At 71.8% G+C, this 56,894-nt stretch carries 48 protein-coding genes (2 of these 48 running past the window's edge); 25 read left to right on the top strand and 23 right to left on the bottom strand.

The window, feature by feature from the left end; all coding sequences use genetic code 11:
* Together ACFYYR_RS26895 and ACFYYR_RS26890 are read right to left on the bottom strand one after the other, a co-directional pair.
* On the bottom strand, positions 1-2,732 hold the start of the coding sequence (locus ACFYYR_RS26895; RefSeq protein WP_388858686.1) for an amino acid adenylation domain-containing protein. 6,757 nt of this gene lie to the left of the window's left edge; the window shows 2,732 of its 9,489 coding nt (coding positions 1-2,732); the start codon lies at positions 2,730-2,732; the stop codon falls past the left edge of the window.
* Positions 2,733-2,792: 60 nt separating this feature from the next.
* Complete coding sequence (locus ACFYYR_RS26890) at positions 2,793-3,740, bottom strand: sterol desaturase family protein (RefSeq protein WP_388858683.1); 948 nt, start codon at positions 3,738-3,740, stop codon at positions 2,793-2,795.
* Positions 3,741-4,924: 1,184 nt separating this feature from the next.
* Between ACFYYR_RS26890 and ACFYYR_RS26885 the strand changes: the two genes are divergently transcribed.
* From ACFYYR_RS26885 to ACFYYR_RS26875, 3 genes are all read left to right on the top strand, one after another.
* Positions 4,925-5,521 (top strand): hypothetical protein, encoded by a 597-nt coding sequence (locus ACFYYR_RS26885; protein WP_388858680.1) that lies wholly within the window; start codon positions 4,925-4,927, stop codon positions 5,519-5,521.
* A gap of 334 nt (positions 5,522-5,855) precedes the next feature.
* Complete coding sequence (locus ACFYYR_RS26880) at positions 5,856-6,449, top strand: TIGR03086 family metal-binding protein (protein WP_388858677.1); 594 nt, start codon at positions 5,856-5,858, stop codon at positions 6,447-6,449.
* Positions 6,450-6,970: 521 nt separating this feature from the next.
* Complete coding sequence (locus ACFYYR_RS26875) at positions 6,971-7,897, top strand: M28 family metallopeptidase (protein ID WP_388858762.1); 927 nt, start codon at positions 6,971-6,973, stop codon at positions 7,895-7,897.
* 150 nt (positions 7,898-8,047) lie between these two features.
* Here the strand turns inward: ACFYYR_RS26875 and ACFYYR_RS26870 are convergent, their stop codons facing one another.
* Positions 8,048-8,896, bottom strand: coding sequence for a DUF817 domain-containing protein (locus ACFYYR_RS26870; RefSeq protein WP_388858674.1), 849 nt, complete (start codon positions 8,894-8,896; stop codon positions 8,048-8,050).
* 158 nt (positions 8,897-9,054) lie between these two features.
* Here ACFYYR_RS26870 and ACFYYR_RS26865 point away from each other — a divergent pair, with 158 nt between their 5' ends.
* Positions 9,055-9,633: a TetR/AcrR family transcriptional regulator gene (locus ACFYYR_RS26865; RefSeq protein ID WP_388858671.1), complete on the top strand. Its 579-nt coding sequence runs from the start codon at positions 9,055-9,057 to the stop codon at positions 9,631-9,633.
* 151 nt (positions 9,634-9,784) lie between these two features.
* Entirely contained in the window at positions 9,785-10,555 is a 771-nt protein-coding gene (locus ACFYYR_RS26860) for a polysaccharide deacetylase family protein (RefSeq protein ID WP_388858668.1), read from the top strand.
* A gap of 202 nt (positions 10,556-10,757) precedes the next feature.
* On the opposite strand, the gene ACFYYR_RS26855 is transcribed toward ACFYYR_RS26860, so the two are convergent.
* Positions 10,758-11,699, bottom strand: a complete 942-nt coding sequence (locus tag ACFYYR_RS26855; RefSeq protein ID WP_388858665.1) for a LysR family transcriptional regulator — start codon at positions 11,697-11,699, stop codon at positions 10,758-10,760.
* Positions 11,700-12,014: 315 nt separating this feature from the next.
* On the opposite strand from ACFYYR_RS26855, the gene ACFYYR_RS26850 reads away from it, so the two are divergent.
* The gene (locus ACFYYR_RS26850) at positions 12,015-12,899 is read left to right on the top strand and encodes an aldo/keto reductase (RefSeq protein WP_388858759.1); all 885 of its coding nucleotides are present in this window, start codon (positions 12,015-12,017) and stop codon (positions 12,897-12,899) included.
* Positions 12,900-12,997: 98 nt separating this feature from the next.
* On the opposite strand, the gene ACFYYR_RS26845 is transcribed toward ACFYYR_RS26850, so the two are convergent.
* A complete protein-coding gene (locus tag ACFYYR_RS26845; RefSeq protein WP_388858662.1) occupies positions 12,998-13,183 on the bottom strand; it encodes a hypothetical protein in 186 nt (61 codons plus the stop codon).
* 910 nt (positions 13,184-14,093) lie between these two features.
* On the opposite strand from ACFYYR_RS26845, the gene ACFYYR_RS26840 reads away from it, so the two are divergent.
* Positions 14,094-14,870 (top strand): TylF/MycF/NovP-related O-methyltransferase, encoded by a 777-nt coding sequence (locus ACFYYR_RS26840; protein ID WP_388858659.1) that lies wholly within the window; start codon positions 14,094-14,096, stop codon positions 14,868-14,870.
* Between the two features lie 87 nt (positions 14,871-14,957).
* Positions 14,958-16,649: an acetolactate synthase large subunit gene (locus tag ACFYYR_RS26835; protein ID WP_388858656.1), complete on the top strand. Its 1,692-nt coding sequence runs from the start codon at positions 14,958-14,960 to the stop codon at positions 16,647-16,649.
* A 107-nt stretch (positions 16,650-16,756) separates the two neighbouring features.
* Here the strand turns inward: ACFYYR_RS26835 and ACFYYR_RS26830 are convergent, their stop codons facing one another.
* Positions 16,757-18,835 (bottom strand): phosphocholine-specific phospholipase C, encoded by a 2,079-nt coding sequence (locus ACFYYR_RS26830; protein ID WP_388858653.1) that lies wholly within the window; start codon positions 18,833-18,835, stop codon positions 16,757-16,759.
* Between the two features lie 411 nt (positions 18,836-19,246).
* Here ACFYYR_RS26830 and ACFYYR_RS26825 point away from each other — a divergent pair, with 411 nt between their 5' ends.
* Positions 19,247-20,104 (top strand): class I SAM-dependent methyltransferase, encoded by an 858-nt coding sequence (locus tag ACFYYR_RS26825; RefSeq protein ID WP_388858650.1) that lies wholly within the window; start codon positions 19,247-19,249, stop codon positions 20,102-20,104.
* Positions 20,105-20,267: 163 nt separating this feature from the next.
* On the opposite strand, the gene ACFYYR_RS26820 is transcribed toward ACFYYR_RS26825, so the two are convergent.
* From ACFYYR_RS26820 to ACFYYR_RS26810, 3 genes are all read right to left on the bottom strand, one after another.
* Positions 20,268-21,401, bottom strand: a complete 1,134-nt coding sequence (locus ACFYYR_RS26820; protein ID WP_388858647.1) for an agmatine/peptidylarginine deiminase — start codon at positions 21,399-21,401, stop codon at positions 20,268-20,270.
* Between the two features lie 332 nt (positions 21,402-21,733).
* Entirely contained in the window at positions 21,734-22,711 is a 978-nt protein-coding gene (locus tag ACFYYR_RS26815) for a GNAT family N-acetyltransferase (protein WP_388858643.1), read from the bottom strand.
* Entirely contained in the window at positions 22,708-23,373 is a 666-nt protein-coding gene (locus tag ACFYYR_RS26810; protein WP_388858640.1) for a GNAT family N-acetyltransferase, read from the bottom strand. The genes ACFYYR_RS26815 and ACFYYR_RS26810 overlap by 4 nt, the downstream gene beginning before the upstream one ends.
* 263 nt (positions 23,374-23,636) lie before the next feature.
* On the opposite strand from ACFYYR_RS26810, the gene ACFYYR_RS26805 reads away from it, so the two are divergent.
* Complete coding sequence (locus ACFYYR_RS26805; RefSeq protein ID WP_388858637.1) at positions 23,637-24,665, top strand: NAD-dependent epimerase/dehydratase family protein; 1,029 nt, start codon at positions 23,637-23,639, stop codon at positions 24,663-24,665.
* A 106-nt stretch (positions 24,666-24,771) separates the two neighbouring features.
* Here the strand turns inward: ACFYYR_RS26805 and ACFYYR_RS26800 are convergent, their stop codons facing one another.
* The 3 genes from ACFYYR_RS26800 to ACFYYR_RS26790 form a co-directional block, all read right to left on the bottom strand.
* Positions 24,772-25,092: a hypothetical protein gene (locus ACFYYR_RS26800; RefSeq protein WP_388858756.1), complete on the bottom strand. Its 321-nt coding sequence runs from the start codon at positions 25,090-25,092 to the stop codon at positions 24,772-24,774.
* Between the two features lie 235 nt (positions 25,093-25,327).
* Positions 25,328-25,591, bottom strand: coding sequence for a DUF4190 domain-containing protein (locus ACFYYR_RS26795; protein WP_351505430.1), 264 nt, complete (start codon positions 25,589-25,591; stop codon positions 25,328-25,330).
* Positions 25,592-25,639: 48 nt separating this feature from the next.
* Entirely contained in the window at positions 25,640-25,798 is a 159-nt protein-coding gene (locus ACFYYR_RS26790; RefSeq protein ID WP_388858634.1) for a hypothetical protein, read from the bottom strand.
* Positions 25,799-26,036: 238 nt separating this feature from the next.
* Between ACFYYR_RS26790 and ACFYYR_RS26785 the strand changes: the two genes are divergently transcribed.
* The 3 genes from ACFYYR_RS26785 to ACFYYR_RS26775 all read left to right on the top strand — a co-directional run bounded on the left by ACFYYR_RS26785 (position 26,037) and on the right by ACFYYR_RS26775 (position 29,497).
* Entirely contained in the window at positions 26,037-26,855 is an 819-nt protein-coding gene (locus tag ACFYYR_RS26785) for an NAD(P)H-binding protein (RefSeq protein ID WP_388858631.1), read from the top strand.
* A gap of 627 nt (positions 26,856-27,482) precedes the next feature.
* Positions 27,483-28,355, top strand: a complete 873-nt coding sequence (locus ACFYYR_RS26780; RefSeq protein WP_388858628.1) for a GNAT family N-acetyltransferase — start codon at positions 27,483-27,485, stop codon at positions 28,353-28,355.
* 662 nt (positions 28,356-29,017) lie between these two features.
* Positions 29,018-29,497, top strand: a complete 480-nt coding sequence (locus ACFYYR_RS26775; protein ID WP_388858625.1) for a VOC family protein — start codon at positions 29,018-29,020, stop codon at positions 29,495-29,497.
* A 365-nt stretch (positions 29,498-29,862) separates the two neighbouring features.
* Here the strand turns inward: ACFYYR_RS26775 and ACFYYR_RS26770 are convergent, their stop codons facing one another.
* Positions 29,863-30,414 carry a GNAT family N-acetyltransferase gene (locus tag ACFYYR_RS26770; RefSeq protein ID WP_388858622.1) on the bottom strand — a complete coding sequence of 184 codons (552 nt, stop codon included), beginning with the start codon at positions 30,412-30,414 and terminating at the stop codon, positions 29,863-29,865.
* 217 nt (positions 30,415-30,631) lie between these two features.
* Between ACFYYR_RS26770 and ACFYYR_RS26765 the strand changes: the two genes are divergently transcribed.
* The 4 genes from ACFYYR_RS26765 (at position 30,632) to ACFYYR_RS26750 (ending at position 35,013) form a co-directional block, all read left to right on the top strand.
* On the top strand, positions 30,632-31,336 hold the full coding sequence (locus ACFYYR_RS26765) for an ArsR/SmtB family transcription factor (protein WP_388858619.1): 705 nt from the start codon (positions 30,632-30,634) through the stop codon (positions 31,334-31,336).
* Positions 31,333-32,778 (top strand): MFS transporter, encoded by a 1,446-nt coding sequence (locus ACFYYR_RS26760; protein WP_388858616.1) that lies wholly within the window; start codon positions 31,333-31,335, stop codon positions 32,776-32,778. Before ACFYYR_RS26765 ends, ACFYYR_RS26760 begins: the two co-directional genes overlap by 4 nt.
* A 214-nt stretch (positions 32,779-32,992) precedes the next feature.
* A complete protein-coding gene (locus ACFYYR_RS26755) occupies positions 32,993-33,835 on the top strand; it encodes a GNAT family N-acetyltransferase (RefSeq protein ID WP_388858613.1) in 843 nt (280 codons plus the stop codon).
* Between the two features lie 173 nt (positions 33,836-34,008).
* Entirely contained in the window at positions 34,009-35,013 is a 1,005-nt protein-coding gene (locus ACFYYR_RS26750; RefSeq protein WP_388858610.1) for a hypothetical protein, read from the top strand.
* A 76-nt stretch (positions 35,014-35,089) separates the two neighbouring features.
* Here ACFYYR_RS26750 and ACFYYR_RS26745 read toward each other — a convergent pair whose 3' ends face one another.
* Complete coding sequence (locus ACFYYR_RS26745) at positions 35,090-35,920, bottom strand: nucleotidyltransferase domain-containing protein (RefSeq protein ID WP_388858607.1); 831 nt, start codon at positions 35,918-35,920, stop codon at positions 35,090-35,092.
* Positions 35,921-36,550: 630 nt separating this feature from the next.
* Between ACFYYR_RS26745 and ACFYYR_RS26740 the strand changes: the two genes are divergently transcribed.
* From ACFYYR_RS26740 to ACFYYR_RS26730, 3 genes are all read left to right on the top strand, one after another.
* The gene (locus ACFYYR_RS26740) at positions 36,551-38,296 is read left to right on the top strand and encodes a sensor histidine kinase (RefSeq protein ID WP_388858604.1); all 1,746 of its coding nucleotides are present in this window, start codon (positions 36,551-36,553) and stop codon (positions 38,294-38,296) included.
* Positions 38,297-38,364: 68 nt separating this feature from the next.
* Complete coding sequence (locus ACFYYR_RS26735) at positions 38,365-39,015, top strand: response regulator (RefSeq protein ID WP_388858601.1); 651 nt, start codon at positions 38,365-38,367, stop codon at positions 39,013-39,015.
* Positions 39,016-39,184: 169 nt separating this feature from the next.
* The gene (locus tag ACFYYR_RS26730) at positions 39,185-39,565 is read left to right on the top strand and encodes a hypothetical protein (protein ID WP_388858598.1); all 381 of its coding nucleotides are present in this window, start codon (positions 39,185-39,187) and stop codon (positions 39,563-39,565) included.
* 161 nt (positions 39,566-39,726) lie between these two features.
* On the opposite strand, the gene ACFYYR_RS26725 is transcribed toward ACFYYR_RS26730, so the two are convergent.
* Positions 39,727-40,404 carry an HAD family acid phosphatase gene (locus ACFYYR_RS26725; RefSeq protein WP_388858595.1) on the bottom strand — a complete coding sequence of 226 codons (678 nt, stop codon included), beginning with the start codon at positions 40,402-40,404 and terminating at the stop codon, positions 39,727-39,729.
* A 632-nt stretch (positions 40,405-41,036) separates the two neighbouring features.
* Here ACFYYR_RS26725 and ACFYYR_RS26720 point away from each other — a divergent pair.
* From ACFYYR_RS26720 to ACFYYR_RS26700, 5 genes are all read left to right on the top strand, one after another.
* Entirely contained in the window at positions 41,037-41,759 is a 723-nt protein-coding gene (locus ACFYYR_RS26720; RefSeq protein WP_388858592.1) for a gamma-glutamyl-gamma-aminobutyrate hydrolase family protein, read from the top strand.
* Positions 41,759-42,433 carry a GNAT family N-acetyltransferase gene (locus ACFYYR_RS26715; RefSeq protein WP_388858589.1) on the top strand — a complete coding sequence of 225 codons (675 nt, stop codon included), beginning with the start codon at positions 41,759-41,761 and terminating at the stop codon, positions 42,431-42,433. Before ACFYYR_RS26720 ends, ACFYYR_RS26715 begins: the two co-directional genes overlap by 1 nt.
* An 85-nt stretch (positions 42,434-42,518) precedes the next feature.
* Positions 42,519-44,327 (top strand): FAD-dependent oxidoreductase, encoded by a 1,809-nt coding sequence (locus ACFYYR_RS26710; protein WP_388858586.1) that lies wholly within the window; start codon positions 42,519-42,521, stop codon positions 44,325-44,327.
* A gap of 37 nt (positions 44,328-44,364) precedes the next feature.
* The gene (locus ACFYYR_RS26705) at positions 44,365-45,891 is read left to right on the top strand and encodes a pyridoxal phosphate-dependent decarboxylase family protein (RefSeq protein WP_388858583.1); all 1,527 of its coding nucleotides are present in this window, start codon (positions 44,365-44,367) and stop codon (positions 45,889-45,891) included.
* Positions 45,878-46,831, top strand: a complete 954-nt coding sequence (locus tag ACFYYR_RS26700; RefSeq protein WP_388858580.1) for a DMT family transporter — start codon at positions 45,878-45,880, stop codon at positions 46,829-46,831. Before ACFYYR_RS26705 ends, ACFYYR_RS26700 begins: the two co-directional genes overlap by 14 nt.
* Positions 46,832-46,947: 116 nt before the next feature.
* Here the strand turns inward: ACFYYR_RS26700 and ACFYYR_RS26695 are convergent, their stop codons facing one another.
* From ACFYYR_RS26695 to ACFYYR_RS26660, 8 genes are all read right to left on the bottom strand, one after another.
* Entirely contained in the window at positions 46,948-48,471 is a 1,524-nt protein-coding gene (locus tag ACFYYR_RS26695) for a fibronectin type III domain-containing protein (RefSeq protein ID WP_388858577.1), read from the bottom strand.
* 354 nt (positions 48,472-48,825) lie between these two features.
* On the bottom strand, positions 48,826-50,121 hold the full coding sequence (locus tag ACFYYR_RS26690; protein WP_388858574.1) for a haloacid dehalogenase-like hydrolase: 1,296 nt from the start codon (positions 50,119-50,121) through the stop codon (positions 48,826-48,828).
* Between the two features lie 284 nt (positions 50,122-50,405).
* Positions 50,406-52,121 (bottom strand): DUF6895 family protein, encoded by a 1,716-nt coding sequence (locus ACFYYR_RS26685; RefSeq protein ID WP_388858571.1) that lies wholly within the window; start codon positions 52,119-52,121, stop codon positions 50,406-50,408.
* A gap of 37 nt (positions 52,122-52,158) precedes the next feature.
* Complete coding sequence (locus ACFYYR_RS26680) at positions 52,159-52,371, bottom strand: hypothetical protein (protein WP_388858568.1); 213 nt, start codon at positions 52,369-52,371, stop codon at positions 52,159-52,161.
* Positions 52,372-52,726: 355 nt separating this feature from the next.
* Positions 52,727-53,647, bottom strand: coding sequence for a nitroreductase/quinone reductase family protein (locus tag ACFYYR_RS26675; RefSeq protein ID WP_388858565.1), 921 nt, complete (start codon positions 53,645-53,647; stop codon positions 52,727-52,729).
* Between the two features lie 619 nt (positions 53,648-54,266).
* Positions 54,267-55,550: a GNAT family N-acetyltransferase gene (locus ACFYYR_RS26670; protein ID WP_388858562.1), complete on the bottom strand. Its 1,284-nt coding sequence runs from the start codon at positions 55,548-55,550 to the stop codon at positions 54,267-54,269.
* A gap of 51 nt (positions 55,551-55,601) precedes the next feature.
* Positions 55,602-56,192: a GNAT family N-acetyltransferase gene (locus ACFYYR_RS26665; protein ID WP_388858559.1), complete on the bottom strand. Its 591-nt coding sequence runs from the start codon at positions 56,190-56,192 to the stop codon at positions 55,602-55,604.
* Positions 56,193-56,397: 205 nt separating this feature from the next.
* Positions 56,398-56,894: the 3' portion of a DUF3995 domain-containing protein gene (locus ACFYYR_RS26660; protein ID WP_388858556.1), read on the bottom strand. 31 nt of this gene lie beyond the right edge of the window; 497 of the gene's 528 nt are visible here — the last part of the coding sequence; the start codon falls outside the window, past its right edge; the stop codon is at positions 56,398-56,400.

Below are 56,894 nucleotides of genomic sequence, written 5' to 3'. Positions count from 1 at the left end.
CGGCGGCCCAGCAGCGGATGGTCCAGCCGGCCGAGCCGGACCTGTTCGACCGGGGCCGGCTCCACCCAGTAGCGGTCCCGCTTCCACGGATAGCGCGGCAGCCGCGCCGGACCGCCCGTGGGGCAGACCGCCTGCCAGTCGATGTCCACACCGAGGTTGTGCAGGGCGGCCAGCGAGCGGGTGAACCGTTCGGCCTCGTCCTCCTGGCGGCGGATGGACGGAAGGGTGCTGCCCTCGGCTCCCGCGCCGTCGAGACACTCGCGGATCGCATGGCCGAGCACGGGGTGCGGGCCGATCTCCAGGAACAGGCTGTGCCCGGCACCGATCAGCCGGTCGACGGCGGCGCGGAAGTGGACCCGGTCCCGGACGTTGTGCCACCAGTACGCCGCGTCCAGCTCCGGCCCCCGCGCGACACCGTCGACGCCGGTCAGATACAGCGGCACCGTCGCCTCGCGCGGTGCCAGCCCGGCCAGGGACGACAGCAGTTCGTCCTTGACCGGATCCATCCGCGGGCTGTGGTACGGCACCCGGACGGTGAGCGGCCTGGCGAAGATCTGCTCGGCCCGCAGCTGTTCGGCCAGCTCCGCCAGCGCGTCCTCGTCCCCGGCGAGGGTGATGCCGGTCGGGCTGTTCACCGCGGCCACCGACACCCGGTCGCCGTACGGCAGGACGTGGCGCCCCGCCTCCTCTTCGGTGAGACTGACCGCGAGCATGGAACCGGTGCCCGCCAGCCGCTGCTGGAGGCGGCTGCGGTGCACCACGACCGTGACGGCGTCCTCCAGCGAGTAGACCCCGGCCTCGTGGAACGCCGCGACCTCGCCGGTGCTGTGCCCCACGATCGCGTCCGGCCGCACACCGCGGCTGCGCCACAGCGCCGACAGACCCACCTGGACCGCGAAGTTGGCCGGCTGCGCCAGCCACGTCTCGCTCATCCGCGAGACGGACTCCTCCGCGTTCATCTCGTCGATCAGCGACCAGCCGGTGAGCTTGCGGATCTCCTGGTCGCACCGCTCGACCGCCTCGCGGTAGACCGGCTCGCTCCCGAACAGCCCGCGCCCCATCGCCCACCACTGCGGGCCCATCCCGGTGAACACCCAGACCAGGCGCCGCCGTTCGGGATCGCGCCGCTGGTCGAGCAGGACCCGCGGATGCTCCTCGCCGCGCAGGTACGCGTCCAGCGCCTCGTCCAGCGAGGCACGCGAGGAGTGGACGACCGAGAGCCGGGCGTCGAGGTGCTGCCGGCGGTGGGCCAGCGTGTGGCGTACATCGGCGAGTTCGACGGCCGGGGCGTCGGCGCCGTCGAGCGCCCGGCGGACGCCCGCGGCCAGCTCGGGCAGAGCCGCCGGATCGCGGGCCGTCAGCGGCAGGACGGACCAGGCCGGCTCCGCCGGTGAGGGCCGGTCCGCCGTGGGTGCCGGGGCCTCCTCCAGCAGGATGTGGGCGTTGGTGCCCCCGAACCCGAAGGAGTTCACCCCCGCGCGGGCCGGCCCGTCGTGCGCGGGCCAGTCGGTCGGGCGGGTGGGGATGTCGTACGGCATCGACGCGAGATCGATCGCCGGGTTCACCTGCTCCAGATTGATGTGGGGCGGAATCCTGCGGTGCTGGAGACACAGCACGGTCTTGATCAGCCCGGCGATCCCGGCGGCCGACTCGGTGTGCCCGATGTTCGTCTTGACCGAGCCCACGTAGCAGGCGTCGCCCGGCTTCCGGCCGATGGACAGCGCACGGCCCAGCGCCCGGGCCTCGATCGGGTCGCCCACGGGTGTCGACGTGCCGTGGGCCTCGATGTACTGCAGACCGCCCGGCTGCACCCCCGCCTCGGCACAGACGCGCTCGATCAGGGCCACCTGGGCGTCCGCGTTGGGCACGGTGATCCCGTTGGTCCGGCCGTCCTGGTTGACGCCGCTGCCGGTGATCACCGCATGGATCGGGTCGCCGTCGCGCAGCGCGTCCGCCAGGCGCTTCAGCGCGACCACGCCGACGCCCTCGGCCCGCACATAGCCGTCGGCCGCGGCGTCGAAGGTCCGCGAGCGGCCCCCGGGGGACAGGAAGCCGCCCTTCGTCTCCGCGATGGTGTACTGCGGAGCCATGTGCAGCAGGGTGCCCCCGGCGAGCGCCAGACCGGTCTCGCCCCGGAGCAGGCTCTGCCGGGCCAGATGCACCGCGACCAGGGACGAGCTGCACGCCGTGTCGATCGAGACGCTGGGGCCGCGGAAGTCGAAGCAGTACGAGATGCGGTTCGACACCATCGTCATCATCGTGCCGGTCGCGGTGTGCGCCGCGAGCGTGTCGAACCGCAGATCCGAGAACTGCAGGATCTTGTAGTCCAGCGTGAACGCCCCGATGAACACCCCGACATCGGACCCGGCCAGGTCCGCGGGCCGCTGCCCGCCGTCCTCCAGAGCCTCCCAGGCCACCTCCAGCAGTTTGCGCTGCTGCGGGTCCATGTACTTCGCCTCACGCGGGCTGATGCCGAAGAAGGCGGGGTCGAACTCGTCGAAACCGTCGATGTAGCCGCCGCGGCCGCCGATGAGCCGGCCGGGCTTGGCCTGGTCCCGGCTCCCCAGGGTCGTGACGTCGTACCGGTCGGCCGGCGTCGGCGTGATGCAGTCCTTGCCGTCGATCAGGTTCTGCCAGAACACCCGGTAGTCGGAGGCGCCGCCGGGCAGTCGGCACCCCATACCGATGATCGCTACCTGGTCGTGGGAGGCGGCGTGTGGTGAGTCGGTCAACGTCGAATCCTTGTTTCGAAGCACAGCGGTGAGCGGGAAAGGAAGGGAGGTGTGCGGTGGTCACCGAGGCGGGGCGGCCGGGGCGGCTGCCTGCTGCCGCGGACGGCGCCAGGGCTGGAGCAGGCTCTCGACGACGGCACCGGTTCCGGGAAAGGACGCCGGGTCCTGCAGCCCCACCGCGGAGGGTCTGCGGCCGGGATGCCAGGTGTAGCTCCCGAACAGGTGGTCCCAGACCGACAGGTCGGAGCCGTAGTGGCCGGCTTCGGCCAGGTCGGTGCTGTGGTGGAGCCGGTGCTGTTCGGGGCCGGCGACGACATGGTTGAGCCAGCCGAGCCGGACATCGATGTTGGCGTGCACGAAGTAGCCCTGCGCCACCACGAACAGCCCCGCCGCGAAGACCGATGCGGCGGAGAACCCGGCCAGCGCCAGAGCGACCTGCACGGTGCCCTGGGCGAGCACGACGTCGACGATGTGGTTGACCCCGTTGTTGCCGACATTGACCTTGTCCGGCACGTGGTGCACACCGTGCAGCCGCCACAGCCACCGGTGACGGTGTCCCAGGCGGTGGACGGCGTAGCTGGCCAGCGAGCCCAGGAGCAGGGCGGACGGGACCTCGGCCCACAGGGGCACCGCCGGGTGGGAAGGCGGGGACAGCAGGCGGACGGCGCCGGTGACCCCGAACTGCGCCAGGCCTCCGCCCGCCATCGTCAGCAGGAAGTAGACCCCGTACCAGCCCCATTCGCCGGGGCCGGGGTGCCAGGCGCGCTCGTAGGGGATGACGCGCTCCAGCAGAGCGAGATACCCGATGGTGCCGACGAGGAAGAGCGGGGAGACCCGGCCCTGGTCCCAGTGGAAGTGCCAGGTCGCCGCGACCACGACGACCAGAGCCGTCAGCAGCAGCGGATACGCCGTGTGGCGGAGAACGGCGCGCCGGCGCCCTGCCGTACGGGCAACGGGAGCGGCCCCGCTCCCCACGGCGGCGGAGGTGCCGTGGGCGAACTCGGGCACCCCCCGCGAACACTTGATCCTCAACCAACGACGCGGTTCCGAGACCACCGTCAGCCGCCTTCCCCCCAGCACTGAACGAGCCCGCATAAGACTGCCGCCCGTAACCAGTCGGCACACCAGAACATCAGCACATTCACCCGTACGTGCTGATGTGTCATGAATCTGCCGATGGTTTCCATCGGAGGAACCCTTCCGGCGTCTGGCGTGCAGGTCTCCGCAGCGTCTCGGGGCACGGTGGGAGGGCAGCGCTTCGGGTTGACGCCCTGTTCGCCTCCGGCTCGGGGTCCTTCCGTGCGCCGCGGGGGCGACTCCGGGCACGCTGCGTCGGTGGCGGCTGTCGGCGGGTCCGCGTGACGCCAGGAGGGGCCTCCGGGTGGTGCCGCGACCCGGAGGCGGGGCGGGCGGGCCCTGAACCGGACAACAAGTTCATCCTGCTGTCGATGGTGTCGAAGTGGCGGAATTTCAGGGGCTGTTGGAATTGCTCACCGCAATGCTCAACATCGTTCAGGTGTAGAGGGTGCTCAGGCAGATGGAGGCATGCGAGGGGAATTCTTTTGTCCCCTGCCGCCCTGGGTGTATCCCCTCTTGGGCCTTCGCGGTGAACGTTCTGCGCCGGACTTCGGGCGGCCCGTGATCCGCTTCTCGCCGTATCCCGCATTCCTGACGGTAATTCACCGATTGGGGAAGGGTGTGCCGCAGGCCTGTTGGGGGAGGTGTGGTCATGGTCGTACCCCTCTGGGGACGGAGACGACTTCGTCCACAGGGCGCCCCCGCTGCCGCACGGTCTCCTGCATCTGTTGTCTGATCTGCGATGACGGCGCCGGACGCGAGGCTCGTGGCGCCGCGGCGGTCACGGTCCCGCGAGTGGCCCGAGGCGATCACGTGTGCTCGGTTCCGGAGAGGTCGTTCCGTACTGAGGGATCGAGATGTCCGAGTGCGGGAACCGCCCGACCGGGCCCGGCAGGTGTGTGCGGTTCACGAAGCATCCGAAAAATGCACCTGCTGATCGTATTGCGAAGGGAATGTTCCCTGTTTCGGTCCCGCGAAGTAACGCTGACCATGCTGTCCGCAAGGGATCCGTACCCTCCTGCCGTGATCCCGGGCCGTCACGCTTTAATGGGGTGGCACAGTCAACGGCAGAACTCGGAGGCAGTCGTATGGGCAGGCATGGACGACCTCACGGGGTGAGTCGCGCGCATTCCGCGATATTCACGGCCGCCGCCGCTCTCGGTGTCGTGGGCGTGCTGGCCTTCGCTCTGCAGTCGGTCGGCGACGAAACGCCCGCGCAGGCGGAGTCCGGCGCCCGCTACCGTCCCACTCCCGACCTCCCGGACCCCGGGGCCACCCGCTCCGAAAAGACGCACCACAAGAAGGCGAACCGGTCCGAGGCGAGCCACGGGGCCGGTCTGACCGTGAGTTCCTCGGCGGAGCCGGAGCCGCTGCCGACCGAGAAGAAGACGCCGTCCGGCGAGCAGGACGCGCCGGCGGGCAGCGACTCGGCCGAGCCGTCCCGGCCCGGGACCGCCACCCCGACGGACCGGAGTCCGGCCGGTGCCTCCGCGTCCGGCAGCTCCGGCGCGCCCACCTCCCCGGACGACGGGCGCATCGGGGACTCCGGGCAGGGCCGGGCCCCCGCGGAGCCGGCGGACCCGACCGGCTCGCCGGAAGAGCCGCAGGACGAGGACCAGGGCAGCACGCAGGACGACGGCCCGCTGAAGCGCACCGTCGACGGCGTCCTCGGTGGTGTCGGCTCCGGGGTGAACGGACTGCTCGGCAACTGAGAACGGCCCGCCCGGCAACCGAAACGTGTGCATGACGCGGCGCACGGGCGTCCCACGCCCATGCGTGGAGGCGCCCGTGCGCCGCGTCATGGTCCTCGGCGCCGCACTGCGGCCGTCAGGAGCCTGCCCGTCCCCTCCCTTCCCGGGCTTTCGGCCCCACGGTCGATGATGCCTGAATGTCACGAGGGTGCCTGAATATCGCCGATATGGCGGGATCCGTCTTCAGGGGGAGGGCCTGCGGCGGTTGCGCCGGTAGTGATGTGTCTCGGGGGTAAATGCCGCAAGCCGTGGCAGGGTGAGTGCCGGACGCACGCCGCCGCCCGAAGGAGCCTCGATGACCGTGATGATCGACTTCGGCCCCACGACGCGCCGCATGGCGACCTTGCTCGAAGGCGTCGCCGACGATCTGCTCGCCGCGCCGACGCCCTGCCCCGCCTACACCCTCGGGGATCTCGTGGAGCACGTCGACGGGCTGTCGCGGGCGTTCGCCGCCGCTGCGGTGAAGGACATCGAAGGGGAGGCCGTACAGAACCCTTCCGGTGATGCCGCCCGGCTGGGAACCGACTGGCGCACCCGCATCCCCCGGCAGCTCGAGCAGCTCGCCGCGGCCTGGCGGGACCCCCGGGCCTGGGAGGGCATGACCCGGGCGGGCGGGATCGACCTGCCGGCCGAGGTGGCGGGCAAGGTTGCCCTCAACGAGCTCGTCATCCACGGCTGGGACATCGCTCGGGCCAGCGGACAGCCCTACGACTGCGACCCTCCGGCACTCGACGCGTCCCTGGAATTCGTGTCCCTGATGTCCGTGCCCGGCGAGGAGGCGGGACGGGAGGGCCTGTTCGGCCCGGTGGTCGACGTGCCCGAGGGTGCCCCGCTCCTCGACCGCGTCATCGGCCTCAGCGGACGCGACCCCGCGTGGACGGCGGGCTGAAACCGCCCGCCGCCCCACCCGACTCACCCCTCGACCGCCCGCCGCCCCACCCGGCTCGCCCCTCGACCGCCCGCCGCCCCCCCGTCGAACCGGCTCGTCGGCACGGTTCGACGGCGGTTGTCCCAGGGCGGCCGCCCCGCCGCGCTGACTCGCCTGGAACGAGTGCGGAGCCCCACTCTCGGTGGCAGCCCGAGGCCATTCCGGCTGAGGTGCGTTGTGCTCGGCGTCCGGGAGCTCTCGGGCGTCGTGCGCCACCGCCCGCCGGCCGATGTGTCCGATCCCACTCCGCCCGATTCCGCTCCACCGCAGGCCCGGTGCGCAGCCGAGAACCTGAGCAGGATTCACCGTATGCCTTTCGGCCGCGACATGGCCGGATGTCCGCTGGTGGGAACTCGGCGTTCGGTATTCGCTCTTGACGATTGACGCAGAGGCCGTCAATCTCTTGATCTCATCAACTGCTCAGCTCCAACCCCCCACTTCAGGAGCCAACAGTGTTCACTGCAACACCTCTGCGCCGCGGCATGCTCGCCGCCGGCGCCTGCACCGTCCTCGCCGCAGGGCTGATCAGCACGGCAGGCGGAGCCCAGGCGACCATCGGTGCCGCCCCCAAGGCCGCACCCGACATCGACGTCAAGAACGTCAAGGCCGATCTGGCCGAGCTCCAGAAGATCGCCGAGGCCAACGGCGGCAACCGCGCCCATGGCCGGCCCGGTCACAAGGCGTCCGTGGAGTTCCTCAAGGGCAAGCTGGACAAGGCCGGATTCACCACGAAGCTCCAGGAGTTCGACCACAACGGTGCCAAGGGCTACAACCTCATAGCCGACTGGCCGGGCGGCAGCGCCGACAAGGTGGTGATGGCCGGCTCGCATGTCGACTCCATCAGCGACGGCCCCGGCATCAACGACAACGGGTCCGGCTCGGCCGGCATCCTGGAGGTCGCGCTCGCCGTGGCCAAGGCCGACCTCAAGCCCACCAAGCACCTCCGGTTCGCCTGGTGGGGCGCCGAGGAGGACGGCATGATCGGCTCCTCGCACTACGTCGACAGCCTGGACTCCGGCGAGGTGTCGAAGATCGACGCCTACCTCAACTTCGACATGATCGGTTCGCCCAACCCGGGCTACTTCGTCTACGACGACGACCCCCAGCTCGAGAAGGTCTTCACCGACTGGTACGCGGACAAGAAGATCGCGACCGCGCACGAGGACGAGAGCGACGGCCGCTCCGACCACGCCCCGTTCAAGGACAAGGGCGTGAAGGTCGGCGGGCTGTTCTCGGGCGCGGACTACAAGAAGACGGAGAAGCAGGCCAAGGACTGGGGCGGCAAGGCCGGCGAGGCCTTCGACCCCTGCTACCACCAGGCCTGCGACGACGCCTCCAACGTCGACGACAAGGCGCTCGACACCAACACCGACGCGATCGCCCACGCCGTCTGGAAGCTCAGCTCCTGAGCCGTACCGCTCCTTCGCGGGCCCGGACGCCTGTCCGGGCCCCGGAGGGCGGCTGCGGCCCGGCACCCGGCGCGGTGCCGGTGCCGGTGCCGAACCACTGCGGCGGCTCCGGTCCGCAGGCGCGGCGCAGTTCCCGCGAGCCGACGACCGTCAGCCGGCGTCAGCACCGGCACGGGGCCGCCCGGTCAGCCGGCCCACGATCCGGCGCAACCCCTGTGAGCCCGCGCCCGTGCCGCCGCTCCGGTCCCTCCTCGCCCACTCCACCAGCACGAACGTCACGCTGATCAGCAGACCCCAGGCGGCGATCTTCTGCCAGGACACCGGCTGCCAGGCATCCATCTGATACGGGTACCGCCAGGCACCCAGATAAGTGGCGATGTTCTCCGCCACCCACAGGAAGAAGCCGATCAGTGCGAAGCCGAGCGCCAGCGGCATGCTCCGGCGCCGGCTGCCCACGGTGAACCGCACCTGCGTCCCGGCCGTCGCGGCCAGCAGCGCCACCGCCAGCACCCAGCGCAGATCCGGCAGCCAGTGATGGCTGAAGAAGTTCACATAGATGGCCGCGGCCACCACCGTCGTCGCCCCGCGCCGGTACCGGACCAGACCGAGCTCCAGCACGTGCCACGCACGGCAGACATAGCTGCCGACCGCGGCGTACAGGAACCCTCCGTACAGGGGCACACCCGCCAGTTTCAGTACCGCGGGCTCCGGATAGCTCCAGGACCCGAGAGAGACCTTCACCAGCTCGAACGCCAGCCCCACGGCGTGGCACACGGCGATCACCGCGAGATCCCGCCCGGACTCCCACCCGCAGAGCCGGAACACCACGGTCAGCAGGACCCCGTACACCAGCAGCAGGTCGTAGCGGGCCACGGGCAGGTGCGGCAGGGCGGTCGACAGTGCGACGCCGGACAGCAGAGCAATGGCGAACCCGCAGCAACGGGTCTCCAGCCAGGCGAAGAGCAACAGCTGCCGCAGGGGAGCGATGAGCGCGGGCATGCCCCAACGGACGCACGGCCTCGCACCATGGTTCCCCTGGCACGCCCCGCCCGGATCCACCGCTGTCCCCATGTCCGGCCATGAGAGGCCGTGACGGACATCTCGTCCCGGCCCGGGGCGGTGTCAGGACATCCGGACCTCGCCTGTACGGTGAGGGCGTGTCCGAGCGCCGAACGATGATCCTGCAAGCCGCCGTCCGCGTCATCGCACGCCGCGGCATCCGGGGCCTGCGCGTGGAGGAACTGGCCGAGGAGGCCGGGGTCTCCACCGCGCTGATCTACTACCACTTCGGCGACCGCGCCGGGCTGATGCGCCGGACACTGGACCACATCAACGAACGGGCCGAGCGGTACACCGAGCCGGCCGCCTGCCCGGACACCGACCCGCGCGCCCACCTCGAGCAGATGCTGCTCCTGGAACTCCAGGACGCGCCCGAGGTGGTGGAGAACAGCACGGCCTGGGGCGAGGTGCGGGCCACCGCGGTGTTCGACCCGGAACTGCGGGAACAGCTCCGGGCCTCCACGGAGGAGTGGAACGAGTACGCCACCGACCTCATCCGCCGTGCCCAGGAGGGCGGAACGGTCCGCGCGGACGTGATGGCGGACGACGCCGCGGAGCGCCTGACCGCGATGGTGGAGGGCCTCAGCGAGCGGTGGCTCAGCGGCTCGGCTTCCCTGGAGCGCGTCCGCGAACTGCTGCGGGGGGCGATCGTCGGGGAACTCGGCCCACCCGACTGACCGGAGACCGGACACCTGCCCGCCGTCTCCGCGACCGGGGGAACCACATGCCGAGCGTTGCCGGCCATGCCCCGTCGGCCACCGGAACCCACCCCTCCCGCGGACACGCAGAACACCGCAGAACGGATCAATCGTCTCCGGTGCGGCAGGGATGTCCTTCAATGGCCCTGTGACCCCACTGGACCGGCGCGCCGCCCTGCGAGCCGCCGCCGCGGGCGTGCTCGCCACCGGCTGCACCGACAGCCGTCCGCCGCGGAGCGCCGGGAACAGCCCGGCCCCGCCCGGCACCGCCCCTACGCCGTCCCGTGCCGCGGCACCGCGGCTGCCCGGGCAGGTCGAGCACGGCCCGCGTGACCGCCCCCGCGTGGCCCTGACCTTTCACGGCCAGGGCGCCCCGGCCCTGGCCGATGCGTTGCTGGCGGAAGCGGAGCGGGCCGGTGCGCGGCTGACCGTGTGTGCCGTGGGGACCTGGCTCGACGCGTACCCCGAGCTGGCGCGCCGCGTGCTGGACGGCGGGCACGAACTCGGCAACCACACCCAGCACCACGTGGACATCTGCTCACTGCCCGCCGATGCCGCCCAGGACGAGATCACCGCGTGCGCCGACCGTCTGCGCCGGCTCACCGGATCCGTCGGCGCCTGGTTCCGGCCGTCCCGGGCGCGGCTGGCCACCCCACTGGTCCGCCGCCTCGCCCGCCGCGCGGGCTACCCGCACTGTCTCGCCTACGACCTCGACTCCCGCGACCACACCGACCCCGGCTCCGCGGCGGTGGTCCGCACCGTCCTGGACGGGATCCGGCCGGGGTCGGTGGTGAGTCTGCACCTGGGACACGCGGGAACCGTGGCGGCCATGCCCGCCCTGCTCGACGGTCTCCACCACCGCGGCCTGCACGCGGTGACGGCCACGGAGCTGATGGCCTGACCGGAACGGTCGCACCGCGCCACGGCGCCCGGAACGACGGCCGCCCGGCAGCCGGCTCCGGCTCGGTGAACGCCTGGCCGAAGAAGCGCTCGGCGGCGTCCCCTTCCTCGTTCAGCCGGTGCACGGCTCGTTCCGCGTCCCGGGCGGCGCACGTCTCGAAGGCCGAGTGCGCCCGGCGCGTGCCCGGAAGCCGGGAGCTCGGTCAGGCGCCGGCCCTGACCCCGCACTCAGCGGACAGGCCCTCCTGCTGCTGCACCGCCTGCTCACCGAGGGCTTGGACGAGCGTCGTCACATGGGGCCGCTTCTCCTGGCCGATTGCGGCGATGCCGATGTGCCGGATCGGCCCCGGTGGCTCGATCGGGACGGTGCGAAGGCCAGGGATCTCCGGGGCGAGCGCGATGGAGGGGATCAGGGAGATTCCCATGCCCGCGGCGACGAGCGAGCGGGCGAAGAAGTAGTCGGTGGTGGTGCCGCGCACTTCCGGAGCGAAGCCGGCGCCCTCGGCGTAGCGGCGCAGGTATGCCTCGGTCTTCAGGCAGCCGAGCACCCAGGGCTCGGCTGCCAGCTCGGCGAGGGCGAGCACGTCGCTGCCGGCGAGCCGGTGTCCCTCCGGCAGGACGACGTGCAGAGGGTCCTCCAGGAGTGGTGTCCATTCCAGGCCGGAGCGGGGACCCGGCCCGACCGGCAGCGGGCCGTCGAAGTGGTAGGCGAGCGCGATGTCCACGGCGCCCCGGCGGACGAGTGGCAGGACCTCCTCGGGCTCACCTTCCCTGACGTGGAGCACGGTGCGGGGGTGGACCGCCATGAGCCGGGTGACAGCGCCGGGCAGCAGGAGGCGACCGCCGCTGGTGAAGGTGGCGACGGTGAGCTGCACGCGGCCCGTGCTCAGTTGGTCGACCTGCTGTTGTGCGTACTCGAGCTCGGCGGCGACGGATTCGGCGGCGCCGACCATGATCCGACCGGCCGGGGTGAGGGTCACGCCACGGGTGCTGCGGGCGACGACCTGGGCGCCGAGGCTGCGCTCCAGGGCGGCCACGTGCTGGGAGACGGCCGAGGGCGTGAGGTGCAGGGCAGTGGCCGCCCGGTTGAAGCTGCCGTGCTCCGCCACCGCCCGCAGGACGCGGAGCCGCTGCACATCGATCAACAGTTTTCCTTAATGAGTGTCCAGTAAGTCGGTACTTCTGCTGATGACGATAGGTCTCCAGGATGGGGGCATGCCAACGATCGGTGTCATCGGCGGAAGCCCGCCACGCAGACCGGCCGGCAGCCCGTCCACCGGAATCTCCCGGCGGGCGAGGAGGCTTCGCCGTTCTCCTTCGACCGCCACTGCGCCATGAGCAGCGCCCGCGCGAAGAATCCGCGCTTCTCCTTCTCCCGCGCCACCGACCGGCTGCCCGCCGCCGTCGCAGAAGCCCTCACCACCGAGCCGCCACCCACCGCCCGAGGAACAGAGACCGCCATGCAGCACCGCCCCCTTGCAGGCACCGCCGTCAGCGCCATCGGCCTGGGCGCCATGCCGCTGTCCATCGAGCACCGCCCGGACGAGGCTCAGGCCATCGCCACCGTCCACGCCGCCCTCGACGCGGGTGTCACGCTCATCGACACCGCCGACAGCTACCACTGGCACGCCGGCGAAGTCGGCCACAACGAGCTGCTGATCGCCCGCGCCCTGGCCCGCTACGGCGGCGATACCTCCGGCGTCCTGGTCGCCACGAAGGGCGGCCGCGGCCGACCCGGCGACGGCAGCTGGACCGTCACCGCCACCCCGGAACATCTCGAGCAAGCCGCCGAGGCCTCCGCCAAGCGCCTGGGCGTCGAGGCGATCGGCCTGTACCAGCTGCACAAGCCGGACCCCGCGGTTCCCTGGGCGGAGTCCGTCGGCGCGCTGCGCGCGCTGCTCGACGCCGGCACGATCCGCGCCGCCGGCATCTCCAACGTCACCACCGAACAGATCCGGGAAGCACATGCGATCCTCGGCGACGGACTGGTCTCCGTGCAGAACCAGTACTCGCCTGCCGTGCGCGACAGCGAGCCCGAGCTCCAGCTGAGCACCCAACTGGGCCTGGCCTTCCTGCCCTGGAGCCCGCTGGGCGGCATCTCACGCAGCTCCCTCGACGGCCCCTCCGGCCCCACCTCCGTCGGTACCGCGTTCCACCGCGTTGCGGCCGGCCGCGGCGTCAGCCCGCAGCAGATCGCCCTGGCCTGGCTGCTCGCCCGCTCCCCGGCCGTGATCCCGGTACCGGGCGCCGGCCGCCCGGCCTCCATCACCGACTCGGCCGGGGCCGCCGACCTCGAGCTGAGCACGGAGGAGCTGACGCAGCTCGAGGACACTCTGCCGATCTGAGGCGGGTCGCAGGAGGTGTTGCTCATCGGCCTTGACCGACGGCTGGGACCTGAGGCCTCTGCTCCCCGCCCGGCGGACCTCATCCGGGCCGGCCGGATTCAGTGCCGGGACTGCCACCAGACCACGAGGAGGCTGAAGGCGGCACTCCCGGCGGCGTAGGCCGCGCCGCGGGCGGCGTGCCAGGCCAGATCCGGCAGTTGCAGTCCTGCGGTCCGGAGCCATTCGGGCCGATGCCCGACGCGGCTTCCCTTACGAGACGTCAGGAGATCCCGGGAGTTGGACATGGCGGCCGCCTTCCGCGACGTGTTGCTGATGTACCAGAGAACCTCAGTGGGTAGAGCGTGAGAATGCGGTGGACCGCCGCCGATCCGGTCAGCGGATTCTTGTGCGGGCCGAGCGTCCCGTTTTCTCCGTTGCCTCTCCGGAGACGTGATCCGCGGCCCGGTTCCGGGGGATTGCGGCACCGGGGGGCGGGCGACGCCCTCCGGGCTGCTCGATGGATCATCGCAGCTCATGGGGGTGTGTATGCGTCGGCGCGGACGGGCCGCTCTCCGCGATCCGAACCCCGGTGCGCGGGACCCGGATTCGGGTGGTGCCGGTCAGTATATCCCCGGCGGGGCGTCGGATCGCGTAATGCGGCTTTCCTTTCCGGCGCGCCGCCGTACGGGCCGTCACCCGCCATTCAAAATCCGCAATTTCCCTGACGGGTATCGGGACGATTCTCTTTCCTGACGGAAAGGTGGATGCGCCGAGTGGCAGGGATTCGAATCCTTCCGGCAGGGCTCCGGGCACGCAGCTCGGAGGGGGACATGGGCAGCCGCCCGGACGCCCCCGACGACCCTTCGGACCCGAGCCCCTGAGGGGACGCGGCTCCTGGGGCCGAGGGCGGTATCGGTGGTGATCGCGCGGTCGATGCCGTGGACCGGATCGCGCTGCTCACCGTCCGCCGCGCAGTGCGAGACTCCGATGACCGGATCGGCCCACCACCGCATCACCACACGACCCGACGACCGGATCGGCCGATCACCGCACCACCGGATCACCCGACGGGAACATCACCCGACCACCGGATCAGCCGACCGCATCCCCGGTACGCCGCCGGGAGGCGCGCCGACGGCCCGCTGGACGGCGACCGCGCCCGCAGGCCCGCCTCTCACCGCGCGCGGCGCGGCACACGGCATTACGTTCGTGGGCATGGGCTGGAGACAGAGAGCGAACCGATCCCTCGAGCGGCTGACGGGCTACGAACTGCGTCGCCCGGTCCCGCCGCCGGCTCCCCCCGCCAAGGCGAAGGCGGGCCTGCCGGCCGACTACGACGACGAGGCGCGCCGGACCATCCAGGCGGTGCGGCCGTACACCATGACCTCACCCGAACGGCTGAACGCGCTGGTGCTCGCGACCCGCTACGTCAGCCGCCACGGGCTGCCGGGTGCGGTCGTCGAGTGCGGCGTCTGGCGCGGTGGCAGCATGCAGGCGGTGGCCCGCACTCTCCTGTCGATCGGCGACACCAGCCGGGACCTCTATCTGTTCGACACCTTCGAAGGCATGCCTCCGCCCACGGAGAAGGACCGGCGCCGAGACGGCGAAATGGCCTCCGACCTGCTGTCCCGCCGCAGCAAGGACCACCCCATCTGGGCCATCGCCACACTGGATGACGTCCAGGAGGGCATGGCGCAGATCCCGTACCCCGAGGACCGGGTCCACTATGTGCCCGGCCGGGTGGAGGACACGATCCCGGCCGGTGCGCCGGAGGAGATCGCGGTCCTGCGGCTGGACACGGACTGGTACGCCTCGACCCGCCATGAGCTGGAGTACCTGTATCCGCGCCTGGTGAGCGGAGGGGTTCTGCTCATCGACGACTACGGCTGGTGGCAGGGTTCCCGTGAGGCGGTCGACGAGTTCCTGGAGAAGACCGGGGCGCGGCTGCTGCTGTTGCGCATGGACGAGGGCCGCATCGCGGTGAAGCCGTAGCCGACCGCCCGCCGCGGATACCCGGACCGGAGCCGGGCGGGCGCCGGTCGCCGCGACAGCGGGTGCGGGCGTGCTTACGCTCGGGTCATGAACACACATCCCGCGACCGGCCGTCGTCCGGCCGAGGGCACCGGGGAGGATGTGGCGCATCTTCTGGTGCGCTGCTTGGAGGCCGAAGGGGTCGAGTACGTCTTCGGCATTCCGGGCGAGGAGAACATCCGCTTCGTCGATGCCCTGAACGGCTCCGCCATCCGGTTCGTGCTGGTCCGCCATGAGCAGGGCGCCTCCTTCATGGCCGAGATGTACGGACGGCTCACCGGGCGGGCCGGGGTGTGTTCCGCGACGCTGGGGCCCGGAGCCATCAATCTGCTGCTGGGAGCGGCGGATGCCGTGACCAACAGCGCGCCGCTGGTCGCGCTGGCGGCGCAGGGGGCCCTCGGGCGTACGCACAAGGAGTCCCACCAGGTGATCGACCTGGTGCCGATGTTCGCCCCGGTCACCCGGTGGTCGGCACGGGTGCAGGTCCCGGAGGCGGTGCCGGAAATGGTGCGCAAGGCGTTCAAGACCGCGCAGCGCGAACGTCCCGGGGCCGTGTTCCTGGCGGTGCCCGAGGACATCGAGGGCGCTCGGCTCACCGAGCCCATCGGGCCGCTGCCGGTGGACACCGTACGGGCCGAGGCTCCGTCCGCGGCACAGATCGCCCGTGCGGCCGAGGTGCTGGCCGGTGCCCGTCACCCGGTCGTGCTGGCGGGACACGGCGCCGCGCGGGCCGGGGCCGGTGAGGCCCTTGTCCGGTTCGCCGAACGGCTGAATGTGCGGGTGGCCACCACGTTCCACGGCAAGGGCGTCTTCCCCGACGACCATCCGCAGGCCCTCGGCGCGGCCGGCTTCATGCGCCACGACTACGTCAACTTCGGCTTCGACTCGGCCGATGTCCTGATCTGCGTGGGCTACGAGCTCCAGGAATTCGATCCGGCCAAGATCAACCCGCGGACGGACAAGCGCATCCTGCACCTGCACCGGTTCCCGGCCGAGGTCGATGCGCACTATCCGGTGTCGGTCGGTGTCGAGGGGGACATCGCGCAGGCGCTGGATGCCCTCGCGGCGGCGGTGCCGCGGCGGTTCGAGCGGGATGCGGCAGGGGATCGCATCCGGTCGCTCCTCGCCGACGAGCTGGAGTACGGCCGCGGCAACGACGCGTACCCCCTGGTGCCGCAGCGGGTGGTCGCGGATGTGCGGTCGGCGCTGGGCCGGGAGGACATCGTCCTGGCCGACACCGGGGCGGGGAAGATGTGGATGGCCCGGCTCTACCCCACCTACGCAACGGACACCTGTCTGTTGTCCAACGGCCTGTCGACCATGGGGTTCGCGCTGCCGGGAGCCATCGGCGCCAAGCTCGCCCGACCCGCGCGGCGGGTGCTGGCGATGATGGGCGACGGATCGTTCCTGATGAACTCGCAGGAGCTGGAGACCGCGGTGCGCGAGCGGATCCCGCTGGTGGTCCTGGTGCTGGTGGACGAGGAGTACGGGCTCATCACCTGGAAGATGGAGCTCGAACTGGGCCGGCACAGCCACACCCGGTTCACCAATCCGGACCTGGTGGCCTACGCCGAGAGTTTCGGCGCCCGCGCTCACCGGATCGAAGCGGCGGGCGAACTGCTGCCAGTGCTGCGTGACGCTCTCGCGCAGGACACCGTCACCGTCATCGCCTGCCCGGTGAACTACGCGGAGAACCTGCGGCTCACGGAGCGGCTCGGCGAGCTGCACGGCCCGTTCTGACCGCCCGGGACCGAACGCCCGCCCGCACCCGCGGGCCCGGCCGGGTGGCGGCCCGGGGGAGAGCCGGGCCGCCACGGTCCGTCGGACCGGGGGAGCGGTGCCGAGTGTCAGCCGTCGGCCTTCCGGGAGACGGCCGGTTCGCTCGTCCCGGGGCGGCCGGTCTCCACATGGCCGGCGAGGCGGCGCAGGAAGACGCTGTCCCGGTCCGAGACCACGGACAGGTCGTACCAGCCGTGGCTGCGGCGGGGATCCGCGATGTGGACGCGGTGCTCGCCGGGGGCCAGCCGGTAGCGGGCCGGGTGCTCCGCGCCGTGCGCGTCCCGGACGGTGACGCCGACGGTCGTGCTGGATTCATTGGTGAGGATCAGCCGGACCCGGCCGCTGTCGGAGTCGTGCCGGGCGCTCACCTCCAGGTGCCGCGCGCCGCCGTGTCCCCGGAACCGGCGCAGGAAGCCGTTGGGCCCGTGCACCGAGAGGTCGTACGTGCCCGCGTCGTCCTCGGGGATGCGCCAGCTGTCGGAGAGCCGCTTGCCCGCTCCGACGGTGTACGTCCACGGCCCGTCCGCGCGGGTCGTGGAGGTGATGTGCAGGCTCGCTCCCGCCTCGCCGTGGTTGGCGAAGTCGACCTGGAGCCTGCTGTCGTCCTTCTGCCGCTTGGCGTCGACGGCGAGGTCGTACGGCAGCGGCCGGGCGTGGCGCAGTCCGGGCTCCTGCCGCGGCAGCTTCGGATCCGCCGGGGGAGTGGGCACGTAGTCGTCGTGCCGCTCGTGGTCCGGCGGGATGTATCCGTCGGTGCCGGGCAGCCCGGGTACCGAGGCGTCGCTGCGTGCGAAGTCGAAGGCCGTGGTCAGGTCGCCGCAGACGGTGCGGCGCCAGGGGGAGATGTTCGGCTCGTGGACACCGAAGCGCCGCTCCATGAACTGGACGATCGAGGTGTGGTCGAAGACCTGGGAATTGACCCAGCCGCCGGTGCTCCAGGGCGACACGACCAGCATCGGGACGCGCTGGCCCAGGCCGTAGGGGGCCGCCATGTGGTCCTCGCCCCCGGAGGGGGTGAAGTGCTCCGTGGTGGTGTCCGCGGTCGACTGCCCCTGCGCGGCCGACGCCGGCGGGTACGGCGGAACGATGTGGTCGAAGTAGCCGTCGTTCTCGTCGTAGGTGATGAACAGGGCGGTCCTGCTCCACACGTCCGGGTTCGACGTGAGGGCGTCCAGTACCTGGGATATGTACCAGGCGCCGTAGTTGACCGGCCAGTTCGGGTGCTCGGAGAAGGCCTCCGGCGCGGCGATCCAGGAGACCTGGGGGAGCTTCCCGGCCCGCACATCGGCCTTGAGGAGGTCGAAGTAGCCCTCGCCCTTCTTGGCGTTGGTGCCCGTGCGTGCCTTGTCGTGGAGCGGGCTGCCGGGTTCGGCGTTGCGGTAGGAGTTGAAGTACAGCAGCGAGTTGTCACCGTAGTTGCCGATGTAGGCGTCCTTGGTCCAGCCCCAGGAGCCCTTGGCGTCGAGACCGTCGCCGATGTCCTGGTAGACCTTCCACGAAATGCCGGCCTTCTCCAGGCGCTCGGGGTAGGTGGTCCAGGAGTAGCCGAGCTCGGCGTTGGTGATGACCGGGCCGCCGCCGCTGCCGTCATTGCCTGTGAAGCCGGTGAACATGTAGTAACGGTTCGGGTCCGTGGGACCCATCAGCGAACAGTGGTAGGCGTCGCAGATCGTGAACGAGTCGGCCAGCGCGTAGTGGAACGGGATGTCCTCACGGGTGAGGTACGACATCGTGGTGGCGGTCTTGGCGGGCACCCACTGGTCGTACGCGCCCTTGTTCCAGGCGGCGTGGCCGCCGTTCCACTCGTGGTCGAGCCCCGCGAGGAACTGCAGCCCGAGGTCCTCCGCGTCGGGCCGGAACGGCAGCACGTCCTTCGAGCCGTCCGACTGGTACCAGACCGGCTTCCCGCTGGGGAGCGTCACCGGCCGGGGGTCGCCGAAGCCGCGGACACCGCGCAGGGAGCCGAAGTAGTGATCGAAGGAACGATTCTCCTGCATCAGCACGACGATGTGCTCCACGTCCCGCAGGGTGCCCGTGCGGCGATGTGCCGGAATTTCCGCCGCCCGGGCAATACTGCCGGACAGCGCGGACAGGGCGGCGGTGCCGCCGGCAAGCTGCATGAATCGTCGACGGTTCATGGCGGTCATAGGGCTGACTCCTCGAGGTTCCGGAGTGGAGCGGGGCGGGCAGTGTCGCCAGGTGATCAAGAACGTTCCGTCGCGGTGGGGAAACGCCGTCGCGAAGTCTCCGTGAATGTCGGTGGCCGGTTACTGAGGGGCACATTCCGCCCGCACGACGGCGGAACGGTCCACGCATGCTACGGGCAAGCGGCGGATGCCGGGAGGGTGGCACATCACCCGTAACCGGAGCCGGATCCACAGCAGTTGGCCGCGAGGGCGGTCTCGCGCGCCGACTGCTGGGCCCGGGTGGTCCCGGGAACATCCGAGGTCAGGTGGTGGTGTCCGGCGGGGCACTCCGTTCCGGCCACGGTGGCCGATCCGTGCGGCGCCTTTCCCGGTCGGCACCCACAGAGGCGGCATCCGGGGTTGGATGGATCCATGACTGAGCCAACCGAGGAGTTCGGCCCCACGGTCCTGGGAATGATGGAGGCCAACCGGGCCAACTGGGACGCCCGGACCCCCGTCCACCTCACCAGCCGGTTCTACGGCCTGGCCGAACCCGGATCCCCCGACGCGTCACGCTGGTTCGCTCCGTACGAATGGGAGGACCTCGGGGACCTCTCCGGGCGCGACGTACTCCATCTGCAATGCCATCTCGGCACCGAGACCGTCGCCTTCGCCGAACGGGGAGCGCGCGCCGTCGGCCTCGACATCTCCGGAGCGTCGGTCGCCGCGGCCGCGGATCTCGCGGCCCGCACCGGGGTGCACGTCGAATACCTCCGGGCCAATGTGTACGACGCCGCCGACGCCCTCGGCGAGCGCCGCTTCGATCTCGTCTACACCGGAAAGGGAGCCCTGTGCTACCTCCCGGACCTCGACGGCTGGGCCGAGCGGATCGCCGGACTGCTGCGCCCCGGGGGCCAGTTGTATCTCGTGGAGTTCCACCCCGTGCTCAACGCCCTGGGCCCCACCCCCGGTGAGGGTGAGGGGAACGAACTGCTGCTGCGCCACGACTATCTGGAGGGCCGCGGCCCGGTGTGCCGGGACGCCACCCGCACGTACACCGACGGCCCCGCCGTGCAGGGGGCGACCGAGTGCTTCGAGTGGATGCACGGGCTCGGCGAGGTGATCGGTGCGCTGACCGGAGCGGGGCTGCGCATCACCGGACTCCGCGAGTCCGAGGAACTGCCCTGGCCCCGCTGGCCGGAGATGGTCCGTACGGCGAGCGGTTGGTGGCGGCTTCCCGACACCTCGCCGCGCATCCCGCTGCTGTACGCGCTGCGCGCGGAGCGGTAGCCGGAGAACGGTGGTACGGCGGTCCGCTGCTGCCCACGGCTCGCATGAAGGGGCTGCCGCGGTGTGGCCCGCTTGCCGGAGTGAGCGGCAGGCGGGCCACCCTCGGGGGTCCGTCGTGCGGATCCCGCACGGTCCGAAGGACAGGCCCTGAGCCGACAGCGGCTCAGAGCGCGGGCTGCTGCTGGGTGGAGCAGTGGATCCCGCCGCCCCCCTCGGCGATCATCGGGATCTCCACGGGCACGACCTCGCGCCCCGGGTGGAGCTCACCGATGACGGAGGCGGCATTCCGGTCGGACTTCCGGTCACCGAAGCGGGGCACCAGCACCGCCCCATTGGCGACGTAGTAGTTGGCATAGCCGCCCAGGAAATCCGGTCCGCGCCGCCCGAGGCGGGAGGGATCCGCCTCGGGCAGGTCGATGATCTCCAGTTGCCGGCCCCGGGCGTCGGTGGCCTTCTCCAGGATGCGCCGGGACGTCTCGTAAGCCCGCTTCCAGACGGCGGCACCGTTCTCCGGCGGACGGGACAGGAGGAGCTTGCCGTCCTCGCAGAACCGGGCCAGCGCGTCGATGTGGTAGTCGGTGATGTCCTGGCCCCGGACTCCCGGCAGCCAGATCACCTCGGTCACGCCGAGCAGCCTCTTCAGCTCCGCCTCGACGGCGTCGCGGGACATACCGGGGTTGCGGTTGGCGTTGACCAGCGAACTCTCGGTCGCCAGCAGGGTGCCGTGCCCGTCGACTTCGAGCGCACCGCCCTCCGCGGTCAGCTGTGCGTCGATCCGCGGAACGCGGTGGCGCTGCAGAATGCTGCGGGCCACCCGGGCGTCCCTCCGGTGCTCCTGCTTTCCGCCCCAGCCGTTGAAGTGGAAGTCGATCGCCTCCAGGCCCTTGTCGCCGGCGACGAAGGTGGGGCCGCTGTCACGTATCCAGAGGTCGCCCACCGGGACGGGAGCGATCTCGACATCCGCGCCGCAGGCCCGCCGGGCCGCTTTCAGCTCTCCGGGGGCGGCCAGGAGGGTGACCGGTTCGAAGTCGGCGAGGGCGCGGGCGATCCCGGCGACGTCCCGCTGAGCATCCTCGGCGTACTGCTCCCACACGGAGTCCCGCGGCGGCCAGGCCAGGAACGTCCGTGCGTGCTCGGCCGATTCCGCGGGCATGCGCCATGCGCCGCGCCGTGGTGCCGATAGGTCCTGGGTCCCCGCCTTTGCCTCCGGACCGCTCGCACATGCCGCCAGCCCGGCACCGCCCAGCAGGGCGGCCGCGCCCGACCGCATCAGTGACCTGCGTCGCAGGTGCTTCATGACTCTCTCCCCACACCCAGTGATCGTTTCTTGAGCCTCGTGACCGAAATCCTGACTGAAATTTCAGTCAGGAGTGACCTTAGCATTGGGGTGCGGGGTGCCGTTACGGAGTTGTGGGGCGCATGGTGGGCCGGGGCGCCGGCCCCGCGGGCTGCTGAGGCAGGGGCGGCCCGCGCCGCCTGGGGCCGGGCGGGGGCGCCGGAGGTACTGGGGCACGCCGCTGAGAAGTGCTGCTCGGCGCGGTCGCGGACGTGTCGTGGGGCGGGGAGGCGTGGCGTGGCTGGTCGAGGTCCGTGCCCCACATGACGCCAGGTGTGTGCCCGGCGTTGAAGCTAGCGGCGCGTGCCGGGACGGCGGTAGGTGTGCGTGCGGGCGCCGGGACGGAAGCCGATGTTTCGGTAGAGAGTCTGGGGGACCGGGTAGTCGGCGTCACCCCGGGGACGGACGACCGCTTGCGTCCCGCCCATGGCCCGAAGCGCGTGGAGGGCGGCCAGGCAGACGGCCCTGGCCAGGCCGCGGCGGCGGAATTCCGGATGGGTGCCGACGGGTTCAATGAGCCCGGCCCGGTGAACGTCGTCGTACCAGATGAGGCAGTTGGCGACGAAGCGGCCGTCGGGGGCCTCGACGACCCAGTCCAGATCCGGCCGGTAGGGCCAGGCGGCCATGACCTCCCGGTAGGAATCGGCAGTCACCCGAGTGGAGTTCCAGGCGGCCCGCTGAACGGCGACGCGCCGGTCCAGATCCGGCAGGCCGCGCAGCGCACGGACGGTGAAGCCGTCCGGGAGCACAGGCGCGGGCAGGCTGTCGGCGGACGACGGGTCGGTGGGCGCTGGTTCGGCGGGCGGTGTGACGGCGGGTGAACTGCCGGTCGGCGACTGGCCGGCCGACTGCGGGCCGGTCAGAGGCCGGAGATGGGTGGTGAAGTACGGCCGGTCCCGCTGCTGTCGGTATCCGTGACGCAGTAGTGCTGCGCGGAGTTCCGGCTCGGTGTCCAGCGCGTCGATCTCGCAGGGGCGGCCGTCGGCGATGGTGCCGAACCAGGAGAGCACCGGATCGAAAAGTTCCGGATGCTCCGGGTCGACCTGGAGCCTGAGGTCGTCCGGGAAGTGTGCCCAGGCCCAGGCGACTGTCCGGCCGTCGGCCTCCCAGACGGCCAGGGGCCAGTCCGCGGCCGCCCGGCCGGCCAGCAACCGGCCCCACGCGAGATCACCGATGTGATGGGCGGTGGTGGGCGACCACACTCGCTGGGTGAGCTCCTGCAGGACGCGCAGATCCGGCGCGCCCGCGTACTGCCGTACGGCCGGAGTCATCGGTCGCCCTCCGCCGTGGAGTTCGGTGCGTCCGCTGCGGGACTCTGCTCCGGAGGCCCTGGCGTCCGATCGGCGCCGCTCGGGGGCGCTGAGTCGGGCGATGACGCCTGCCGCTTCCACTGCGCCCTGGTCAGGGTGTACTCGACTTCCCCGTGCTCGGATCCCGTGATGGGCTCGGGCCAGTCCCCGACGAAGGCGCGGACGAAGGTCAGGCCGGCCTTCTCCATGACGCTGCGGGAACGGGTGTTGACGGCCATCGCGTTCGCCGTCACCCGCTCCACCCCGAGCTCGGTGAAGCCGTGGCGGATCAGGGCACGGGCACCCTCCGTCGCGTAGCCGCGGCCCCAGGCGGCGCTTCGGAGCCGGTATCCCAGCTCGACCACGGCACAGCTGTTGTCGGCCAGTGGCCGGAACTCGAACCAGCCCAGAAAGCTCCCGGCCGGCTTGGACTCGGCAGCCCAGAAACCGCGCGTCCCGATGCACGGGTAGTGGTGCAGAAGCCGTGGCAGGTGGTGGATGCGGACCGTCTCCCGGGGCGTCGGTCTGCCTCCGGTGATGAAGCGCATGACCTCGGGGTCGCTGTCGAGGCCGACTACACGGTCCAGGTCGGCTTCGGTGAACCCGCGCAGGACCAGCCGGTCGGTCTCCAGGAAGGTGGCCATGGCGCAAGCCTCATCGGTGGGGTGCCGAGGTGCCACCGAATTTCGCGTTCGGCAGTGGCTCCGGCGTTCGTGTGGGGCAATGGCTCCGGCGGCGGTGACGGGTGACAGCGATGGCCATGGAGACTGAGCTGGAGTCGCTGCCGGGAGGGGGCCCGCCCGCTGCCCCGTGCGTCGGAGGCCCGACGTTTCGCCGTCGGCACAATGCCTCTGCCCACGGCATATTTCCCCACCGCAACGGACGGCAGCGGCGCAGACTCTGCCGCATGAGACTTCTGGTGATCGGCGGATCGGTATTCGTGGGGCGGACGTTCGTGCAGGAAGCGCTGCGGCGGGGATGGGAGGTGACGACGTTCAACCGGGGCAGGACGCAGTCGGACCCGGAGGGAGTGCACGCGGTCCGCGGTGACCGCGAGAACGAGGCGGATCTCGCACGGCTCGCCGAGGCGGGCCCCTGGGACGCGATCGTCGACGTCTGCGGCTACGTACCGCGGGTGGTCGGGGCTTCGGTCAAGGCGCTGGCCGGATCGGCGTCGACATATCTCTTCATCTCCTCCATCAACGCCCGCCCGGGGTGGCCCGCGGAGCCGGTGGACGAGACATCACCGCGTCACGAGAGCAGTCCGGACGCGGGCCCGGACGACGGGGACTACGGCACGTTGAAGGTCGGCTGCGAGATGGCGGTCGAGCAGGGCTTTCCGGGGCGCACTCTGATCGTGGAACCGGGCCTGATCATCGGGCCGCACGACCGGGCCCGTCGGCTCACCTGGTGGCTCCGGCGCGCCGCGGAAGGCAGCCGGATGGTGGCGCCGGGCGGCCCCGAGCGGGAGATGCAGCTGATCGACGCCCGCGATCTGGCGATCTTCGGGCTGGACCGGATCGCAGCCGGGGACTCCGGGGACTACCTGGTCAGCGGCACACCGGCGAACACCACCTGGGGGGAGTTCCTGGGCGCCTGCGTCGCGGAGACCGGCGGCAAGGCCGAACTGGTGTGGGTGGACGACGCCGTGCTCACCGGGCACGAGGTGGAGGTCTGGACGGAACTCCCGCTGTGGGCACCGGAGAAGGGCGACCTGTCGGCCGTCTGGAAGCCCAGCTCCGCGAAGGCCGTGGCCGCCGGGCTGAGCTGCCGTCCCGTGGCCGAGTCCATCCACGACACCGCCGTCTGGCTGTTCGGCGAAGGAGGCCTCGACGAAGCCTTCGGCGAAGCACGCACCGGCCGGGAGGCCCGGGGGATCACTCCGGAACGTGAACGGGCTCTGTTGGCTGCGGCGGATGCGGCACAGGCCGGTTGAGGCCGGAGAGCATCCGGGCAGGGAAGCGCACCGGCCGTGGGCCGGGGCACGACCTGCCCGGGTTTCCCGGTGTTGCTGCTGCGTTGCTGCGGAGGTGAGGTGGCGCCTACACGGTGCCGGGACCATCGAGGAAACGCAGCAGTACGGCGGCCTCCGCGCGGAGCCGCGCAGCTCGGTCGGCGTGCGCGGGCGCAGTCAACTGAGCTGCGGCCTCGAGTCGTTCGGTGGCCTCGGCGCGCACGACGTCCACCACACCGCGCTCGCTCAGCTCACGCCGTACCGCTTCGGTGGCGCCGGCACCGACCGGCGACTGCTCAAGAGCCAGGCCGCGGAGCTCGGTTTCGGCCACGGGCACCGCCTCGGCGTTGTCCAGGGCGGCAAGCGTTGCGCGCAGGGCGCTCACCGCGGCCTTGTCGCGGGCACGCATCGCTTCCGGCAGTGCTTGGCGCATACGGAGACGTAGAGACATGTCGGCGACCTTATGGTGGCGCCTTGGGAACCACAAAGCGATATATGTGCAGCAATTGGAATTCCGCTGACGTGGAACGGCGCCGCAGCGGTGGGGGTGGTCCGGTGACGGATTGCCCCACCACTGCGGCCCGGCGTCGTGCCGATGGTGCGGACCGCCGGTCATGGTGCGAAGGCGGGAGCGGTCACTCCGTTCACCAGGTCAGCGTGTTGTCGGCCGCGGTCAGTGCGGCGAGCACGACCAGATCGGCCACCCCGAGGAACAGCCCCAGGTAGGCCCGGTTCCGGTGGCCGGTACCGCGGTTGAGGGCCAGACAGCCGAGAATAAGGGCCGCGGGGCCGAGAAACGCGTTGAAGACCAGCAGTCCGATCAGTCCCAGGACGAATGAGGCGACAGCCATGCTGTCGGCATTCCTGCGGGACTTCTTGGGCGGGCGCACAGGGGTCTCGACACTCATCGTCTCTCCTTGAAGGCCAGTCGTCACGGCGGGGGAAGCGTTGGCTTGTCAGCTTCGGCGGCCGTGGGCGTACCGCTTGCGGACCCCGTAGAAGACCAGCCAGCCGGTGATGGCTGCGGCCATGGCCAGTGCGACCGGCAGCGGCATATGAACCGCGGCGCCGAGGAAGACCCCGAGCAGCATCAATGCGGCTACGAGGAAAAGCATGAACGTTCCTTTCTCTCAGGCAGTGTGCGGGTGTACCTGGGGATGTCGTTGGTGCGTGCACACAATCGGGTTCCCGGGGAACTCCGGTGGAAACGACACGCCCCGGATGCGGGGGAGTCGGCGCATCGGCAAACGGCAACGGCACGGTCGGCGGAGCTTCGCCGACGGGAGTCCGGCCCGAGGCCGTCGTCGGCTCGGTTCGGCTCGGGTGTCAGTGGTGGGTGTTTCACTGGCACGCATGACTGAGCACCCGATTCTTGTCCTCGGCGCGACAGGCTCCACCGGCCGGCGGGTGACCGCGCGGTTAAGGGCCGCGGGGCATCCCGTCCGCACCGCGTCGCGCAGCAGTGGGACTCCCTTCGACTGGACCGATCCCGGCACCTGGAAGCCCGCCGTGGCGGGAGCCCGGCGGATGTACCTCATGGCGCCGGACGGGGTACCCGTCGACGCCTCGTTCGTGGCCTGTGCGGTCGACGAGGGAGTGGAGCACATCGTCCTGCTCTCCAGCAGGGGGATCGAGCTCATGGGGGACGAACGCCTGATGGGCGCCGAGCGGACCGTGCGGGGGTCCGGCGCAGCGTGGACCATCGTCCGCCCCGACTGGTTCAACCAGAACTTCGACGAAGGCTTCCTCCGCGAGGCGGTCAGGGCGGGAGAGGTCACCGTGCCGTTGGGCGACGTCCGCCAGGTGTTCGTGGATGCCGACGACATCGCCGCAGTCGCCGCGGCGGCACTCACCGAGGACGGCCACAGCGGGCACACGTACGAGGTGACCGGGCCGCGGGCGCTGTCGTTCGCCGAAGCCGTGGACACCATCGCCCGGGTGTCGGGCCGTCCGGTCCGCTTCCGGGGATCGACGGCCGGCTTCATCGCGGCACAGACTGCGCTGGGCCTCTCCCCTGACGATGCCGAGGCCGCGGCGGAGGCCTTCGCCGCACTGCGTGACGCGGGCGACGGCCACACCGATGACGCGGTCCTCCGGGTCACGGGGCGGCCACCGAAGGACTTCGAAACCTATGCCGCCGAAGCCGCTGCCAAGGGGGCCTGGCGCGACTGAGCCTCCCCGACGCAGCGCGACGAGTGCGCGCCCGCACTGACGCATCGCAGCACACCTGAAGGTCCGGCGGCACGCTGTGCGACCGGAGCCGCGGATGCCGGCTCCCGGAGTCGGCGGTGGTGCGCCGACCGTGGCTGGGGACGTTTCTCGGGCGTGCCGGGCGTCCGGTTCCGCCGGCCCGACACGCCTTCTGCCTCCTGACCGTCCTGGCCGCGAATCCGGAAGCGGAGGCTGCTGGCTGCCCTGGTTCCGGGGGCCGCCCGCCCCCGCGTTCACGAGGCTGCTTGCAGTCCCGGGCGCCGGCGAACCGTCCCGAAGTCCGGTTCGCTGTACGGGAGTAGGGCGCGGCACGCCCTCACTTGGGCATCGGAGATACGTGGTTTCGGACGCCCCATACGTCACTCTTGTCCAGCGAAGGGATGCGAGAGGTGGCGCGCGGCGCGTTCACCCGCCCCTTCGGGCTGCGTGAACAGCGCGCAGAAGGGAGAAGAGCACGATGGATGGCAGACGGCTCCTGGACGGTGGGCCGGAACACAGCACCCCGGATCGCGGTGAGCCGGAACGACGCCTCCAGCAGCGCCCGGAGGCCGCGGCAGCCCATACCGCTCACAGCACCCCCTCCGAGCCGTGATCGAGCTGTCCCCCGCTCAGGCCGCCCGCGCCGTGGCCTCGACCGGGTCCTTCGTGCCGGAGCCGCCGGGACCGGCCGCGCTCGCCCCGCACATCATCGTCCGTGGCGGTGTGGGCCGCTGGTGGGCCGACCGGCCCGCCACCCCGCGGGCCCTGGCCGTCCGCTCCGCCGATCACTGTCTGCTCCGCGGCGACCCGCGGGTCCTCGACCCGCTACGGCTGGCACCGTTGGACGGGGCCTACGTCGATGCGCCGGATCGCTTCCTCCCGTTGCTCGGCGCGGCCTTCCGGCGGCTGACCCCTTGGGAACGCATGGTGTACGTGCTCAGTGAAACGTCACCGGAGTTATCGGCGTTACCACGGACTCGCTCCGGACTGACGGTGCGACAACTGAGCCCGTCGGACTCGCCCGCGATCACGGGGGCGGGCTCCGATCTCGACTGGATCGCCGCTCCCTGGGGTGGCCCGCACCGGCTGCTGGCCGGGGGCCACGCATGGGGAGCGTTCGACGCCGAGCGGCGGCTGCTGGCCCTTGCCGCGACGTACTTCCTCGGCAGCCGCTACGCCGATCTGGGTGTCGCGACGTTGCAGAGTCACCGGAGGCTGGGGCTCGCCCGAGCCTGTGTCGCCGGGCTGTGCCGCGATCTCGGCACCCGCGGAGTGACCCCCACCTGGACCGCCGGACGGTCCAACACGGCCAGCCGCGGCCTGGCCTGGACCTCGGGGTTCCGGCTCCACCGCGAGCTGGTCCACTACTACGTCGACACACCCGTGGCTTCGGCGCAGAGCGGCGCAGAGCAGCTGCCCGATGTTCCGCATCACCCGCGTACCGCGGAGCGCCCAGTGGAGCGCGCCGGCGAGATGCCCTGATCCCACATGCCCTCGTCGACAGAGGGACACCGTCCGGCTCATCTTTCCGCTGCGGGTCAGTGGGCGAGGCGCACCTGTTGCTCCAGCCGCGCCGCAGCCGGGCAACCGGCGGGCACCCGGAGCGTGGGACACAGGGCCGCCCGGGATGGTGACAGAGAGCGAGGCCCCGACCGGCAGCGGTCGGGGCCTGTCACCGCCATGGAACCCTCACGTGTCCCATGGAGGGGCGTCCGGGCCCCGGGCCGTCCACGGTGGGGGGGGATGGACGAGGACGGCTCGGGGCCCGGTCTTGCATCTGCAAGAGGTCGTCTGCCCGGTCCCGTCGCGGGTAATCCTCCGCATTCGAAGGGCAGTTCGCCGGGTGTGGGGGCGGCCACGGCCGTCGGCTCCCTCCCGCTCACCACCGGCTGCCGGAGCACTGAAGCCGGGGCGGCGGCCTTCGCGCCACTGCTCCATCGGCACCGCGCAATGCACCCGTCCGGGGCGGAACCGCCGGGCTGTTCTCGGCCGGCCTCGGTGACACGGGGGACTCGGGCACACCGGGACGCCGTCGGGCCGCGCCCCGGTGTGCCGGTCGCTCCGCCATCCAGCCCACTGCCCGGTGGGTTGGCCGCAGGTGACCGGCCGGTCCGGGTAAGGACGTCACGGACAAGGAGGCAGTGATGGCCACTGATGGATTCACCACATGTCTGTGGTTCGACGGGCAGGCCGAAGAGGCAGCCGACCACTACATGTCGATTTTCCCGGATGCCAAGCGCGGCAAGGTCGGCCGCTACACGGAGGCGGGGCCGGGGCCCGCCGGCTCCGTGCTGGCCGTCGAGTTCGAAGTCAACGGGCAGAAGTTCGTCGCCCTGAACGGCGGCCCCCAGTTCACCTTCAACGAGGCCATCTCGTTCCAGATCTTCTGCAAGGACCAGGAGGAGGTGGACTACTACTGGAACCGGCTCACCGAGGGCGGCCAAGGGGTCGCCTGCGGCTGGCTGAAGGACAAGTACGGCGTGTCCTGGCAGGTCATTCCCGCCGGCCTCACCGACATGATCGGCGACCCGGACCCGGAAAAGGCGAAGCGCACCACGGAGGCGATGCTCTCCATGACGAAGTTCGACGTCGCCGCGCTCCGGCGCGCGTACACGGGAGAGTAGGGCGGTCGGTACGGCCCTGGCGGAACTCGTTCGTGAGGGCCCTGCCCGTCAGGACGGCCGGCCCCGGCGCAGGTCCCGTCCGGGGCACCGGTGCGGGGTGCTCGGCGCCGGCGGGGCCGAACCGTGCTCCGCCGGGCGGGCCGGCCCGGGATCGGGGGCAGCTCGGGCGCTGGTCACCGGGGCGGCCCTGCGGCAAGCGCCCCGAATCTGTGTCCCGTGTCGTGTGCGGGTGTACCGCTTCGAGGGCGACCCGGATGTGGTGAGGCGAGGCGTCGTGCACACCGGAGGGCCCGCCAGGTGTGCCGGGGGCCGGTGACCGGCGGAGCCGCCGTGGGCATCGGCGGTACTCTGCTCAGCCGCCGGAATCAGGCCGGTCCGCCGCCTGCCGCAGGGGCCGGCACCACGGGACGCCGGTACACGGTCTGCTGCTCCCCGTACTCCACGATGCGGTCGACCAGTTGCATGCCGATGCCTTCGAGGAGCCGCCGGGACATGCGGTTCGCCGCCTGGGTGACGGCCACCACCTGAGCCGTCCCGGGAACGGACCGCAGTGCCCAGTCGACCGCTGCACCCACGGCCTCCCGGCCCACGCCGCGCCCCCAGTGCTCCGGGAGCAGCAGATAGGAGACTTCGGTGCCTTCCCGCGCCGACCAGGGATCGATGGTGACCAGCCCGAGTACCTCGTCCGTCCCGGGCCCGGCGATGGTGAACACGCCCGGCGTGCCGGCCAGCCGGGCGCGGCGCGTGACGATCTTCGACTCGTCCACCGGCCCGCCCAGGTAGCGCCGGACGTCCTCGTCCCGCCACAGGCGCTCGATGGGGGGCAGGTCCTCCGCGGCGACGGGCCGGAGGATCAGCCGGGGGGTTCTCAGGGTGACGGGCCACCAGGAGACCCGCGTCCGGGGAGTGGAGTTCATCCTCCGAGCCTGACATCACCGGGCCGGTCGGGGTGGAGAACCGCTCCGGTACGGCTGGATGCCGCCGTGGCCTTCGACCGGTTGGCGCCGATCGGGAAGATCCGGGCAGGGGCCGCGGGGGACGGCGCCCGGACCGAAGGATACGACTCCGGATATTCCCAAGAAATTTCTGCAAAAAGAGCTTTGGAGAATCTGTCGGCGGCTCTACTCTCCGGACATGGTCAGTGATGAGCGCCCACGCATACTCGATCCCGAACAGCACCCGGCGGCCCTGAAGGCCCTCACCCACCCGTTACGGATCCGGCTGCTCGGACTGCTGCGGCAGGACGGCCCGGCCACGGCCAGCGAACTCGCGGTCAGAACGGGCGAATCATCCGCCTCCACCAGTTATCACCTGCGGGTTCTGGCCAAGCACGACTTCGTCGCCGAGGCCGAGCACCGCGACGGGCGGGAACGCCGCTGGCGCTCGGTGCACGCCGTCACCGCCTGGAACAACACCGCGATGGCCGCCTCGCCCGGATCCCGGGCTCTGGTCGGTGTCTCCCGGCGGGCCCAGGTCGATCACCTGGAGCGTTCGCTTGCCCGGCACGAGCGGGACATGGCGGACGGACGGCTCGACGCCGCGTGGCTGGAGTGCTCCGGCATCAGCGACCTGATCCTGCGGCTGACGCCCGAGTCGCTCACCGAACTCACGGCCTGTCTGAGGCGGAAGGCCGGCGAACTCGCCGCACGTGACGCGGACGATCCGCGGGCCCGGCAGACCGTACTGGTCGGCGCGGCCCTGCCGTTCGCACCGCTCGAACCCTCCGCGCCGGCCACGGACGCCGGCCCGGACGCAGATCCGGACAGTGCACGCCTCGGCCCCGAGGGCGGGAAGCTGGACCCGGACAACGCGACGGGCGCCGACGAGGACGCCCTATGAACGGGACCGTTCCGGATCCTCGGACCGCCGCCCGTCGGTTCGTCACCCTCACCTTTCTCTTCTGGCTGCCGGTGGGCCTGTCCGTGCCCGTGCTGGTCCTGCTCCCCACCGAGCGAGGTATGAGCCTGACTGTCGTCGCCGGGCTGTTCGCCGTGCACGCGCTCACCGTCGCCGCCCTCGAACTGCCCACCGGTGGCTTGTCGGACGTCCTGGGGAGACGGACCGTTCTGGCCGCAGCGGGGCTGTGTCACCTTGCCGCACTGGTTCTCCTGGGGCTGGCGACCACCGTGGGAACCTTCACCCTCGCCATGCTCCTGCTGGGTTCCGGCCGTGCGTTGTCGAGCGGACCGGCGGAGGCCTGGTATGTCGACACCGTGCAGGCCCACTCGGGGCCGGGCGCCCCCTTGGTGACCGGTCTGGCGCGTGCAGGCACGGCCAACGCCGCCGCGCTCGCCCTCGGCACCCTGGCCGGCGGTGGTCTGCCCTGGCTGTTGAACCGCTGCCCGGACGCGGGTGTGTGGCTCCGCTCCGTCGGCTCCGGAACCGTGGTGCCGCTCTCCGTCCCGCTGCTGCTCGGAGCGGTCGTCGAGGTGTTCTTCGTCGGCTACGTCATGGCCTCCCTGCCGGAGCCGCCGCGCTCCCGGACGACGGTGCGCGAGGTGCTGCGCACCGTCCCGGTCACCGTGCTGGGCGGACTCCGGCTGGGCGTGCGCGATGCCCTGGTCCGCCGAACCCTGCTGACGAGCTGCACGCTCGGGGCCGCTCTGGCCACCGCCGAACTGCTCACACCCGGCCGGGCAGCCGACCTGACCGGGGCCCGTGAGTCGGGAGCGGTGATCTTCGCGTCGCTCGCCTGTGCGGGCTATGCCTGCACTGCGCTGGGCAGTCATGGTGCACCGTGGCTTGCCCGGCTGACGGGAAGTGCGGAGCGAGCGGTTCCGGTGAGTCTGGGGGTGGCGGCCGCTGGTCTGCTGGTGCTCGGGCTGACCGTACTGGGGACCGGGACGGGCGCCCTCGTCCTCGCCGGTCTCGGCTATGCCCTGCTCCATCTGGGCATCGGCTCGGCCGGACCCAATGGGAACGCATTGCTGCACCACCGGGTCGACGGGTCGGGAAGAGCCACCGCGCTGTCGGTCCAGTCTCTGGCCTTGCAGGCGGCCGGAGCTCTCACCGGACTGGCCGCCGGTGCGCTGCCGCCCGGCCCGCTGCCCTGGCTGCTCGGTGGCACCGTCCTGCTTCTCGGCCCGCTGTTGTGGATGCGGCGGAGTGAGCAGGTGCCCTCACCGAAGGCCGTGACGATGTCTCAGGCGCATCCGCCTGGCGGATGCACGACACCCGGACCGGTCACCCGGCCGTCCGGGGCCGGCCCTGGAAGGGGACCCGCGCTCCCGTCCTCGCGGCCGGGTGGGGCGCGGAAGGCGGAGGGCACGCCCTCCCCGTGAATGCGTGTGCCGGAAACTCCCGCACCGAGACGGAATTCCGGTCCGTGGTCACTGCTTCCGCCCCTTCGGGCCGTGCGTGGCGTCGTGGCAGCAGGGCCCCGTCAGCCGGGCCGGCCAGGCTGTCGTTCCGGTTCGGCCACGGCTCAACGCCTCCGTCGCCCCCCGGCATCGGAAAACATGTGCGCCATGGGCGTGGTGGGCGACAGAATTCCCCATGGCCTGGAACACGACGGACTCTCTCGAGGAATTCCTGACGGCCGCAGGCGGCTTCCTGCGGGCCGACCCCGTACCGCACACCGTTCTGCTGTCGGTCAGCGCCTCACTGCGGGCCGGGACCCGCAGTTACGGCGACGACGCACCGTACTACGGATGGTGGAGCTCATCGGACGGTGCGGCCCGGGGCGCTCTTCTGTGCACACCTCCCTACCCGGTCGTGCTGTCCCGGATGCCGGAGGAGGCGGCCGTCGCCCTGGCGACGGCCCTTGCGCACCAGGGGCGTTCGGTGTCCGGTGCCACCGGGGGACGGGCGGCGGTGGAAGGCTTCGGGGCGGCCTGGCAGCGGCGGACCGGTACGGTTCCCCGCCCCGACGGCATCAATCGGCTCTACCGGCTGCACGAGCCGGCTCCGCCCCGGTCCGCGCCTCCCGGTGCGGCCCGCACCGCCACCCGTGCGGACCGCGAGCTGCTCATCGCCTGGTTCGGGGCCTTCGCTGCGGAGGTCTCCGAGGCCGGCGGGGACCAGGCGTCCGCGGTGGACGACAAGCTTGAGCACGGCGGCGTCACCCTCTGGGAGGCCGACGGCGTTCCGGTCTCGTTCGCCGCGGTCAGCCGGGCGGTGGCGGGCATGGTCAGGGTCGCGCATGTGTACACCCCGGCGGGGCACCGGGGGAGGGGGTACGCGGGAGCCGTCACCACGGCGGCCGGCCGGGCAGCGCTGGACGCGGGCGCCGACGAGGTGCTGCTCTTCGCCGATCTCGCCAACCCCACGACCAACGCGCTCTACCAGCGGATCGGCTACCGGCCCGTGGAGGACCACATCCACCTGTCCTTCGACTGAGGCACCACGGCGGACGGGCCCGGGGATCGCCACGGCCTTGCCGTTCCGACATCGCTGGTCGGTCACCCAGCCGTGGGTCACCGTGGGGGCCGACCCGCCAGGGATGAAGAGGCCATCTCATGGGGTGCTCGCTTGGTGGAGGCACAGCCTGCTCATGCCCCTATCGTTTCGGCATGGGGTGCTGGACGGCGTATGCCCTGCGGGCCGAGGACGGCACGAGCTGGGTCATGCAGGAGAAGTGGGGCGTGTGGGACCTCGCCGACGCAGCCGACCGCGTGCGCCTCGTCGAGGCGGTGCTTCGCGGCGGCACGCGGGTGGGCGACGGCCGTGTCCGTGTTGTTCCGGGCGGTGCCTTCTGCTGCGGCGCCGCCCTCGACCTGGTCGCCCGCCGGTACCGCTACTACAGATGTGACCCGCCCGGCGTCCACTACCTCGACTGCCACGCGCGGCGACGGGCGATGGCATCGGACTGGGCTGGTTGGGACGTGGCGTACGCCTGGGGCGGAGGCGATGACTTCGCCGACATGGTGGCGGGGGCCGAGCCGGTCTTCACCGAGATCGAGACGGGCCCGGCACTGCCCGACGCGGTGCCGCTGACCTCACGGGAGGACTGGTTCGTCGGCTGGGACCCCGGCGAGTGGCGGATCTCGGTGCTCCACAGCGAGATCATCGCCGACCTCCTCGCACCCGCCCAAGCGGTGGTGAGCCTCGTCAGGGCCGATCACACGGTGCTGGACCACCAGCTGGCCATCCGCGAGGTCGTGCCATGGCTGGCCCGGCACGGCGAGTCCCTCGCCGAGACGCTGCCTGCCCACGCCCCGTACCCCATGCCCATGGAAGGGACCGTCAACGCCGGCGTGGTCGTCGACCTCCCCGCGCGCCGACTGCGCTACTGGACCACGGAGCCCGTACCTCCCCGACTCATCGCACGCGCGGCTGCCGCCTGGCCGGGATGGCGCGTCGAGCGGCTGCCGCTCGGCTTCGTCGGCCACCTGGCCGCCACCGGGCGAAACGACCCGGACCTGCTGCTCACCGACACCGAGCTGCGCGACGCACGGTGGGACGAGGACCTTGTCACGATGCGGAACGCGGACCGCCACGCGCTGCGCGTCGACCCGAGAAACCTGCGGCCACCGCGGGTGGAGGTGGTCGAGGACAGCCGAGAGAGTCAGAGGTGATCTCCATTGGCGCTCCGTAGGACCGGGCTGCCCGGCTGGGGCCGTTGGAGGGCCCGGTGGCCCCAGCCGGATCCGGTCAGCGAGAGTCGTTCAGGAGGCTGCTGATCTGCTCGTGAAGGCCGTGCGGGAGGTGGAGGGTCCAGCGGTCAGCTGCCTCGGTGGCCAGGTCCCGACTCCAGTGCCAGCTGTTGCGCGCTGCCGTCTGCACGTCGTGTCGACGGGCGACGGCCGTGGTGGAGGCGTAACGGTCGAGGTCGGCAGCGGGCAGGTCCTGTTCCACCGCCCGACTGGGGGTGAGCCAGTGGGCCGTGCTGTCCCGCAGGAGGCGGCAGAGCTGGAGTTGCTGGGGGGCGATGACGGTGTGGAGCAGGGCGTGGGCGCGGGCGATTTCGCCCCGTGCCAGGACGTGGGCGAGCATGAGCGTCCAGTTGGCCAGCTCGTCGGTGAGCTGCCGGGCCGTGGCGGTCTGCTCGGGTGGACGGAAGCCGGCCAGCTGCTGGGCTGCCCGGGTCAGTCGGCCGGTGCGGTCGAGCAGGACGGCAGCCTCAGGACGGGGAAGGTGCACCATCCCTTGCCACGTGGGCACTTCGTCGATCCCGAAGCCCGCCGCGGTGAGGTGGAATTCGCCGCGCATGAGGTCGTCGAAGACCACTGCGAGGATGCCGTACATGTTGGTGTACGCCAGCTCGAGTGGCGCAAGCTGCTCGAGAAAGGCGGGGCCGTCGAAGTCGGCGAGGTGGTCATCCTGGATGTAGAGATACGCCTCGATGTCGGAATGGGCGTCGGCCTCGCCCAGGGTCCACGACCCGTAGAGCAGTACGCCCTCCAGGCGGGAGTCGGCGTGAGCGAGCTGCCGCAGGCGCGTGATGCGGTCGTCCAGCGCGGGGCAGGCAGAGTGAACGGACATGGTGTGGTCGTTGTCTCCTGAGGTGAGCGTGCGGGCACGCTGACGGGGCCCGGCACGTGCCGGGTGGATGTCTGTGGACCGTGCGTCCGCTCAGGAGAAATTGCCCATGTTCGAGAGTGTAGGGGGCGTGCTCAGTCGCCGAGGCGGCGGGAGCAGATCAGGGCGGCAGCAATGCCGGCGCACACGAGGGCGTGTTCGGCCTTGGGCTCGTAGCGGCGGTGCAGGCGGCGGCATTCGGCCGGCACTTCTCGATCACCGTGCCGCTGTCGCCCGCGCCCTGAGGCCGCACGGGCGCCGGAGGCACCACGCGTTGAAACAACGCCCACAAACCGTATGGAAGACGTCCCGCCATGGTCATCACGGCATGCAGCCCAGTTCGACCTGCCGACCTGCCGACCTGTCGACCCCACCGATGAATTCGCCCCGCGCCGGTTCGGTGAGTGCCCGCGCCCACCGGGGCGGAGGATGCGGGGACGGACGGGAGCCGAAGTAAGTGCCCCGGCCGGGAGTTGCGGCAGGCGGGCCGGACGAAGGACGGGCGGCCCGGAGCCGGGGCATCGACCTTCGTCGTTCGGATGGTCGACGAAAGGGACGTGTGTCCGTGACCTTCGTCGGCCTAGCGTGTCCCGTGTGGAGGCAGCAGACATAGCGGCGAAGGTCCGGAGCGGGGCGCGGGGCCTGGTGGTGCCCAGTGCGTGGTCCGGGTGGCGCATCGCCGGAGAAACCGTTCTTTCGATGGTCATGGGCCTGCTGGCGGCAGGCATCGAGGACCTCGCCGACAGCGGCCTCCCCCGCATGGTCGCCGTCGCCCTGTGCGCCGCCGTCCTCTCCGCGCTGCGGCGCGTCCTGCCCGGCACGGTGCTCGTGGTCGTCGCCGCGGCGGCCGGGCCGCTCGAGGGGTTCGCGCTCCTGCTGATCCTGGCGGGCTGGTCGGCGGGGCGCGCGGTGGTGGGACGGGGGCGGACGGTCGGCGCGTTCGTCGCCGCGTTCGTGCTCAACACGGTGCTGACCACGGTGAGCGACTTCCCGCAGATGTCGCTGCCGACCTTCATCCTGGCCGCGATCTCCTTCCTCGCCACCACGGTCGTCCCCGGTCTCTGGAGCCGGTACCGGTCGCAGCGCCGCACCCTGCTGAGCGCCCTCCAGGAACACAACAGCCAGCTGCTGCGCGAGCGGGCCATGGTGGCCGGGCAGGCCCGGATGCGGGAACGCCAGCGCATCGCCCAGGACATGCACGACAGCCTCGGCCACCAGCTCGCCCTGGTCGCCGTGCACACGGGCGCCCTGGAGGTGGACCCGGAACTGACGGGTCGTCAGCGCGAGGTCGTGGGGGTGCTGCGGGAGGCGTCGGTGTCGGCGATGCACGAACTCCGGCAGGTCGTGGGCATCCTGCGGGACGGGACCGAGGCGCCCGAGCCCGCCGAAGGGGCTCAGCCCGCCTCGCGCGTGGCGGCGGGCATCGAGGGGCTCGTCGAGACGGCCCGGGCCGCGGGCACCCGGGTCGAGCTGCGGCGCTCCGGCGATCCCCGGCCGCTGGCGCCGGTCGTCGACCACGCGGCGTACCGGGTGGCACAGGAGGGGCTGACCAACGCGTACAAGTACGCCCCGGGAGCCCCGATCACGGTGGAGCTGCGGTACGAGCCGGACTCGCTGGTGGTGGAGGTGGCGAACGGCCCCGCGCCCGCCCCCGGGCCGGGAGTGGCAGCCGTCAGCGGCGGGCAGGGGCTGACCGGCCTGCGGGAACGCGCCCGGCTCGTCGGCGGTCTGGTGCATGCGGGGGCGACGGCGGACGGGGGATTCCGGCTGGCCGGCGTCCTGCCGTACGGCGCGGACGGCGGCAGCGGACCGGCCCGCCGGGGCCGGGCGGACGGGGCGGCGGACCCCTTCGGCGAGGGAGCGGGGCCGGACCCGGCCGATGCCGACGGGCCTGTTCCGGCCGGGGCGCCGGGGCGCCGGGGCCCGGTCCAGGGCTGGTCCTGGCCTCCCGGTGCGGTTGCCGTGGCTCCGCGGCAGAGCTGGAGCCCGAGCCGGGGGCTGCGGTTCGGCTGCGGATTCGCGGTGGTGCTCGGGGCGGTCGTGGTGGGGCTGGTCGTCTGGTGCGTCGCGGAACTCTTCGACAGCATGATCACGCCGAGTCAGTACCGGAAGGTGGAAGTCGGCCGGTCCGAGGAGTCCGTGCGGGCCGAACTGTCCACCGACGGCACCCTCTTCACCTCCCAGTGGCAGGGGGAGGGCCCGGCTGAGCCCGAAGGAGCGCAGTGCCTGGTGCTGATGTCCACGGAGCCTTCGGACGACCCGGACGGGGACACGGTGTTCCGCTTCTGCTTCCGGGACGGCCGCCTCGTCGAGAAGCGTTCGTACGAGGTCGGGGCGTAGACGGCGGTTTCCACGGCCGGGCGATAATGACGCGCACAGATTCCACGACCTATCAGAGCGGGAGACCGGTGATCAGGGTTCTCGTCGCCGATGACGAACCGCTCATCCGGGCGGGCATCAGGATGATCCTCACCTCGGCCGACGACATCGCGGTGGTGGCGGAGGCGGCGAACGGCCGGGAGGCCGTCGAACTGGCCCGCACGCACGCCGTGGACGTCGCGCTGCTCGACATCCAGATGCCGGTCCTGGACGGGCTGTCCGCGCTCGACGGCCTGCGGAGCGCCGCCCCGGGCGTCCGGGCGCTGATCCTCACCACCTTCGGCGAGCGGGAGAACGTGCTGCGGGCGCTGAGCAGCGGCGGAGCCGGATTCCTGCTGAAGGACTCGGCGCCGGGGGAGCTCATCGCCGCCGTACGGGCCGCGGCCGGCGGCGACGCGTTTCTCTCGCCCGGCGCCACCCGCCATGTCGTGGACTCGCTGGCCTCGCCGGCCGCGGCCCGGGGCGAGGAGGCCCGGAGGCGGCTGACCGCCCTCACCGAGCGGGAGCTGGAGGTGCTGGCCCTGCTCGGCGAAGGCCTGTCGAACTCCGACGCGGGCGAGCGGATCCATATGAGCGAGGCGACGGTGAAGGCGTACGTCAGCAGGATCCTGGCGAAGCTGGGCTGCGAGAACCGGGTCCAGGCGGCCCTCCTGGCGCGGGACGCCGGGCTGGGCGTCTGACGCGGTCCGACCGGCAGCCGGAGGGCAGTGTTCCGAAGACGCGGCGCCCCCTTCCGGTGCCACCCGGGGGAGCTGTGTCGTACCTGCGGCGCCGGGCCCCGGTCCCGATCCGTGTCCCCGGTCGGCTGCGCACCCTGCCGGGGCCCGGCTTTCGCGGCAGGATGGATGGATGACCACACAGCCCTCGGCGTCCGGACGCCGCACGTGCCGCAATGCCTCCCTGTCCCTCTGGTCCCAGGACTCCGTCCTGTCGATCGGGTCGGTCGGTTCGGTGCTCTCCATCGGGTCGGTCGGGTCGGTGCTGTCCGTGGGATCGGTCGGTAGTGCCCTCTCGGCCGGTTCGATCGGCTCCGCCCTGTCGCTGATCTCGGCCGGATCCTGGCTGAGCGTCGGATCGTTGCTCTCGGCCCAGTCGCGCTGGTCGGTGATGTCCTGGCGGTCGTCCCGCGGGTTGTGGTCGGCCGGAGCGGTGCTGGTGGTGACCGCGGCCGCGCTGGGCTCGCGCGGCGGCCGCGGCGACGGTGGGCCCGCCCGAGCCCTGCCGGAGTGAGCCCCTGGGCGTCGTCGGGTCACTCGTCGGACGTCACCCGTCAGGGCAGCTCACCGCGGTGGCCGGTGCGCCCCGGGGCGGAACCCGGGGCGCACCGGCCACGAACGGGGCGTACCGGCCCACGACGCAGGCGCGCCGGCCGCCGGACGGCCGCGAAGGCGTCAGGACAGCTTGCCGTCGTAGTCGGGAAGCTTGAACGTCTTCTCGGCGTGGCCGCCGACCAGGTCGCCGGGGCTGTTGCCGATGTTGGCGATGATCGTGTAGCCCTTGGCCTCGATGTCCGCCCGTCGCGCCGTCTTGTAGGCGCTGACCTCGTCGAAGAGGTCCGGCAGGTCCCGCACGTGGAGACCGGACACCGGATATCCCACCCGTTCGAGGTTGTGCTGGGTGATGCCGGCGATGATGCCCGGGCGGGCGGTGACGAAGAAGATGCTCACTCCGCGGGCGTGGGCGGAGCGCGCGAGATCGAGCACTGGCCGGACCGCCGGGGTCGGGTACTCCCAGAACGGGTGGAAGTCCGTCTCGAGCGAGGTGTTGTCGATGTCCAGGACGATGGCCATCTTCTCGCCGGAACCACGGGAGATCCGCTGCTCGACATAGGGGCGGGCGGTGTTCATGACCGTGTTCACATCGCGCTGCCAGGTGCCGTAGTCGACGCCCGCGAACCACGCGGGGCCACGGCCGGACTGCTGCTGCACGGCGGAAACCGCCTGCGTCCCGGCCGTTCCGCGAGGGACCGGGGCGGCCGTGGCCGCACCGGTGCCGAACGGTACGACGGTGGTGACGGCCGCCGCCGCGACGGTCACCGACACCCGGGTTCTCCAACGACGTCCCTGCATGGGCCACTCCTGTAGTCGCGGTACGGCTCGAAGAGGCCCGTGACAGGGGATCAGCGGGCCGATGGCATGTTCGCGACACATGATGCACGGAATGCAACATTCCCACCATGGTTGTGTGGACGATTGCCTGCGGCGGCGTTCCCGCATCACTTCACGGCAGCGGATTTCCCCTGGGCCACGGTGAGTTGGGCGATCGGCGATGCGATCTTTTCAGCCACCTGATGGGTGCGATCGGCCCGGGAACTCGCCCGGGAGCCATGGGCGGGGCGGGGCCACCGTCGCCGTGACGACGACCGTCTGTCCCCTCGCCGACGGGTCCGGTGCGGTGGTCACCGGACGGCCGCCCGTGGAGGCGTTCCCGGTGCTCCGGGGGCTCCGGAGGCGCGATGCCGGGATGCGGAGCGGCGCCGAAAAACCCGTTGCGCCGTGGCTGAGCCGTCACCTAGTGTGGCCGATGGCTGTACGCACCATCCTCTTTCGTGCGCTCCGACCGGCACTCCGCCGCATCGAGTACGTCGCACACGAAAACGCCTCGCAGGCTCGGTTTTTCAGGGGGATCAGGAAATGCGCACCATCGGGGATCGGGACATCGGACGTCATGCGACGGTGCCCTGTCCGGCGGATTCTGTCTGATGGCGGCCGCGCTGCCGCGGATCGGCATCACCGCACGCTATCGACCCGGCATCCGCAGCCATTGCCTTCAGGAGGGGTACGTCGACCACGTCGCCCGGGCCGGCGGTCTGCCGCTGGTCATTCCCTACGGTGATGTGTCCCGGTGTTCCCAGGTCCTGAGCTGCCTGGACGGACTCATGCTCACCGGGGGAGAGGACATCGACCCCTCCCGCTGCACGGGGACGACACGGCAGGACGACTACACCTACTACCCCGAGCGTGACGACTTCGAGCTCCGGCTGGCGCGGGCGGCGCTGGACGCCGGTCTGCCGACGCTCGGCATCTGCCGCGGCTGCCAGGTCCTGCATGTCGTGACCGGGGGCTCGCTGATCTCGCACGTCCCCGATGTCCTGGGCGACTCCGTGGCCCATCGCAGCTCCCTGACCGAGCCCTCCCAGCACTTCGTCACCCTGACGGAGGGGAGCCGGGTCGCAAGGGCCTACACGCAGCGGTCGCTGCTGGTCACCTCCTACCACCACCAAGGCCTCCGGTTCGACGCCCGGGCGGACTCCGCCTGGCAGGTCACGGCCCGTGCCGATGACTCGCTCGTGGAGGCGATCGAATATCCGGGAGACCACTGGACGGTCGGAGTGCTGTGGCACCCGGAACTCCCGGTGAAGGAGAGCAGCGACACCTGCGATCCACTCATCGCGGCATTCGTCGCCGCTGCCGGAGCCGCCTGATGTTCGAGATCGGACGGCTCGGCCCCGGGGATCTCGCCTTGATTCTCGGACTCCAGCAGCGCATTCACTCCTCGCAGCCGGACCGGGACACCTTCCAGCTCAGCACGCCCGAATTCATCGCCTACTGCCTGGGGGAGGGCGGGCGTTGCTACGGCGTGCGGCACCACGGCGAAACGGTCGCCTACCGCATGGTCTACTTTCCGCGGGAGCGCGCCTTCAATCTGGCGCGGGACACCCCGCTGCCCCGGGGGGAGCTGGTCCACGCGGCCCATTGGGACACGATCGCGGTCCTGCCCCGATGGCGGGGACACGGACTGTCCGGACTCATGAACGCCCGGGCCCTCGCCGACCTCGCGGACACCGGAATCCGGCATCTCTTCGCCACGAGTTCACCCCGCAATCCGCACGGTGTCCGCTCGCTGATCGCCACGGGATTCCGTCCCGTCCGGGTCGCGCTCAAGTTCGGCGGCAAGCTGCGCTTCCTGTTCTACCGCCCGTTCCCGGCGGACTGGCCCGCGGGGCACGGCCCGGTGCCCGAACGGGCGGTGGCGCTGTCCGACACCGCCGGGCTCGAAGACGCCTTCCGGCGCGGCTGGGTCGGCACGGGGATCGACGTCACCCCTGCCGCCCCCCGCCTGCGGATGCAGCGGCATCCGCTGCCGTTCGGTCCCTGACACGTCCCCTTGCACTGCAGCGGGACTCCTTGCACCGGGACCCGCTGCACCGGACCCATGCACCAGCGGAGAGGGAGCGCGCACGATGCAGATCCTGCTCACCACACCCGACCCCGAGGTCGCGGCATCCGACTTCCTGAGGCCGGGGAACATCGTCCACGCCCCGGACCTCCACGACGCTCCGCCCGGTCACCTCCTCGACGCGCTCCGGCGGCACGGGGCCACCGGCCTGGTCGCCGCGCGGCGGCCGGAGAGCGACGTGCTGCGGCAGTGGTCCCGGCACCACCCCGGCGGAGTGTTCGTCGGCTATGCAGCCGGCCGTCCGCCACCGGCGGCCCACCCCGGTGTCTGCGAACACCGGCAGCCGGGCGCGGGCCTGGAGACCGTCGGCGCGTTACTGCGGCGCTGCGAGCAGTGGTTCGCCCTGCGGCGCCCGCCCGGCCCCGCCGCGGACCCGCCGGACCGGGCGCGGCGCGACGTGGTCGTGATCGGCGCCGGCATCGTCAGCCTGATCACCGCACTCCACCTGTCGGAGAGCGGCTACGAGGTGACGGTCCTCGACCGGTCACCGGAGCCCGGCAGCGCGGACTGGCACCGCTACGGCTGCACCTTCGCGGGCGACGACGCCCGGATGTTCACCCTCACCGAGATGGACTGCTACACCAACCGGGACCCCTGGCTGACGAGCCCGGACCACTTCCGCACCCCGGTCGAGCAGCTCGGCTGGCTCGCCTCCGACCGTCCGCACCCGACCCCGGAGGAAGCGGCGTGGATCGACGAGTCCGAGCGGATCCCGTCCTGGCTCACCCGTGCCTACACCGAGGACGTCTTCGCCCTGAACGCCGACTCCGGAAACCACTGGCGTTCCTTACGGCAGCGGCACTGCGCCCTGTTCGAGGACGTGGTGCTCGTCGACGACATCCTGCGCGTCTACAGCGACCCCCTGCACCTCGGTGCGGCCCTGGCGCGCCACCGCCGCATCGGCGCGGTGCTCCGCGAGTTCACTGCCGAGGACATCGCGCGGGACGTCCCGGCGCTGGGGCGCGCCCTGCGTGAGGGCGCGCTCAGCGGCGGCTTCCTCGTCCCCGGGTTCACCCTCAACGTCCACAAGTTCTCCCGCCGCATCATCGACCACCTCGTGCGCCGCGGCGTCTCCTTCCACTGGAACACGCCCGTCACCGGTGTGCGCCGGGACGCCGCCGGACAGGTCACGGGCTTCGACTGCCCGCTGCCCCTCCCGGCCGGCGCCCATGTGGTGGCCTCACCCGGGGTGTACGGACAGCGCCTCCTCGAGGGCTCCCCCTGCGAGGGCAGGATCCACGGTGTGCTCGGGGGCTGGCTGCGGATCAGCAACGCCGGGACCGGCCTCCGCACGTCGCTCAAGGTGGCGCGCAGGGGGCATGTCACCGAGGACGCGAACGTCACGGTGGCCCGCGACGCCGACGGCCGGGAGGTCCTGGTCGTCGGGTCCGGCTACGGGTACGTCGGCGGCGACCCCGGCGCGGTGGACGCCCGGCAGCTCGACGCCGTGCGGCGCGGCATCCTCGACACCGTCCGGCGGATCCTCCCCGGCAGCGTCCCGCCCGCCCGCTCGTCGGACCCGGCGGAGAACTACGGCTTCAAGTTCTGCGTCCGGCCCTGGACCTCCACATCACTGGGGCTGCACCACACCGAACGGACCGCCGGCGGCGGCCTCTACGTCATCACCGGCGGACACAACACCGGTGGCTTCGCCCAGGCCCCCACCGTCGCCGGCGCCGTCCTCGCCTCACTCCGCGGAGAGCCCCACCCCATGCACCGCATCTACCGGCCGGACCGGTTCACCGCGTTCGCCGGCACCACGACCGAGCCGGCCGCGGGAGCCACGCGGCAGCCCGTCACCTCGGCCACCTGAGCAAGCCGCACGAGCCGCACACCCGTTGGGGGAGGACATGACCGGGGACCAGCCGGGACCGCAGCACACCGAGACGCCACCGCGAGCGGCGTCTCCCCTGGAACCCGAGGACTGGGAGGAGTTCAGAGCCCTCGGGAAGCAGATCATCGACGACGTCGTCGACCACTTCGCCGGGCTCCGCGAACGGCCCGTGTGGCAGCCGGTGCCCCACGAGGTGCGTGCCGCACTCGGCTCCGGACTGCCCACCGGGCCCCGGCCCATGACCGCGGTCTACGAGGAGTTCCGTTCGCTGATCCTGCCGTATCCGCGCGGCAACACCCATCCCCGCTTCTGGGGCTGGGTGAACGGTTCGGGCCTGCCCGTCGCCGCCTACGCCGACCTCCTCGCATCCGTCATGAACGTCACCCTGGGCGCCGGCGAGAACGCCGCGATGCTCGTCGAGGAACAGGTCGTCACCTGGCTCCAGCAGGCCTTCGACTGGCCGCGGAACGGCTCGGGACTGCTGACCAGCGGCTGCTCGATGGGCCAGATCATCGCGCTCGCCGCCGCCCGGCAGTCCCGCGCCGCGGAGTGGAACATCCGGCACGCGGGAGCGCGTGAGGCACCCCAACTCACCGTCTACGGCTCCACGGAGACCCACCACTCGTTCGAGAAGGCGGTCGAGCTGCTGGGTATCGGACGGGCCTTCTTCCGTACGATCCCCGTCGACCCCGACTTCCGGATCGACGTCCCCGCGCTGCGCCGGGCGATCCGCAGGGACCGCGCGGAGGGCCTGCGCCCCGTCTGCCTCGTCGGCAACGTGGGCACCGTGAACACCGGAGCGGTCGACCCGCTGGATGACCTCGTGAACGTCGCGCAGGAGGAGGACCTCTGGCTCCATCTCGACGGTGCCTTCGGGGCGTTCGCCTATCTGCTGCCGGAGCGGCGCCCCCTGCTGGCCGCACTCAACCGGGCGGACTCGCTCGTCTTCGACCTCCACAAGTGGTTCTATCTGCCGTTCGACGTGAGCTGCGTGCTGGTCCGCGAGCCCGGCGCCCTCGAGGACACCTTCAGCTCGCACGCCGACTACATCAGCCGGACGCCCAGTGGACCGGCCTCGAACCCGGTGGCGTTCGCGGACCGGGGCATCGAGCAGTCCCGGCGCTTCCGGGCCCTCAAGGTGTGGTTCGCCCTCCGCACCCACGGCCTCGACGGGTTCGCCCGGTCCATCGCCGGAAACATCGACCAGATCGCCCATCTCGTCCGCCTGGTCGACGCCTCCCCACGACTCGAGACCGTCTCGCGCAGTCCCCTGAACATCGCCTGCTTCCGGTATGTCCGGCCGGGGGCCGGCCCGGACGAACTGAACGCTCTCAACCAGGAGATCCTCTCCCGCCTGCAACTGCGGGGACTCGCCGTCCCGTCCCACACCCTGATCGACGGTAAGTTCGTCATCAGAGTCGCCAACACCAACCACCGGACCGTGCGGAGCGACATGGACTTCCTGGTCGACCAGGTCGTCTCCCTCGGCGACGGCCTGCTGGAGGACGGGATGCTCGACGATGGTGCGGGTGAGGGACATTAGGCCGCGCAACTACACCCTGGGGCTGCCGGCGGCGCTCGCGGCGACCGCCCTGTGGGGCTTCACCTTCCTCGGCCCCGCCGCCGTCGCGCCGGTCAACATCTACTGCCTGGTGGTGGGCCGGTACGCGGTCTTCGGCGCCCTCTCCGTCGTCGTCCTCGCGCTCCACCGGAACAAGCTGCGACAGCTCGGCGTGCGGAACGTGCTCCGGGCGATGCACCTGGGCGTCGTCGGGTACATCGGCTTCTATCTGCTGCTGTCGATGTCCGCCGAGGTCGCCGGCGGCGTACTCGCCTCGACGCTCACCGGTCTGATCCCCGCGATGGTCGCCCTGGTGTCGAACTCCCTCGAGAAGGCCCTGGAGTGGCGGCGGCTGCTCCTGTCGATCGTCGTGATGTCCGGCGGCCTGCTGCTGGTGAACGGCGGTGCCGGCGCCCTGGGATCCGGGGACGGGCACGACACACTCGTCGGCACGGCCCTCGGCGTCGCCGCGTGCGTGGCGTGGTCCTACTTCGTCATCGTCAACGGCCTGCTCCTCCGCAGGGCCCGGACCCCGGTCGACAACACCGTCTGGACCGCGTGCATCGGGTTCGGCGCCTGCTGCGCCTCGGTCTTCCTCATCCCCCTGGCCCGGTCGGCCGGCGGCCCGTCACCCTTCTCCGACACACGGACGTTCTGGACCTTCCTGGCCTGGTGCACCGTGCTCGCCGTGCTGGGCTCGTGGTGCGCCACCTGGTTCTGGAACATCGCGACCCGGCATCTGCCGACGACGCTGATGGGTCCGGTCATCGGCATGGAGGCGGTGTTCGGCGCAGTGTTCAACCTGATGTGGGAGGGCCGGCTGCCCACCTTCCACGAACTGTGGGGCGGACTGCTCGTCATGGCCGGTGTCTTCCTGTGCGCCTACCTCTTCAACCGGGCACGGGTGGCGGCCACCGGCTGACCGCCCGCCGGCCCATCCCCCCACGGCCGTGGCCGGGCCCCCTGCCGACAGCGGCAGGGGGCCGGGAGTACGCCGGCCGGTACCGGGTACGCCGGCCGGTACCGGGCGTGCGTGCCTCAGCGGCCGCGTTCGGGCCGTACCGGGGCCCGGTCCTCGGCGGACCGGTACACGGAGGACGCGGCGTGGACGGCGAGGTAGCCGTGGCGCAGCAGTTCCCGGTGGAGACGGTCGCTCGCGGCGGCGCGGCCCCGGAGGGTGACGTCGCAGCGGGCCACGCCGTAGTTGTCGGTGACCGCCGCGCAGAGCGCCTGGCGTCCGGACACGGTGCTGAACCTGACGGTCCGGCCGGCCACCGGGGAGCCGCCCGAGGTGGTGAGCGTGGCGGCCAGGTGGCTCACCGACAGCACCGGCGGACGGGCCTGCCACAGAGCCGTGGCCGGCTTCGCGTCGAGCCGGGTGCGGACCGGCACCGGCGCCGCGGCGGGAATGATGACCGCCGGGGACGGCGCCGAGCGCAGGCTGGTGGCCCGACCGGCGTTGGTCGCGGTGACCGTGAACGTGTACCGGTGGCCCGGGGTGAGCCCGGTGACGGTGATGGGGGAGCCGGTGCCCCGCGCGGTCCGGCCGCCGGGGCCGGAGGCGGTGACGTCGCGCGCCGTGACGGTGTAGCCGGTGACGGACCCGGAGCCGCTCGGGGTGAACGACACCGTGGCCCGCGCCGCCCCGGGAGTGGCCGTCACCCCGGTCGGCGGAGCGGGGGAGGGCGGGATCGCCAGCCCGGCCGGGGACCCCGGGGCGGTGAGCGGCACCGTGGTCTGCCCGCCTCCTCCGGGGGCGACCTTCACCACGCGCTCGTTGCCGAAGTCCGCGATGTAGAGCTGGCCGAACGCGTCCGTGGCGAGCGCCGCCGGCACGTCCAGACCCGTGGTGGGCACCGTGACCTGCGGCCCGCCGCCCGCCGGGACCTCCACCACGCGGTCGTTGCCGCTGTCGGCGATGAACAGGTTCCCCGCCGTGTCCAGGGCCAGCCCGGTCGGCTGGTTGAGCCCATTGGTGGGGACGGTGGTCTGCGGTCCGCCGTCGGCCGGCACCTTCACCACCCGGTCGTTGACGAAGTCGGCGACGAACAGGTTGCCGAAGGTGTCGAGCGCCAGCCCGTACGGGTGCGTGAGCCCGGTGGTGGGGACGGTGGTCTGCGGGCCGCCGCCGGCCGGCAGCTTCACCACCCGGTCGTTGAAGCTGTCGGAGATGTAGACGTCCCCGTCCGCGTCGAGCGCCAGGCCGATCGGCCGGTTCAGACCGGTGGCCGGCAGGACGGTCTGCCCGCCACCGCGCCCCGGGACCTTCACCACCCGGTTGTTGCCGGTGTCGGAGACGAAGAGGTTCCCGGCGGCGTCCGCCGCCATGCCGGTCGGCCGGGTCAGGCCCGTGGTGGGCACGGTGGACTGCCCACCGCCGTCCGCCCGCACCTTCAGGACCCGGCCTCCCGCGTAGTCGGAGACGTACAGCGGCGCGCTGCCCGGCACGGGTGCGGGCGCCGCGGCGGCGGCCGGCGGCGCGGTCACCAGTCCCGTCGCGCACAGCAGCACCGTCCCGGCCGCCGCCGTCGCCCGGCGCCGCCAGGTCCGGTGACCACTCACCGGGAAATCCCCGGCGTACGGACGCTGCCCGCGGTCACCGGGGACCGGCGTGTCACGGGGACCGGGCACTGCAGTGCGTCGCATGACACACCCACCTCTCCTGGACGGTCGGACAGCCGCCGACCTTAGAAGCCGGTCCACGGAGGGGCCGCTGCGCCACGCCCCCGGTGCGGGGCATCCACTCCAACGGCCGGAGGCGGCGTTACGCGGCGGCCGTCCGCCGCCCGGGTGCCTGCGGCCCCCGGGGGCGAGGCCGCGGGGCGGGCCGGTGACCGGCCTCGGAACCGGTCGCCGGCCCGCCCCGGCAGCGCCACCGCCGTCCCGCCCGGGGGCGGAACGGCGGGGCAGCCGTCATCAGCTGCCGGACACGACGTCCTGCTGGTCGGGCACGACACTGCCGTCCTGCCGCAGCACCGGGCCCATCGAACCGTCCGGGTTGTTGTACCCGGCGGTGGAGCACGGGTACGGCGTCTTCTTGCGGGGCAGCGGCTCGATGAACATCGGGTTCACCAGCCACCGCCCGTCCGCGTCGTCGTAACCGCGGCACATGAACTCGTCCTTGTTGCGGTTCAGCACGAGGTGCGCGCCGGTGGCGTCGCCGACGAACGTCACATCGGTGTTCGCGTCGCCGCCGCCCACCACGATGCGGTGCGCCGCGTCCTGCCGCTTCCAGGCGTCGGCACCCTTGATGCCGAAGATCTCCTGGTTGATCATGCAGCGCTTGCCGTCGATGTACGGGATGGCCTCGCCCTGCCCGGCCGGCACATCGCCGCACCCCTGCGTCCCGGTGGTGATCCGGCCCTTGCGGAGCACACTGCGGATGGCGATGGTGTGGTCCCGGTCGATGCCCACGCCGCCCGCCCAGGCGTCGGTGATCGGCTCGGCGCCCGCGGAGACGATGTAGACGTCGAACCCGGCCTTCCGCAGGGTGCGGATCAGGTCCTTCTGCTGCGGGTAGTAGCGCAGGTAGCCGGGGATGGTGTGGGTGCCCACGGTGCGCTTGCTGCCCACGGGGGCGGCCAGGAACTCGGCGCGCGCCTGCCGGGCGAACGAGGTGAGCCGGTCGGGGGTGTGCCCGGCGAACAGCTGCGGCACCCAGGCGTACTCCGGCACCGTCCGGCGGTGGTTCCAGCGGCCGGCGAAGGCCTCCTCCCCGTCCATGGTCTTCGCGGTGCTGCGGATCTCGAAGATCTCGTCGGTGCACCGGGTGTTGGTGGAGGTGCGCAGCGGGGCGCCCACCGGGACGGAGGTGCCGCAGGCCTCGGTGAGGGCGCGGTCGGCGGCCGGTGTCAGCCACTTGCTGGTGGCGCTCCAGCTCTTGGGCCGCAGGATCTTGTCGTGCTGCAGGGCCCAGGCGAGTGTGGCGTCCGTGGTGTCGTTCTTGACGACGGTGTTGTCCCAGTCGAAGGCGGCCACCGGACGGCCGTCCGGGCCCGGCTTCCCGCACCGGCCGCGCTCGTCGATGACCTGCTGCAGCCGGGCGCGGTTGTCGCCGTACCAGGTGAGGTCCCGGGACAGCTGCGGACACGGGGCCGAAGAGGTGACCGAGGCCCCGGCGGGGGCGGCGGAGTCGGCCGTGGCGGGGACGACGGCGACGACCGTGGCTGCGGCGGCGAGGCTCAGGGCAGCCGGTATGGACAAGTTGCGCATGGACACTCCGGTGATGACGGTGGGAGGCACACCGTACCCGGGGCCGGGCCGCGCCGCGCGGCAAGTATGCACCGCGGAGTGCGGCCGTGGCCAGGGGCTTTGGGTCCGGCACGGGACACACCGTCCGGCCCGGCGGACGCGGGCCGGACGGTGTGTCGGGTGAGGTCCGGGGCGGCGGAAGCGGTGCGTGCGCAGCACCGGCGTTCGCCCCGCGGGACGGCCCGGGGCGGGTCTCCCTGATTGCCGGTTGGCCCGCCGGAACCCACGTCCCGCGGTGGCAGGCGTCAGCGGGCGACGCGGACGGCTCCCGAACCGGCCGGGACGTCCTCCCCGGGATTCCCGGGAGCGGAAGTCGTCATCCCGGCCAGCGCGGTGACGATGCTCCGGGTCCAGGAGAGCCGGCACTCCTCGCGGCGGCCGGGCTCGTCGCAGGCCGGATATCCGAACCCGCCGTCCGGATGCTGCTGGGCGAGCAGGAAGCCGGCCAGGTCCCGGGTGAGGCGGTGCCCGGCGTGGCCGGCCCGGACCAGTTCGCGCAGCAGATGAGCCGCCTTCCCCAGGTGATACGTCCGCCGGGCGTCCAGCAGCTCGGTGACACACGCCTCCGGGGAGCGGCCCGCCGCCCCGGACGCGCCACCGGTCAGCTCCGCCGCGCGCCGCACGTCGATGAGGCCCAGACCGGCGAGGCGGTGGACGTTCTCCGCCGCCTCCGCGGGCACCGTGTCCAGCGAGCCGATGACCGCGGCGGTCGCCTCGAGGAACCGCTCCAGGGACGGGCAGGCCGCTCCGGACGCGCGCAGTGCCGCCGCGAACTCCCCGGCCACCTCCATGCCCTGCTCCTGCCACTCCTCCGGTCCGGCGTCGGCGAGCCGTTCCGCGAGGTGGCGCAGCGCCGGGCCGGCGAGCTCCGGCTCCCCGAGAGCGGACGCCCCGCACGCCGCCGCGGCCACCGCCGGAATCCCGGTGCGTACGGGATGGCGCACCCCGCTCTCGGCCAGCCATACGACCGCCTGCCGGAGGGGCACGGCCGGCTCGATCCCCGCGGCGGGAGCCGGTGGCGGGGGAGCGATGGTGAGATCGGGGCTGCGGTCCAGCAGTCCGGCCAGGGCGGCGACGATCGTGGTGTGGTAACCCTCCGCCCAGCGCCGGTACTCCGGGTCGCTGTCGGCGAACTGCGGGTGCACGATGCCGCTCGGTCCGTTCACCCGTCCGTCCGGTTCCTGGACGGAGGCCAGGAACTGCCGGGCCTCGTCCGCGGCCGGCGACTCCTTGACGCCGAGACACAGCAGGCAGCAGAGGAGTTCGCCGACCAGATCGGCGTTCTGCCGGGCCCGGCAGACGACCAGGAGGGCGTCGAGGAGCTCCACGGCCTCTCCGGGGGCGAAGCCGCGCGGCCAGCGGGGCCGCCGCAGTCCGAAGTCCGTGACATAGAAAACCGTATGGGTGACCGCGTAGATGTCGCGGTCGGTCAGCTTGAGGACATTCGGACGGTTGCAGAGGAGGGAGAACGGCAGCACGTCGTCCATGGCGGGCAGGGTGTGCTCGATACCGCAGACCTCGAGGGTGTGCAGCAGATCCAGTTGGCGATAGGGGATCCGCTCGAAAGCGGTGGCGTACCCACCCGCCGCGGTCCGTTCCACGAGATGCCGGAATTCCGGGTCCTCGAATCCGCAGAGCCGCAGCGCCGCATAGGTGCCGGCATAGAGCAGCAGCGCGTCCTCGTCCCGGGCGATGAGTTCGCGATAGGACGGCCGGGCGGCGATGTGCCGGATCTGTTCCAGCAGCGACGCGTAATCGCTCTCCAGCGGGGAGGGAACGAGCCGTGCCCGGAGCCCGACCAGAAAAGCGGTCTCGATCAGCGCCTTGCGGACGAAGAGCACCTCGTCGGGGCCGACGTCCCCGGGGTCGATCAGGGTGCGGCGCGCAGCGAGCCAGGCGACCGCCCGTTCCTCCACTGCGCGCCCCGACGGTGATCGGCGGTCGGGCCGGTCATGGTCCATGGAATGTCTCCCGCCGATCATCGACTTACCGGTGAATTCAGTTGGCTGCGCCGGATTCGGCCGACTCGGCGACCTCATGGGCGACGACGAGGACGTAGCGCTCCCAGGCGAGGACGTATCCTGCGACGTCCTCGAGCTGGCTGACCTGGCCGACTATGCGCTCCAGCGGAACGGTGAGATCGACGAGGCCACTGGTTCTGACGAAGTCCAACGCCTTACGGGCGTCGACGGGCGGGCACGGTGTGGACATGGTGGTGTTCTCCTGTGGGTGGTCCGACAGTTGTCGCGAATATCGCCACCCCGCATGGTCAAGTAACCAACTTCCCTTTTCCATGCGCCAGTTCGAAGGGCCGCAGGCCTTTTGGCACGGTGAATCGTCGGAGTCAAACCACTCGGACGGGGGACGCATTGTTCTCGTTTTCGAGCCGCTCCCCGGTCTGTTGTCGAGGCGGTCCCCGAGCCGTCGTGAGTGGGGTTCCCGGGGACGGCGGGACGTGCGGGGCCGGGGCCCGTCAGGCCCCCTCGGCGGTGAGCGCCACAGCGTTCGCTCATCGCCGCCCCGCTGCGCCGGCCGGGGCGTCGGGTCGCCCCGGCCGGGCTCTGTGTCACGACGGGTTCGGCGGTCCGGGCGGGAACGGGATCTCGGCCAGCACCGGGATGAGTGACTCCTCCTCGTAGTCGAGGTGGGCGGTCAGTTCTTCGGACATCCGCTCCAGTTCGCTGCGGAACCGGTGGGGATCGGCGGTGCCGATGCTCCCCAGCAGGCCGGCGAGTTCGTCCTTGATGCGGCCGACGGTCCGGTGTTCGGCGCGCAGCCGGTCGAGAGCCGCACGCAGATGAGGATGATGGGTGTCGAGGGAAGGAAAGACATGCTCGTCCTCGCTGGTGTGATGGAACGTCAGGGCTTGGCAGAAGGCGAGACAGTGCTGCCGGATCTGCAGTCCCAGTGCCGGCGCGGGCGGCGCACCGGAGCCCTCCACGGCTGCGCCCGGGCGTGCGGCGAAGTGGGCGTCCGCCTCGGCGCGCACCTGCTTCAGCTGTGCGCGCAGCCAGGTGTGGACCTCGATCAGCTTGTCCGCCAGACTGGTGATCTCGCGGGGTGCCTCGTCCGGGCCCGGCTCGGAGCGCTCCAGCATCACGACCGGCAGGGTCCGTGCGGTGCGGGCCTGGTAGTCGGCGAATCCGGGCGCCGCGCCCACCACCTGGGCGAACAGCCGGTCCCGGTGAGCGCCTTCCGCGGGCACGGCGACGGCCGGGAACTCCTCGGTGCCGAACTCCACTTGCACCAACGGGTGGGCGAGCAGGTTGTGGTACCAGTCCGGATGGCGCGGCGCACCGGCGGCGGACGCCACGACGAGCAGCCGGTCGCCGTCGCGGAAGCAGGCGAGCGGGGTGGTGTGCTCCCTCCCCGACGTGGCGCCGGTGGTGGTCAGCAGCAGGAGGTCGCTGCCTTCGAAGGGGCCACCGACCTTTCCTCCCCGGGCTCGGAACTCCTCGATCACCGATCGATTGAAGGACAGGGTCATACGGTGTGGGGTCTCCCAACAGGATGACGCGGACCCGCGACGGGTGCGCGGGAACGGAGGTGGTGCGGGAAGCAGGCAGCACGCCGTGACGTACGACCCCTCATCCGGAGGCGGAGACCCATGGCGCGCACCGAGCCGGGAGCGGACGCCGCGACGGCTCCACGAAGGAGGCGCGATCGGACGGCTCGGTGCGTGAGGTCACTCGACGACGGCGCGGCGTCGCGGAGGACGAGGGACGAACGCGGACGTGGCTGCGTCGGACGCGGAAGACGTCGGACGTGGCTGCGTCAGACGCGGAAAACGGAGTGTGTACTCACGGCATCGTCCCTCTGTGACAGTGCTCGCCCGGCTGCCGACCTGCCCACTGCTCTCCGGTCGGCGCCACGTGGCACGCGGACCATTAGAGCCAGCCGGTGGCGGCATGTCAACGCGGAATCCGGGCCGGGCGGCCCGGTGTTCCCACTGCGGCCGGAACGGAGCCGCGCAGCCCATGACGGTGAACGGAAGCGGAGTTGCCGCGCGGTGTGTACGAGACCGGGCGGGCTGCGCCGCCCCAGGGCCCGGGTGGCGGTCACCCCGGCGGCGGTGACCGCCGCCAGGGCCCGCGGATTCCTGCGGTTCAGAGCTCCCGCGCGGGCTCCGGGTCCGGCCGGAGCTGCTTCTCCAGCAGGGTGACGTCGTACACGCTGCCCAGCCCGCCGTCCTTCGGCCGGCGCGCGTCCACGACCGTGTAGCCCGCCGCCTCGTAGTACGTCCGGAGCCGGGGGTTGGAGGCCAGGCAGTCGAGCCGGCACACCTCGCGGCCGGTGGCGGCGACACGGCGTTCGGCCTCGGCCAGCATCCGGCGCCCGGCGCCCGGCGGCGCCACCCGGCGGTCGGTCATCAACCGGTGCACATAGCCGGCGTTCGGCGGCCGGTGGCCCCAGGCAGCCCGGTCCTCCCACCACAGTTCCCAGGCCCCGGCGACGGGGCCGTCGGGAGCGAGGGTGGCGATCCACACCTCGCCGTCCTCGAGGCGGGCCCGGAAGTGGTCCTCACCGAGCTGTCCCGGCTTCCACTGGTCGATCCCGTGGGCGATCTGCCAGTCGGCCGCCGCGTCCCGGAGGCGGACGAGCTCGCTCAGATCCCGTTCGTCGGCCCGCCGGAAGGAGAGTTCCGTGTGCGGGGCCGGTTCGAGCAGATTCCGTCGCAACGCGGAGACGACCTGGGCGCCGTCCGGCCCGAGCACCTGACCGGTGTAGTTGTGCACCGATCCGTGCCGCTGCGCCAGGGCGGCCAGGAACAGGCTCATCACCTCGCCCGGTGCCCGGCCGTATCCGGGCCAGGCCGGTTCCCGGCCCCCGTGGTCGGTCCGCCAGTCGGCGAGGAGCCGCTGTGTGGCGAGCCCGGTCAGGGCGAAGTCCGCGACGATGTCGGCTTCGGAGACCCCCAGCAGGTCCAGGACGAGGGCGGCGAGCAGACCGGTGCGGTCCTTCCCCGACGTGCAGTGGAACACGACGGGGCCGTCCTCGGCGGCGATCACCTCGAGAGCCCGGCGCAGCTCCCGGACGCCGTCCTCGGCGACTTCCAGGTACCGCTCGGCGAGGAACGGCCCGGTCTGCACCTCCGCGCCGAGGCCGGCCTGATCGTAGGGGCGGTGCTCGACGCTGAGGTGGTGATAGGTGAAGGACGGATGCTCCGGAATACGGCCCTTGGCCTCGATCTCCCAGGAGTGGCGCAGGTCGATGACCGTACGGATCCCCAGAGCCAGGAACCGTTCCCAGTCCTCGCCCTGGAGTTTGCCCAGTGAGTCGGAACGGAACATCCGTCCCCAGCGCACCGTCCGGCCGTCGTCGGTGGAATAGCCGCCGAGATCACGGAAGTTGTGCAGTCGGCCGGAAGGTAAGGGTATGTGTCTGTTCACGGATCAGCACTCTATGCCGGGCCGGATGCCGTCTGCACGCCCGCAGGTTGTTCACTCGGCATGGTGGCCGGAGTTCCCTTCGGCGCTTACGACTCCGTGGGGCGGCGGTGCGGCGGGACCGTCGGCGTCGGTTCCTGAGCGGTCCCGCATGGTGACGGTGAGGTCCACGTGCGCCGTCACGGCGTCCCCCTGGCGCCGTGGTGCGATGCCGATGCGGGTGATCAGGCGGTGGACGGCGGTGTTGTCGGGCGTGGTGTGCACGATCAGCGCTGTGGATCCGTCGGCGCGGGCCCGGTGGAGGAGCAGGTCGAGGACCGCGCCGCCGACGCCCTGACCGCGGTGGGACCGCCCGATCCACAGACCCGCTTCGACGGTTGCCGGTGTGTCCGCAACCGGGCACAGCCGCGCCGCCCCCACCACGGTCCGGTCCACGAGGACGGCGAAGGTCGTCTCCACCGGATCGGCCGCCAACGACCTCGACCGGTGGAACCGCTCGAAGGCCTGACGGCGTTCGGCGGTCCACCCCGGTGGCCCGGGCAGCGGTGGCATCACCTCAGCGGGATCCGCGTCCGCCACCGCGGTGCGGAGCAGCTCCTCCAGGAGCACGTGGTCCAGGAGGCGGAGGGTCACGTCGGTGCGCATGAGCGCACCTTGTCACTCCCGGCTCGTCGCCGCCGCTGAGTTCTCCGGGAGTGTCGCGACCGTGCGAGGGGAAACGGACTCGCGGGACGAACGCTCCCGACGGACCGCTGCGCCGTTACGAGGCCACGTGCACGTTGATGCGCAAGGAACTCTTGTGGACAGGCCGGAGGGCGCCGGGACCCCGGTGCCCGGGGGCGGTGGCGCCTCAGGAAGCCGGAACAGGGCCGGTGGCGGTGTGCTTGCCGTACCGGAGCGCGGCGAGGCCGAACGCCAGGCCACCGACGACGAACCACGGATTCCACAACGCCAGCGACCACGTCCGCTGTTCCGGGGAGACGGCGGCGACCTGGCCGGACGAGGCCGCCAGAAGCAGCACCTCGATGCCGATGCCGCGCGCCAGCAGCAGGATGCCGATTCCCCAGCCCGCCGAGCTGACGAGCAGCCCCGGAATGCCGCCGGGCCGAGGGCGGGTGAGGAGCCAGGCCGGCAGCGCGGCCGCGAGGCAGAGCAGTCCCACGCCCCACAGGCCGAACACCACGAACCACGGCGGGCGTTCGGCGGCCAGTGCCTCACCCGCGGACACGCTGAGGCCGCGGTCGCCGCCGAGAGCCCAGTAGAAGTGCAAGGCGGCGAAGGCCGCCGCCCAGAGCGAGGCCGCCCGGCCGTACACGGCCGTCGGCTTGCTGCCCGTTCCCATGCCTC

The organism is Streptomyces sp. NPDC001922 (genome assembly GCF_042891165.1).
GTDB lineage: Bacteria > Actinomycetota > Actinomycetes > Streptomycetales > Streptomycetaceae > Streptomyces.
The sequence above is the reverse complement of the archived record's forward strand: the minus strand, read 5'-3'. Positions and strand labels throughout refer to the sequence as shown.

Coding starts and splice junctions, on each gene's coding strand:
- ACFYYR_RS26830 (WP_388858653.1), bottom strand. CDS start 18,835: ATGACCGCCATGAACCGTCGACGATTCATGCAGCTTGCCGGCGGCACC.
- ACFYYR_RS26815 (WP_388858643.1), bottom strand. CDS start 22,711: ATGACTCCGGCCGTACGGCAGTACGCGGGCGCGCCGGATCTGCGCGTC.
- ACFYYR_RS26820 (WP_388858647.1), bottom strand. CDS start 21,401: ATGAAGCACCTGCGACGCAGGTCACTGATGCGGTCGGGCGCGGCCGCC.
- ACFYYR_RS26875 (WP_388858762.1), top strand. CDS start 6,971: ATGCTCGCCGCCGGCGCCTGCACCGTCCTCGCCGCAGGGCTGATCAGC.
- ACFYYR_RS26840 (WP_388858659.1), top strand. CDS start 14,094: ATGGGCTGGAGACAGAGAGCGAACCGATCCCTCGAGCGGCTGACGGGC.
- ACFYYR_RS26685 (WP_388858571.1), bottom strand. CDS start 52,121: ATGGACCATGACCGGCCCGACCGCCGATCACCGTCGGGGCGCGCAGTG.
- ACFYYR_RS26805 (WP_388858637.1), top strand. CDS start 23,637: ATGAGACTTCTGGTGATCGGCGGATCGGTATTCGTGGGGCGGACGTTC.
- ACFYYR_RS26665 (WP_388858559.1), bottom strand. CDS start 56,192: ATGCGCACCGACGTGACCCTCCGCCTCCTGGACCACGTGCTCCTGGAG.
- ACFYYR_RS26710 (WP_388858586.1), top strand. CDS start 42,519: ATGCAGATCCTGCTCACCACACCCGACCCCGAGGTCGCGGCATCCGAC.
- ACFYYR_RS26755 (WP_388858613.1), top strand. CDS start 32,993: ATGGCCTGGAACACGACGGACTCTCTCGAGGAATTCCTGACGGCCGCA.
- ACFYYR_RS26675 (WP_388858565.1), bottom strand. CDS start 53,647: ATGACCCTGTCCTTCAATCGATCGGTGATCGAGGAGTTCCGAGCCCGG.
- ACFYYR_RS26720 (WP_388858592.1), top strand. CDS start 41,037: ATGGCGGCCGCGCTGCCGCGGATCGGCATCACCGCACGCTATCGACCC.
- ACFYYR_RS26860 (WP_388858668.1), top strand. CDS start 9,785: ATGTCCTTCAATGGCCCTGTGACCCCACTGGACCGGCGCGCCGCCCTG.
- ACFYYR_RS26775 (WP_388858625.1), top strand. CDS start 29,018: ATGGCCACTGATGGATTCACCACATGTCTGTGGTTCGACGGGCAGGCC.
- ACFYYR_RS26795 (WP_351505430.1), bottom strand. CDS start 25,591: ATGAGTGTCGAGACCCCTGTGCGCCCGCCCAAGAAGTCCCGCAGGAAT.
- ACFYYR_RS26770 (WP_388858622.1), bottom strand. CDS start 30,414: ATGAACTCCACTCCCCGGACGCGGGTCTCCTGGTGGCCCGTCACCCTG.
- ACFYYR_RS26705 (WP_388858583.1), top strand. CDS start 44,365: ATGACCGGGGACCAGCCGGGACCGCAGCACACCGAGACGCCACCGCGA.
- ACFYYR_RS26790 (WP_388858634.1), bottom strand. CDS start 25,798: ATGCTTTTCCTCGTAGCCGCATTGATGCTGCTCGGGGTCTTCCTCGGC.
- ACFYYR_RS26880 (WP_388858677.1), top strand. CDS start 5,856: ATGACCGTGATGATCGACTTCGGCCCCACGACGCGCCGCATGGCGACC.
- ACFYYR_RS26825 (WP_388858650.1), top strand. CDS start 19,247: ATGACTGAGCCAACCGAGGAGTTCGGCCCCACGGTCCTGGGAATGATG.
- ACFYYR_RS26765 (WP_388858619.1), top strand. CDS start 30,632: ATGGTCAGTGATGAGCGCCCACGCATACTCGATCCCGAACAGCACCCG.
- ACFYYR_RS26800 (WP_388858756.1), bottom strand. CDS start 25,092: ATGCGTGCCCGCGACAAGGCCGCGGTGAGCGCCCTGCGCGCAACGCTT.
- ACFYYR_RS26745 (WP_388858607.1), bottom strand. CDS start 35,920: ATGTCCGTTCACTCTGCCTGCCCCGCGCTGGACGACCGCATCACGCGC.
- ACFYYR_RS26850 (WP_388858759.1), top strand. CDS start 12,015: ATGCAGCACCGCCCCCTTGCAGGCACCGCCGTCAGCGCCATCGGCCTG.
- ACFYYR_RS26760 (WP_388858616.1), top strand. CDS start 31,333: ATGAACGGGACCGTTCCGGATCCTCGGACCGCCGCCCGTCGGTTCGTC.
- ACFYYR_RS26725 (WP_388858595.1), bottom strand. CDS start 40,404: ATGCAGGGACGTCGTTGGAGAACCCGGGTGTCGGTGACCGTCGCGGCG.
- ACFYYR_RS26835 (WP_388858656.1), top strand. CDS start 14,958: ATGAACACACATCCCGCGACCGGCCGTCGTCCGGCCGAGGGCACCGGG.
- ACFYYR_RS26680 (WP_388858568.1), bottom strand. CDS start 52,371: ATGTCCACACCGTGCCCGCCCGTCGACGCCCGTAAGGCGTTGGACTTC.
- ACFYYR_RS26750 (WP_388858610.1), top strand. CDS start 34,009: ATGGGGTGCTGGACGGCGTATGCCCTGCGGGCCGAGGACGGCACGAGC.
- ACFYYR_RS26785 (WP_388858631.1), top strand. CDS start 26,037: ATGACTGAGCACCCGATTCTTGTCCTCGGCGCGACAGGCTCCACCGGC.
- ACFYYR_RS26845 (WP_388858662.1), bottom strand. CDS start 13,183: ATGTCCAACTCCCGGGATCTCCTGACGTCTCGTAAGGGAAGCCGCGTC.
- ACFYYR_RS26730 (WP_388858598.1), top strand. CDS start 39,185: ATGACCACACAGCCCTCGGCGTCCGGACGCCGCACGTGCCGCAATGCC.
- ACFYYR_RS26715 (WP_388858589.1), top strand. CDS start 41,759: ATGTTCGAGATCGGACGGCTCGGCCCCGGGGATCTCGCCTTGATTCTC.
- ACFYYR_RS26810 (WP_388858640.1), bottom strand. CDS start 23,373: ATGGCCACCTTCCTGGAGACCGACCGGCTGGTCCTGCGCGGGTTCACC.
- ACFYYR_RS26690 (WP_388858574.1), bottom strand. CDS start 50,121: ATGCGCAACTTGTCCATACCGGCTGCCCTGAGCCTCGCCGCCGCAGCC.
- ACFYYR_RS26870 (WP_388858674.1), bottom strand. CDS start 8,896: ATGCCCGCGCTCATCGCTCCCCTGCGGCAGCTGTTGCTCTTCGCCTGG.